At 65.2% G+C, this 56051-nt stretch carries 57 protein-coding genes (2 of these 57 cut by a window edge); 28 read left to right on the top strand and 29 right to left on the bottom strand.

Going from position 1 to position 56051, the window contains the following annotated elements:
* Positions 1–539, bottom strand: the beginning of a protein-coding gene (locus M1D32_RS10335; RefSeq protein WP_458778606.1) for a vanadium-dependent haloperoxidase. Its footprint begins 844 nt before the window's first position; the window shows 539 of its 1383 coding nt (coding positions 1–539); its start codon is at positions 537–539; its stop codon lies off the left edge, out of view.
* Positions 540–991: 452 nt separating this feature from the next.
* On the opposite strand from M1D32_RS10335, the gene M1D32_RS10330 reads away from it, so the two are divergent.
* Positions 992–1396 carry an SHOCT domain-containing protein gene (locus M1D32_RS10330; protein WP_458778605.1) on the top strand — a complete coding sequence of 135 codons (405 nt, stop codon included), beginning with the start codon at positions 992–994 and terminating at the stop codon, positions 1394–1396.
* Positions 1397–1468: 72 nt separating this feature from the next.
* Here M1D32_RS10330 and M1D32_RS10325 read toward each other — a convergent pair whose 3' ends face one another.
* Positions 1469–1930: a hypothetical protein gene (locus M1D32_RS10325; protein WP_458778604.1), complete on the bottom strand. Its 462-nt coding sequence runs from the start codon at positions 1928–1930 to the stop codon at positions 1469–1471.
* Positions 1931–1975: 45 nt separating this feature from the next.
* Positions 1976–2881: a helix-turn-helix transcriptional regulator gene (locus tag M1D32_RS10320; protein ID WP_458778603.1), complete on the bottom strand. Its 906-nt coding sequence runs from the start codon at positions 2879–2881 to the stop codon at positions 1976–1978.
* Between the two features lie 149 nt (positions 2882–3030).
* On the opposite strand from M1D32_RS10320, the gene M1D32_RS10315 reads away from it, so the two are divergent.
* From M1D32_RS10315 to M1D32_RS10305, 3 genes are read left to right on the top strand one after another with little or no spacing between them, the layout of a single operon-like run.
* Positions 3031–3870 carry an SDR family oxidoreductase gene (locus tag M1D32_RS10315; RefSeq protein WP_458782088.1) on the top strand — a complete coding sequence of 280 codons (840 nt, stop codon included), beginning with the start codon at positions 3031–3033 and terminating at the stop codon, positions 3868–3870.
* Positions 3871–3877: 7 nt separating this feature from the next.
* Positions 3878–4393 carry a cyclophilin-like fold protein gene (locus M1D32_RS10310; protein ID WP_458782087.1) on the top strand — a complete coding sequence of 172 codons (516 nt, stop codon included), beginning with the start codon at positions 3878–3880 and terminating at the stop codon, positions 4391–4393.
* A 42-nt stretch (positions 4394–4435) separates the two neighbouring features.
* The gene (locus M1D32_RS10305) at positions 4436–5416 is read left to right on the top strand and encodes an aldo/keto reductase (protein ID WP_458782086.1); all 981 of its coding nucleotides are present in this window, start codon (positions 4436–4438) and stop codon (positions 5414–5416) included.
* Between the two features lie 155 nt (positions 5417–5571).
* Here M1D32_RS10305 and M1D32_RS10300 read toward each other — a convergent pair whose 3' ends face one another.
* On the bottom strand, positions 5572–6435 hold the full coding sequence (locus M1D32_RS10300) for a CPBP family intramembrane glutamic endopeptidase (protein WP_458782085.1): 864 nt from the start codon (positions 6433–6435) through the stop codon (positions 5572–5574).
* 134 nt (positions 6436–6569) lie between these two features.
* Positions 6570–7082 carry a hypothetical protein gene (locus M1D32_RS10295; protein WP_458782084.1) on the bottom strand — a complete coding sequence of 171 codons (513 nt, stop codon included), beginning with the start codon at positions 7080–7082 and terminating at the stop codon, positions 6570–6572.
* 215 nt (positions 7083–7297) lie between these two features.
* On the opposite strand from M1D32_RS10295, the gene M1D32_RS10290 reads away from it, so the two are divergent.
* Positions 7298–8149 (top strand): alpha/beta fold hydrolase, encoded by an 852-nt coding sequence (locus tag M1D32_RS10290; protein WP_458782083.1) that lies wholly within the window; start codon positions 7298–7300, stop codon positions 8147–8149.
* A 47-nt stretch (positions 8150–8196) separates the two neighbouring features.
* Here M1D32_RS10290 and M1D32_RS10285 read toward each other — a convergent pair whose 3' ends face one another.
* The 5 genes from M1D32_RS10285 to M1D32_RS10265 all read right to left on the bottom strand — a co-directional run bounded on the left by M1D32_RS10285 (position 8197) and on the right by M1D32_RS10265 (position 13792).
* Positions 8197–9018, bottom strand: a complete 822-nt coding sequence (locus tag M1D32_RS10285) for a hypothetical protein (RefSeq protein ID WP_458782082.1) — start codon at positions 9016–9018, stop codon at positions 8197–8199.
* Between the two features lie 160 nt (positions 9019–9178).
* A complete protein-coding gene (locus tag M1D32_RS10280) occupies positions 9179–10243 on the bottom strand; it encodes a spore photoproduct lyase family protein (RefSeq protein WP_458782081.1) in 1065 nt (354 codons plus the stop codon).
* 135 nt (positions 10244–10378) lie between these two features.
* Positions 10379–10801: an alternative ribosome rescue aminoacyl-tRNA hydrolase ArfB gene (gene arfB / locus M1D32_RS10275; RefSeq protein ID WP_458782080.1), complete on the bottom strand. Its 423-nt coding sequence runs from the start codon at positions 10799–10801 to the stop codon at positions 10379–10381.
* A gap of 28 nt (positions 10802–10829) precedes the next feature.
* Complete coding sequence (locus tag M1D32_RS10270) at positions 10830–13172, bottom strand: multicopper oxidase domain-containing protein (RefSeq protein ID WP_458782079.1); 2343 nt, start codon at positions 13170–13172, stop codon at positions 10830–10832.
* Complete coding sequence (locus tag M1D32_RS10265) at positions 13169–13792, bottom strand: hypothetical protein (protein ID WP_458782078.1); 624 nt, start codon at positions 13790–13792, stop codon at positions 13169–13171. Before M1D32_RS10265 ends, M1D32_RS10270 begins: the two co-directional genes overlap by 4 nt.
* Before the next feature lie 239 nt (positions 13793–14031).
* Here M1D32_RS10265 and M1D32_RS10260 point away from each other — a divergent pair, with 239 nt between their 5' ends.
* A complete protein-coding gene (locus M1D32_RS10260; RefSeq protein ID WP_458782077.1) occupies positions 14032–15159 on the top strand; it encodes a serine hydrolase domain-containing protein in 1128 nt (375 codons plus the stop codon).
* A gap of 20 nt (positions 15160–15179) precedes the next feature.
* On the opposite strand, the gene M1D32_RS10255 is transcribed toward M1D32_RS10260, so the two are convergent.
* Positions 15180–15602 (bottom strand): SRPBCC family protein, encoded by a 423-nt coding sequence (locus tag M1D32_RS10255; RefSeq protein WP_458782076.1) that lies wholly within the window; start codon positions 15600–15602, stop codon positions 15180–15182.
* A gap of 259 nt (positions 15603–15861) precedes the next feature.
* Here M1D32_RS10255 and M1D32_RS10250 point away from each other — a divergent pair, with 259 nt between their 5' ends.
* Positions 15862–17460: an ABC-F family ATP-binding cassette domain-containing protein gene (locus M1D32_RS10250; RefSeq protein WP_163163637.1), complete on the top strand. Its 1599-nt coding sequence runs from the start codon at positions 15862–15864 to the stop codon at positions 17458–17460.
* 123 nt (positions 17461–17583) lie between these two features.
* Here the strand turns inward: M1D32_RS10250 and M1D32_RS10245 are convergent, their stop codons facing one another.
* Genes M1D32_RS10245 through M1D32_RS10235 form a run of 3 tightly spaced genes read right to left on the bottom strand, consistent with a single transcriptional unit; the run spans position 17584 to position 19163 of the window.
* Positions 17584–18462 (bottom strand): SURF1 family cytochrome oxidase biogenesis protein, encoded by an 879-nt coding sequence (locus tag M1D32_RS10245; protein ID WP_458782075.1) that lies wholly within the window; start codon positions 18460–18462, stop codon positions 17584–17586.
* A complete protein-coding gene (locus M1D32_RS10240; protein ID WP_458782074.1) occupies positions 18463–18732 on the bottom strand; it encodes a hypothetical protein in 270 nt (89 codons plus the stop codon).
* Positions 18729–19163: a DUF3099 domain-containing protein gene (locus M1D32_RS10235; protein WP_458782073.1), complete on the bottom strand. Its 435-nt coding sequence runs from the start codon at positions 19161–19163 to the stop codon at positions 18729–18731. Before M1D32_RS10235 ends, M1D32_RS10240 begins: the two co-directional genes overlap by 4 nt.
* Before the next feature lie 153 nt (positions 19164–19316).
* Here M1D32_RS10235 and M1D32_RS10230 point away from each other — a divergent pair, with 153 nt between their 5' ends.
* A complete protein-coding gene (locus M1D32_RS10230) occupies positions 19317–20042 on the top strand; it encodes a beta-ketoacyl-ACP reductase (RefSeq protein WP_458782072.1) in 726 nt (241 codons plus the stop codon).
* 23 nt (positions 20043–20065) lie between these two features.
* On the opposite strand, the gene M1D32_RS10225 is transcribed toward M1D32_RS10230, so the two are convergent.
* Positions 20066–20446, bottom strand: coding sequence for a DUF5655 domain-containing protein (locus M1D32_RS10225; protein ID WP_458782071.1), 381 nt, complete (start codon positions 20444–20446; stop codon positions 20066–20068).
* 189 nt (positions 20447–20635) lie between these two features.
* Between M1D32_RS10225 and M1D32_RS10220 the strand changes: the two genes are divergently transcribed.
* Entirely contained in the window at positions 20636–21397 is a 762-nt protein-coding gene (locus M1D32_RS10220; RefSeq protein ID WP_458782070.1) for an SDR family oxidoreductase, read from the top strand.
* Positions 21398–21474: 77 nt separating this feature from the next.
* Here M1D32_RS10220 and serB read toward each other — a convergent pair whose 3' ends face one another.
* On the bottom strand, positions 21475–22368 hold the full coding sequence (gene serB / locus M1D32_RS10215; protein WP_458782069.1) for a phosphoserine phosphatase SerB: 894 nt from the start codon (positions 22366–22368) through the stop codon (positions 21475–21477).
* Positions 22369–22523: 155 nt separating this feature from the next.
* Here serB and M1D32_RS10210 point away from each other — a divergent pair, with 155 nt between their 5' ends.
* The 6 genes from M1D32_RS10210 (at position 22524) to M1D32_RS10185 (ending at position 27295) form a co-directional block, all read left to right on the top strand.
* Positions 22524–23213 (top strand): LmeA family phospholipid-binding protein, encoded by a 690-nt coding sequence (locus tag M1D32_RS10210; protein ID WP_458782068.1) that lies wholly within the window; start codon positions 22524–22526, stop codon positions 23211–23213.
* A gap of 70 nt (positions 23214–23283) precedes the next feature.
* Complete coding sequence (locus M1D32_RS10205) at positions 23284–24069, top strand: ABC transporter ATP-binding protein (protein WP_458782067.1); 786 nt, start codon at positions 23284–23286, stop codon at positions 24067–24069.
* A 17-nt stretch (positions 24070–24086) separates the two neighbouring features.
* Entirely contained in the window at positions 24087–24872 is a 786-nt protein-coding gene (locus M1D32_RS10200; protein ID WP_458782066.1) for a sulfite exporter TauE/SafE family protein, read from the top strand.
* 7 nt (positions 24873–24879) lie between these two features.
* Positions 24880–25689, top strand: coding sequence for a TrmH family RNA methyltransferase (locus M1D32_RS10195; RefSeq protein WP_458782065.1), 810 nt, complete (start codon positions 24880–24882; stop codon positions 25687–25689).
* Between the two features lie 141 nt (positions 25690–25830).
* Complete coding sequence (locus M1D32_RS10190; RefSeq protein WP_090956047.1) at positions 25831–26088, top strand: type B 50S ribosomal protein L31; 258 nt, start codon at positions 25831–25833, stop codon at positions 26086–26088.
* A gap of 115 nt (positions 26089–26203) precedes the next feature.
* Positions 26204–27295 (top strand): lipoate--protein ligase family protein, encoded by a 1092-nt coding sequence (locus M1D32_RS10185; protein ID WP_458782064.1) that lies wholly within the window; start codon positions 26204–26206, stop codon positions 27293–27295.
* Between the two features lie 76 nt (positions 27296–27371).
* Here the strand turns inward: M1D32_RS10185 and pepN are convergent, their stop codons facing one another.
* Positions 27372–30020 carry an aminopeptidase N gene (gene pepN / locus M1D32_RS10180; protein WP_458782063.1) on the bottom strand — a complete coding sequence of 883 codons (2649 nt, stop codon included), beginning with the start codon at positions 30018–30020 and terminating at the stop codon, positions 27372–27374.
* A gap of 19 nt (positions 30021–30039) precedes the next feature.
* On the bottom strand, positions 30040–31095 hold the full coding sequence (locus tag M1D32_RS10175; RefSeq protein WP_458782062.1) for a YeiH family protein: 1056 nt from the start codon (positions 31093–31095) through the stop codon (positions 30040–30042).
* Positions 31096–31208: 113 nt separating this feature from the next.
* Between M1D32_RS10175 and M1D32_RS10170 the strand changes: the two genes are divergently transcribed.
* Genes M1D32_RS10170 through M1D32_RS10160 form a run of 3 tightly spaced genes read left to right on the top strand, consistent with a single transcriptional unit; the run spans position 31209 to position 34600 of the window.
* Positions 31209–32765 carry a circularly permuted type 2 ATP-grasp protein gene (locus tag M1D32_RS10170; protein ID WP_163163669.1) on the top strand — a complete coding sequence of 519 codons (1557 nt, stop codon included), beginning with the start codon at positions 31209–31211 and terminating at the stop codon, positions 32763–32765.
* A gap of 60 nt (positions 32766–32825) precedes the next feature.
* A complete protein-coding gene (locus tag M1D32_RS10165; RefSeq protein ID WP_102975536.1) occupies positions 32826–33752 on the top strand; it encodes an alpha-E domain-containing protein in 927 nt (308 codons plus the stop codon).
* Positions 33749–34600: a transglutaminase family protein gene (locus M1D32_RS10160; RefSeq protein WP_458782061.1), complete on the top strand. Its 852-nt coding sequence runs from the start codon at positions 33749–33751 to the stop codon at positions 34598–34600. The genes M1D32_RS10165 and M1D32_RS10160 overlap by 4 nt, the downstream gene beginning before the upstream one ends.
* Before the next feature lie 68 nt (positions 34601–34668).
* Here the strand turns inward: M1D32_RS10160 and M1D32_RS10155 are convergent, their stop codons facing one another.
* The 3 genes from M1D32_RS10155 to glgC form a co-directional block, all read right to left on the bottom strand.
* Complete coding sequence (locus M1D32_RS10155) at positions 34669–35136, bottom strand: pyridoxamine 5'-phosphate oxidase family protein (RefSeq protein ID WP_458782060.1); 468 nt, start codon at positions 35134–35136, stop codon at positions 34669–34671.
* A gap of 16 nt (positions 35137–35152) precedes the next feature.
* The gene (locus tag M1D32_RS10150; protein WP_458782059.1) at positions 35153–36604 is read right to left on the bottom strand and encodes an SDR family NAD(P)-dependent oxidoreductase; all 1452 of its coding nucleotides are present in this window, start codon (positions 36602–36604) and stop codon (positions 35153–35155) included.
* Between the two features lie 95 nt (positions 36605–36699).
* Positions 36700–38109, bottom strand: a complete 1410-nt coding sequence (gene glgC, locus M1D32_RS10145) for a glucose-1-phosphate adenylyltransferase (RefSeq protein ID WP_458782058.1) — start codon at positions 38107–38109, stop codon at positions 36700–36702.
* 102 nt (positions 38110–38211) lie between these two features.
* Between glgC and glgA the strand changes: the two genes are divergently transcribed.
* Entirely contained in the window at positions 38212–39417 is a 1206-nt protein-coding gene (gene glgA, locus M1D32_RS10140; protein WP_458782057.1) for a glycogen synthase, read from the top strand.
* Between the two features lie 82 nt (positions 39418–39499).
* Here the strand turns inward: glgA and M1D32_RS10135 are convergent, their stop codons facing one another.
* Positions 39500–41611 (bottom strand): acyl-CoA dehydrogenase family protein, encoded by a 2112-nt coding sequence (locus tag M1D32_RS10135; RefSeq protein ID WP_458782056.1) that lies wholly within the window; start codon positions 41609–41611, stop codon positions 39500–39502.
* Positions 41612–41671: 60 nt separating this feature from the next.
* Entirely contained in the window at positions 41672–42370 is a 699-nt protein-coding gene (locus M1D32_RS10130; RefSeq protein ID WP_458782055.1) for a TetR/AcrR family transcriptional regulator, read from the bottom strand.
* 61 nt (positions 42371–42431) lie between these two features.
* Here M1D32_RS10130 and M1D32_RS10125 point away from each other — a divergent pair, with 61 nt between their 5' ends.
* The 3 genes from M1D32_RS10125 to M1D32_RS10115 are packed head-to-tail and all read left to right on the top strand — an operon-like array spanning position 42432 to position 46054.
* The gene (locus tag M1D32_RS10125; RefSeq protein WP_458782054.1) at positions 42432–43796 is read left to right on the top strand and encodes an acetyl-CoA C-acetyltransferase; all 1365 of its coding nucleotides are present in this window, start codon (positions 42432–42434) and stop codon (positions 43794–43796) included.
* A gap of 9 nt (positions 43797–43805) precedes the next feature.
* Positions 43806–45146, top strand: coding sequence for a 3-oxoacyl-ACP reductase (locus M1D32_RS10120; RefSeq protein ID WP_458782053.1), 1341 nt, complete (start codon positions 43806–43808; stop codon positions 45144–45146).
* Positions 45143–46054 (top strand): MaoC family dehydratase, encoded by a 912-nt coding sequence (locus M1D32_RS10115; RefSeq protein WP_458782052.1) that lies wholly within the window; start codon positions 45143–45145, stop codon positions 46052–46054. Before M1D32_RS10120 ends, M1D32_RS10115 begins: the two co-directional genes overlap by 4 nt.
* Here M1D32_RS10115 and M1D32_RS10110 read toward each other — a convergent pair.
* The 4 genes from M1D32_RS10110 to M1D32_RS10095 all read right to left on the bottom strand — a co-directional run bounded on the left by M1D32_RS10110 (position 46051) and on the right by M1D32_RS10095 (position 50251).
* Complete coding sequence (locus M1D32_RS10110; protein WP_458782158.1) at positions 46051–47130, bottom strand: FUSC family protein; 1080 nt, start codon at positions 47128–47130, stop codon at positions 46051–46053. The two genes, M1D32_RS10115 and M1D32_RS10110, sit on opposite strands and share 4 nt — an antisense overlap.
* A 145-nt stretch (positions 47131–47275) precedes the next feature.
* Positions 47276–48385 carry a serine hydrolase domain-containing protein gene (locus tag M1D32_RS10105; protein WP_458782051.1) on the bottom strand — a complete coding sequence of 370 codons (1110 nt, stop codon included), beginning with the start codon at positions 48383–48385 and terminating at the stop codon, positions 47276–47278.
* Positions 48386–48415: 30 nt separating this feature from the next.
* Positions 48416–49507, bottom strand: a complete 1092-nt coding sequence (locus M1D32_RS10100) for a glutathione S-transferase family protein (RefSeq protein WP_458782050.1) — start codon at positions 49505–49507, stop codon at positions 48416–48418.
* A gap of 9 nt (positions 49508–49516) precedes the next feature.
* On the bottom strand, positions 49517–50251 hold the full coding sequence (locus tag M1D32_RS10095; RefSeq protein WP_458782157.1) for a M50 family metallopeptidase: 735 nt from the start codon (positions 50249–50251) through the stop codon (positions 49517–49519).
* 137 nt (positions 50252–50388) lie between these two features.
* Here M1D32_RS10095 and M1D32_RS10090 point away from each other — a divergent pair, with 137 nt between their 5' ends.
* Positions 50389–50853 carry a GatB/YqeY domain-containing protein gene (locus tag M1D32_RS10090; protein ID WP_458782049.1) on the top strand — a complete coding sequence of 155 codons (465 nt, stop codon included), beginning with the start codon at positions 50389–50391 and terminating at the stop codon, positions 50851–50853.
* Positions 50854–50938: 85 nt separating this feature from the next.
* On the opposite strand, the gene M1D32_RS10085 is transcribed toward M1D32_RS10090, so the two are convergent.
* Positions 50939–51241 (bottom strand): DUF4193 domain-containing protein, encoded by a 303-nt coding sequence (locus M1D32_RS10085; RefSeq protein ID WP_066275770.1) that lies wholly within the window; start codon positions 51239–51241, stop codon positions 50939–50941.
* A gap of 207 nt (positions 51242–51448) precedes the next feature.
* Here M1D32_RS10085 and M1D32_RS10080 point away from each other — a divergent pair, with 207 nt between their 5' ends.
* The 3 genes from M1D32_RS10080 (at position 51449) to M1D32_RS10070 (ending at position 53846) form a co-directional block, all read left to right on the top strand.
* Positions 51449–52591, top strand: coding sequence for a glycosyltransferase family 9 protein (locus tag M1D32_RS10080; protein ID WP_458782048.1), 1143 nt, complete (start codon positions 51449–51451; stop codon positions 52589–52591).
* The gene (locus tag M1D32_RS10075; RefSeq protein WP_458782047.1) at positions 52588–53559 is read left to right on the top strand and encodes a glycosyltransferase family 9 protein; all 972 of its coding nucleotides are present in this window, start codon (positions 52588–52590) and stop codon (positions 53557–53559) included. The genes M1D32_RS10080 and M1D32_RS10075 overlap by 4 nt, the downstream gene beginning before the upstream one ends.
* 71 nt (positions 53560–53630) lie before the next feature.
* Positions 53631–53846 carry a hypothetical protein gene (locus tag M1D32_RS10070; protein ID WP_458782046.1) on the top strand — a complete coding sequence of 72 codons (216 nt, stop codon included), beginning with the start codon at positions 53631–53633 and terminating at the stop codon, positions 53844–53846.
* A 31-nt stretch (positions 53847–53877) separates the two neighbouring features.
* Here the strand turns inward: M1D32_RS10070 and M1D32_RS10065 are convergent, their stop codons facing one another.
* Positions 53878–54576 carry an SGNH/GDSL hydrolase family protein gene (locus tag M1D32_RS10065; protein ID WP_458782045.1) on the bottom strand — a complete coding sequence of 233 codons (699 nt, stop codon included), beginning with the start codon at positions 54574–54576 and terminating at the stop codon, positions 53878–53880.
* 286 nt (positions 54577–54862) lie between these two features.
* Between M1D32_RS10065 and srmL the strand changes: the two genes are divergently transcribed.
* On the top strand, positions 54863–56005 hold the full coding sequence (gene srmL / locus M1D32_RS10060; RefSeq protein ID WP_458782044.1) for a PheS-related mystery ligase SrmL: 1143 nt from the start codon (positions 54863–54865) through the stop codon (positions 56003–56005).
* A 38-nt stretch (positions 56006–56043) separates the two neighbouring features.
* Positions 56044–56051, top strand: partial view of a GNAT family N-acetyltransferase gene (locus M1D32_RS10055; protein WP_458782043.1) — the start only. The gene runs 514 nt beyond the window's last position; 8 of the gene's 522 nt are visible here — the first part of the coding sequence; the start codon lies at positions 56044–56046; the stop codon falls past the right edge of the window.

The following is a 56051-nucleotide window of genomic DNA, read 5'->3' as shown; positions in this document are numbered from 1 at the left end:
GCGAGGATCATCGCCGCCGCGGCGGCCTCACCGGCGGCGACGCCTTGGTCCTTGTTCAGGCCGTCGGCGACGCCCGCGAGCGTTGCTTCGTACGCAGCGTCGAGGCCAGCTACTTGGGCCGACGGGACAAGAGTGACGAGCACGTGATGTGCTGCGGTCGAGATCGCCGCATTGAACGATGCCTCCGGCCCGACGCCGACCGAGTCGCCGTCGAGCAGATACGGCTGGTACCCGCCGTCGATGGCGTTCACGGCGTCGTACACCGCGCCTTGAACCATCGCCATGCCGCGGAGCTGGCCGTGAGCCGTGGGACGCAGCGGGATGACGTGGTCTTGGGCGATAGTGCTCCACTCGATGAGGACGTCCGTATTAACAGGCGCCGCGTTCCGCGCGTTCGAGGCGCCGGCGCTCGACACTGCCGATAAAACGAGTGCGGCGGTCAGTGCCGGGATCAAGCAGAGCGCCCACCGTCGGCGCGCACCGTTCCTCGAAGACCGCGATGGCCGCCTGCGATGATCGTAGGCGTTGCTGTTCGTCATGTCGTCGGTCCTTCAGTCGTCGGAGCCATGTTCAAGCGAACCCGACGGAGTCGACATCTCAGTGGTGCCCGACACCGGCGGCACGCGACCGCCCGAGGTCAGCGCGATGCGCAGTCGGTGCGGTTACTCCAAGGGTGAGCCTCTGCCAGCGCGTTGTCCAGTGGAACTGTTTCCGGTGAAAGAGGCGAGTCCGGAAAGGACTTCAAATCTTTCGAGATCCTCTGCCGGGGGCTCTGAAGGGGACGGTCTGAATAACGGTGTGTGGGGTCCGGAGTGCTTTTGCTGGTGCTGGGGCATCGTCAGGCACCAGCGAATGGACGGCGACGTCTTCTGAGAGCTGTTCGCCCGCGGCAACGTGCCAGCGTCTCGTTTATTGTTGCAGTTGCGAACGCATGCCCCTGACCACTCCGGGCAGGATGTTCAAGAAGCGTTGGCAGGGCTATTCTCGGCAGATGAACGAACACTTGGTTTCGGCCGAGGACGAGGGCTACACATTTACGTTCGGCATTAGCCGAATGACGCTTCGGATAGCTGGGCTAGGTGCAGTCGCTGCCGGGGCAATCCTTGCTGTCTTGATAAACGCCAGGGAGCCGTTCCGGGTCCCTTTGGGAATCGCCCTTGGAGTCCTCGCGATTACCCTGCTAATCGCCTACGCTCTCAAGAGCTCACCACGGCCGCATGCGCTGGATCCGGCGCCTACTGACCGCAGCAGTGTGCGCCAAGTGATGTTCGGCAAGATAACGGGCAAGAAGTCCCTAGCGACGGAACTTGCCCTCCTTGCAGAACTCCATAGAAGTGGCGCACTTTCTGACGAGGAATTTAGCGCCGCCAAACGTCGCATCCTTGGCGGCAGATAGCCCCGGAGTACGGTGGCGAACTCCTCCATGGCAGGGCCAGGACCCATAACAGCCAAATCCACCGTAGAAGGGTTAAGACGGGATGACGGATGCCTTTTCCACTGATAAGAGCCGGGCGTAGTTCAAACACATGCTCAGGCTTTCGTTTGCAGGAATACGGGCGCCGCCCAGGGAAACCGACTCACCCTCGGACAATGGTGAGCTATCAGGAAGGACCAATGCCTCACCATCGAACTTGGTGCCCTCGGGGAAAACCAGTGTGTAGTCATCACCGTCCTCCGCCTGAACGATAAAGCAACCGGCTCCGTCATTAGCGAGGCGGCCCGTGAGGTGCGCTTCTTCTCTGGGCGCAGCCGACAGACCCGAATGAACCACTGCCTTTTTGCCGCCAACGCTCTGCAGCAACTCGGTCGGCAACTCCTGCTTCACCGAGAGCGAGACACTCCCGCTCGGAGAGTCTGCGACCGTTGCTGCGCAGGATGCCACGGAAAGAGCGATGACGGTCAAAGCGCAAAAGGAAAGTGTGTGCTTCAATTCTGTCCCCAATCAGAATGCAGTCAGGTGCTTTAGCCTAAAGCATCACGTTCCAGGGACCTGGTTGGCGGCTGGCTGGCCCTTGGCTTTCAACTCGACGCTGTTTGTAGCGGCCCAATTCGCCAGCAACTCCAGCCCGTCGTGGGAGGCGGAGTCCGGTTCCGCGGAGAAGACCAGCATTTGGAGGCTGTGGTCGGCGGCGAGGTCCAGGCCGAGGTAGTTCAGGTCGAGATCGCCGACGATCGGGTGGTGAACCCTTTTGATGCCGGTGCGGTGTTCGCGGACGTCGTGGGCGCCCCAAAGTTTCCGGAAGAGGTCGCTGCGGGTTGAGAGTTCGCCGACGAGGTCGCTGAGCTGGCGGTCGTAGGGGGAACGGCCCGCTTCGACCCGGAGGAGGGCAACGATCTGGCGGGCATTGGATTCCCAGTCGCGGTAGAACGTCGGCGCCCTGCTGTCGAGAAACACAAAACGCGCGGCATTCACGGGTTGCCGGGAGTCCTCGAACATCTCCGAGAAGAGGGCCCGGCCGAGGCGGTTTGTGGCCACAGCGTCCAGCCGCCCGTTCTGCACGAACACCGGAACGGTGGACATCGCATCGATGGTCTGTTGCAGGACCGGGTTTATCTGCGTTTTGCGTGTCGGGCGTCTGCGGTGCGGGTGGGCGCCTGCGTTGGCTGCTCGGATGAGTTCGTAGAGATGTGCGTGCTCGGCCTCATCGAGTTGGAGGGCCCGGCTGACCCCATCGATAACAGCTTCCGACGCTCCCTTGGCATTGCCGCGTTCCAGGCGTTTGTAGTACTCCGAGCTCATCCCGGCCAGGAGGGCCACTTCTTCGCGCCGCAGGCCAGGGACGCGGCGCCGACCACCGAAGTCAGGCAGGCCCACTTGCTGCAGGGTCAACTTGGCCCGCCGCGAGATGAGGAACTGGCTGAGGTCGTCCTGGTTGTCCATGGTCTCGAAGATACTCCACCCCGGACCCGCTAGCGGGGCCCTGCCAGGGAACCTCTAGGCAGGGTCTCGTTAGCCCACGCCCTGGCCTGTTGACTTGAACCATCAACCGCCCCGCCACGGGCCGGTTGGGATTTGAGAGAGGCATCATCATGACCAATGTTTGGTTCATCACGGGAGCAGCCCGGGGCATGGGCGTTGACCTGGCCAGGGCCGCCCTCGACGTCGGCCACCGGGTCGTCGCCACGGCCCGCGACGCCGTCAAGGTCACCGAGGCTCTGGGCGAGTCTGAGAACCTGCTGGCCCTGTCTTTGGACGTCACCGATGCGGCGGCCTCGACTGCCGCCGTCGAGGTCGCCGTCGGACGCTTTGGAAGTATCGATGTTCTGGTCAACAACGCCGGCAACTTCTACGCCGGCTACTTCGAAGAGATCAGTGACGCCCAGTTCCGGGCGCAGATGGAGACGAACTTCTTTGGCCCGCTGAACGTCACCCGCGCGATCCTGCCGGTCATGCGGGAGCAGCGCCGAGGACACGTCATCACCATCACCTCCGCCGCGGGCATCATCGGCCAGGAGTTCTGCGCCGCCTACGCCGCATCGAAGTTCGCCCTTGAAGGCTGGATGGAATCGCTCCGGTACGACGTGCAGCCCTACGGCATCCACACCACCATCGTCGAACCCGGCTTCTTCCGCACCGAACTCCTCGTTGAGGGCGCCTCCTCCATCTGGCCCGAGCTGTCCATCGATGACTATGCCGAATGCACTGCCCAGACGATCGCCGCGTGGAAGGCCATGAACGGCCAGCAGGGCGGAGACCCTGCCAAGCTCGGCGCAGCCCTGGTCACCATCGCCGCCATGGACACCCCGCCGCTGCGGTTCGTCGCCGGAGCAGACGTCGTCGCCGGCGTCGAGCACAAAGCCCAACTCCTCCTGGACCAGGTCCAAGCACACCGCGACCTGTCCTCCACCATGGCCCTCGACAACGCTTAGGAAAATCATGAAGAAATCACTGTCCCTCACCGCCATCGCCGCAACGGCCGCGATCGCCCTCGCCGCATGCTCCGCACCCGCAACCGAGAACGCCGCCGCCACATCCCCGGCCTCGGAAACTGCCCAGTCCACCGCCGCCGAAACAGCCGCCCCGGCGGAGGCCTCCACCGACGGAACCCCAATCACCATCACCGCCGGTGACGTGGTCATGACCGCGACCCTCAACGACACCCAGGTTGCCCAAGACTTCGCCGCCACGCTTCCGGTCACGCTGCCCTGGTTCCGCAACGCCGGCATCGAGTACATCACCGAACTCCACGCACCAATGACGGAAACCGGCCCGTTCTACACGGACGTGCAACCCGGAGACATCGTCTACTACAACCCCCTCGACAGCATCACCATCATCTATGAAGAGACCAGCTCCGTCCCCACCCTCACCAAAATGGGAGAGATCACCTCGGACCTCAGCGTCTTCAAAAACCTCCCCAACGACGTGGACATGCGCATCGAGCGGGGCTGAAGCCCCACCTACCCAGCCCGCAAGCAACACCAAAGGAAACACATGAAGAACGCACGCCTCGGAGACCTGGAAGTCTCCGCAATCGGACTGGGCGCCATGACCATGGCCGGCACCTACACCAGCGAGGGCGCCCTGGATAACGCGGAATCGATCCGCACCATCCACCGTGCACTCGATCTCGGGGTCACCCACATCGACACGGCAGAGATCTACGGGCCCTTCCTGAGCGAAGAGATCGTCGGCCAGGCGGTCAAGGGACGCCGCGATCAGGTCAGGATCGCCACGAAGTTCGGCCTGGTCTCACATCCCGGCGCCGGTCCCGGCGTGATCGACAGCAGCGCGGCGAACGTGAAGGCCGCAGTCGAAGGCTCCCTCATGCGCCTCGGCACCGACCACATTGACCTGTACTACCAGCACCGGGTCGACCCGGACATCCCGATCGAAGAAACCGCCGGCGCCGTCGCGGACCTGATAACCCAAGGCAAGGTTTTGCACTTCGGACTGTCCGAGGCCTCCCCGGAGACCATCCGGCGCGCCCACGCCGTGCAGCCGCTCACCGCCCTGCAAACTGAGTACTCTCTCTGGACCCGGGACGTGGAGGAGCGGATCCTGCCGCTGCTGCGTGAACTGGGTATCGGCTTTGTCCCGTATTCACCCCTAGGACACGGCCTGCTCACCGGTCGAATCCGCTCCGTGGACGACTTTCCCGACGCCGACTGGCGCAAGACCAACCCGCGGTTCACGGACGAGAACTTCCGGCGGAACCTCGCGATCGTCGACGAAGTGAAGGCTATCGGCGCCGAGAACGGCGCGACCCCCGCCCAGACAGCTCTCGCCTGGCTGCTGTCCCGTGGGAACGACATCGCCCCGATCCCGGGCACCCGCCGGGTCTCCCGGGTCGAGGAGAACACCGCTGCCGGCTTCATCGAACTCACCGGCGACCAGCTGGACCGGCTGGACGCGCTCCAGCCGGCCGCAGGAGAACGCCACGATGAGGCCAACATGGCCACCATCGACCTCTAATCCCTGGCCGTAGTGTCCCGCCAAACGGGCCTGGGGACCAGGTCATGGATCAGATGAGAGCGATGCAATCCGTTGCGCAAGAGGCGGGAATGCATCTCCGGCTCAGTCGGTGGCCCATCGCATCGCCCTCCTTCGCAGCGTTGGCCCCCGGGCCCTTAACCGGGTGACGGAATGTGCCGACGTCCGGGTCCGCTCCGGCTGCTGCCGGCTTTCGAGTGGAAGGTGCGTAAGGCACTGGCTGCGGCAAGCACTCCCAGCAAGAGGATCAGGGCGGCAATCTGCTGCCACTCGCCGTCGAACACATCCAGCTTCGTTGCCATGGAGGCATTGAAGGACGCGTGCAGCAGCCCCACTATGAACAGGCTGTAACCCGTTCCCAGGTAGGCGATTCCCATGAGTAAGCGGAAAAATGGGGCGAAAAGGAACAACACCGCCCAGGAGACCGCCACCTCGCTCCACGGCGTGCCGGAGAAGCCCCTTTCGGCGAAGGCGAAGGGCAGATGGATGAGTGCAAACGGGATGGCGGTCAGCATGGCAGCAATGGCAGGCCCGCGCCTGTCCATGACCCGGTGCTGCACCACGCCGGTCCAGGCCAGTTCCTCCCAGATATTGCCCAGCAGGGCACCGATAATCAGGGTGTTCAGCAGGTAGTTGGCCACCAAAGGCACCCAGCCGCCGGCGGGCGGGTGAAACGTTCCCGTGGCTGCAGCAATGATCACGGTCAGCGCGGGAAGGGCCAGCAGCGCTGCCAGGTACCAGCCCGGGGCCACCCTCCAACGGAACGCCCGGCGGAAGAGTTCGCGGACGGCGGGCCGGCCGTCCGCTGCGCCTGTCACCAGGATCGCCGTTCCCAGCAGTATCAGCAACTCAGCGAGGATTCCCGGCAGGATGTTCCCCAGCAGCAGGAGGGACAGGATCTGGCCGGTCCAGGACAGGGACAGGGCGATGACCACGAAGGCTGCCACCGGATGCCGTTTGATGAGGGAAAGGGGAGTGCCGGGAGAACTGCGCGGGTTCATCAGCAGTACCGCCATTCAGATTTACGGGTTAGGGAAAGCACTGCAGCGGATGCCACGTGCCGATGGAGCGCTGAGCCGCTGACGTGGGAATCAGGACAATTTTCTGCCTACGAAGGACCATGAACAAGTGGTGGTCACTGCCTGGGGCCCTTTCTGATGCCAGTCCTTCGGATTCCGCTGTAGGCTGCCACGACCCCTGCCGCGAAAATGAGGACCGCAAGGTAGACCGGGCCAAGGTGTCCCAGCGTGGCAAGACCCCACGGGTAATGTGCGGGGAGGGCCACTGCAAGTCCGAGGGTCGGGACGACAATGGCTGTGGCAAAAGCCCACCGTTCGCCTCGACGCACTCCGTACCAGGACAGGCCCGCGATGGCCAGCCCGGTCGCGGCGATGAAGCCGCTGAGCGCAATGTGCAGATGGCTGATGTAGTGGTGCAGCTGCGGACTGAACGCCTCTACCTCCGCCTTCCCCTTGTCCACCTGGTCGGGGCCGATGCCCAGTTCAAGGAAGGCACCCGTGAAGTTGGAGATCAGGAAGACGACCGCGTATCCCACGAAGGCCAGCCCGGCAACCGTCATGAGAGCGGCTCCCGTCCGGAGCCGGGATTCGCCCGCCCGGGCAGTCTGGATGGCAGGCACAGCCACCACCCCCTCTCTTCTTCACGTTGCTATTCGATGAGAGTCTCCTGTTCCCAGGCCTGTCAAGGGAAACTGCTGTGGGAGCCGCGCAATAACCAGCACGTTCAACGTCCCATAGTGTGGGGCGGGTGACGGGCGAGGAATCAACGACTAAAACCGGCTGGGTGAACGTGCCCCATGCAAGCATCTATTGGGAAGCAACCGGGGAACCGGCGGGTATACCAGTGCTCTACCTTCATGGCGGCCCAGGTGGTTCCCTTGGCAGCGCCGGTTACCGCCAACGCCATGACCACAGCCGATTCCGCATCATCGGGTTGGACCAGCGCGGTTGTGGCAAGAGCACTCCCATTGCCCAGGACGACCTTGACCACCTGCCCGGGAACACGACACAAGCCCTGATCGAAGACATTGAGGCCGTCAGGGAGCACCTGGGCATAGAAAAGTGGATCGTCACCGGTGTCTCCTGGGGAAGCACGCTTGCGCTCGCCTATGCCTTGGAACATCCGCAGCGGGTGTTGGGTATCGCTGTGGTGGCGGTGACCACAAGCAGCAGGGAAGAGATCCAGTGGATCACAGAGGAGGTGGGACGCATCTTTCGCGAGGCCTGGGACGGCTTTGCGGAATCTGCCAGGGCAGCCCCCGGCGAACGGGTGGTGGAGGCTTACGCCCGCCGGCTGGCAGGCCAGGACCGCGAAGACGCCCGGCTTGCTGCACTGGCCTGGGACCGTTGGGAGTCCACACACATCTCTCTGGACCCCAACTGGACTCCCGGCCCACTCTTTGACGACGAGCGGGAGCGTATGACCTTCGCCCTTCTGGTGACGCACTACTGGGCAAAGGACGGGTTTCTCATCGGGGGACGGGAAATTATCCCGCGTATTCACGAGCTTAACGGCATTCCGGGTTACCTCATTCATGGGCGGCGGGACATCAGCGGCCCTGTCGTCACCGCCTGGCAGTTGCACCGGCGTTGGGAGTCAAGCCGCCTCGTCGTCATTGAGGAGGAAGGACATGGCGGCCCTGGATCCATGGCAGCCATGACGCGGGCAGTCGAAGAAATCGCTGCAAGGCTCTGAGTTGAGTGCTTTTGCTGATGCCTCGGCGCGAGGGGACGGAGGGCTGGTCAGGCCGCGGCCCGCGGCAGCACCAGCATATAGCCGGTGGGTAAGTCCGTGCTCCAGCGCCGGGGTTCGCGGATAACGAATTGCGTCGCCAGCTGTTCCGGGGTGAGCAGGCTGTTGGGCGCCGGTGACGGGCCCCACTGCCCGCTTCCGTGCGGGTAGAGCGGATCCTGGACGCGGATGCCTGTCACCGAGAACTCCGGGAACTGCTTCGGATCGCCCAGTGACTCGAAGCCGCTCATTACCCACGCGTGGCGACCGCTCCACATGACCAGTCCTACCGGCCGGCCCGTGTCAGCGATGGCGCGGGCCGCCGTCTGCAGCGCGTCCTCATAGTCGGGGACGCTGACCACCGAGTACGGCCCCATCCCGGCTTCGGTCAGTACCTGCGCCCAGCCCAAGGGGTTGGCACCGTTGAACGAGTTGGATGACCGGGCGCGGGCCATTTCCCATAGTTCGCCCTGATGAATGCGGTCGCCCCATGTGCCGCCGCCGGTGTCGTCCATCAGGTTGTGCGCGATCTGGATGCTCGCGGCAACACACCAGTCGAAGGTGTATTGCGGCACGAAGTCCCCCTCTTGATAGAGGTTGAGGGCGAACGGCTGGGGCGCCGGAGGCGGCGTGGGAACCGCCGTCGGGGTGGGCGCGGGGGCGGGGGCCCCCTGAGGCGGGAGGGCATGGTCGACGGCGGCTGGCGGGGCCGCGGACGTTTGGATCGGACGGTGGGTGTCCGCGTCATCGAGGCCGACAGCGGGAGAACAGCCCGCAAGGAAGGCCGCCAGGGCGACGAGCCAGGCGAGAAGACGGGTACGGGCACCGATCATGGTCGGTCCAGTTTAGCGCGGCGCCGCGGGCCTCTGGGAGGGGAGGGCTACCCTCTCCTGCCACGGACACCGCTCATGCGGCAGGGGCGGCGGTGCGGTCGCGCAAGCAGCAGGAGACACTTAAGGGTGCCGTGACGGCGTCGTGGGCTGACGGTCGCGGTCAGAATGCGTAGCGGATCCGGCAGTAAGGCGCGATCTGCTCGATGAGCGCCGTCAGCTGCCGCACATAGTGGCCCTTGGCTCCTGACCGGTAGCGGACGTTGGTGAAACCGTTGGAGGAGACCTTCGATTCCTGCAGGTCCGGGCGCCACAGCACGTTCTCGGCCTGCGGGTGCCACCCCAGGTTTACCTCGTGGAGCCGCTCGTTGTGGGTCAGGAAGATGACTTCCGCCGCAAGCTGGGCTTTTGCGGCGTCTGTCAGGGTGGCATCGAGCTCCCGCAGCAGTTCCTCCCAGTCGCCAAGCCAGGTGTCGGTAATGATGACGGGGGAGAAGTTGACGTGCACCTCGTATCCGGCATCAACGAACTCGTTGATTGCCGCCATGCGCTCATCCACCGGGGAGGTCCGGACGTCAACCGACTTGGCCAAATCCGCGGGCATGAGGGAGAAACGGACCCTGGTGTGGCCGCCGTGGTCCCAACCGAGCATCGCCGAATTAACGTATTTGGTGGCAAAGGACAGCTTGGCTGTGGGGAGGTCGCGGAAAAGCGTGACGAGATCCTCCACGTTGTCGCTGATCAGCGCATCGACGGAGCAGTCGCTGTTTTCACCGATGTCGTAGACCCAGAGCTCCGGGTCGCACTGGTTGGGTTCCAGCTTTAGGCCCTGGCGGGTGGCATGCCGCTCGAGCACGCCGGCAATCTGGTCGATGTTCGCAAACACCGTCACCGGGTTGCTGTACCCCTTGTGCCGCGGCACGTAGCAGTAGGCGCATGCCATGGCGCAACCGTTCGCGCTGGAGGGGGCAATAAAATCCGCGGACCGGCCGTTCGGCTTGACGCTCAGAGCTTTTTTGACGCCGAGGACCAGCGCCTCCGTCTTGATCCGTGACCAGCGCGGCACGTTCGTTTCATCGCCGTGCACCTCCGGGATATTCCAGTGGTTTTCCACCAGCACGACGTCGGCGTCCGGCCAGCGTTCGACGATCTCCTTGCCCCGGGGCAGCTCCAGGGCAGCAGGCTGCGCATAGATACGGCGGATCTGCAGCAGCCGGTTGAATTCCATGGTTCCATTCTCCCAAGGCGCTCAATATGCCGCGGCCGGTTAAGCCCACGGCATCTTGCGCTCGCGGCGAACCTCTACCTCCCTGAGCGCCGGCTGCGATTTCAGTTCCGCAGCTTCTTCAACGCTCAACGACCACTATTCAGCGGACGGCCGCTTGCGTTGCTGCTTTGTCGTGGACCGCAATTTTTTGGCGACGAGGCGGCGGCGGTTCGAGCCGCGGGTGGGCCTGGTTGCCCGGCGGCCAGGGGCAACCGGAGCAATGCCCTCGGCCACGAGGCCGGCGAGCTTGGCCAGGGCCAGCCCGCGATTGCGCAGCTGCGAGCGCCTCTCGGAAGCGGTCACTGTGATCACCCCTCCGATGAGGCGTGGCTCGAGGCGCGTGAGCAGCATCAGCCGTTGGCTGTCCGACACCGCCAACGAATCGCGGACGTTCCACGACAGTTCGACCCGGCTGTCCGAAGTATTGACGTGTTGACCGCCTGGGCCGGACGAGCGCGAAAACCGCCAGTCGAGTTCCGATGCGGGAATCGTCAGCCCGGGTACCACCTCCAGATCCATGGAAACAGCGTTGCATGGTGTGGCATCTTCAAGAAGCGTTGACAGTTACCGTGCGTGTCGCCAGAACCTGGCCGCTGACCCAATGCAGGAAGTCAACCGCGATGGTGTACCGCCCCGCAGCCGGCGGGCGCAGCAGGAAGTCGAACTTCTCGGCCGCACCGGATTTGAGGATGCTGGTGAGCAGCGGCTGGCCGGCCATCGAGGGCTGGACCGCGGGACCGTCGGGGTTGGGGGTGTTCCAGAAAGGGCGGCCATCGTGGGAGATGAGCTCGGCGATCTGGGCCGGTTGACCGGCAGCATCGAGGAACCGCGTCCGGGTGGGAAAGTAGTCGACATTCACCATGCGGACCAGTGTGGGCGCGACCCCGGACCTGGCGACGTTGGTGCGCATCGAACTGATGGCCCATACCTTGTCTCCTTTCGGCCTGCTGGGGATCGCGCCGCCCAAAAGAACAAAATGTTTGGGCTCGAAACGGTTGAGGCCCGCGTCATCCCCGGACAAACCGGCTGCATGGTTCAGCTCGTGCCACCTGGGGTCGATGGAGTAGGGCGCAATCAGTGTCTCGGTGGCGATGTCGTACAGGGGACCCTGCACCGAGTGGCGGCGCGTTCCACGCGGTGGCGGCGCAGTTGTGCTGACCGGAGGATCGATGATGATCGGCCCGAACATGCCCATTTGTACGTGCAGGGGGGTGTTGACATGGCAGTGGTAGAAATAGGTTCCGGCCGAGCCGCGGTTGGGGTTCCCCACCTCGCCGACATCTGTTCTCCACTGGTAGGTGTAGTGGCCGGTGACTTCGAAAGAGGTGTGGCCCACGCCGTCGTTCAGGGGATCGGGTTCAATGCCGTGCCAGTGGATGGTGTGCACCCTTTTGCTGGGTTTGATGGTGCCGTGGAACAGTTGGCCTTCCGTCAACCGCACCAGCGGTCCGGGCAGCCCCCGCCCTGACTTGCCATGCTCGAAACTCCAGAATTCGATCTCGGGACCGTTTGGTATCTTCAGTTTCCTGTTGAAGAAGTCGAACTCCATGCTGGCGTCCGGGCGCTGGCGGAACTTGGTTTCGGGGCTTCCCTCGTGGGGCTGGTCCGAGGCGAACTCCACCTGGCTCCGGTACTGGTGATGACCGCCTTCCGCTGTCCCGGGAAGGCCTGACTCCGGTATCGCGTCCGCGGCCAGTACCCAGTCGGCGACAAGCCCCCCGGGGTAGAGTCCGCCCGCCGCCGTCTGGGAGGGCTCTGCATGGCAGTGCATAGGGTACCGCCAGTCGTCCGTCCTTGAGTTCCATACGGCGTCCACCAGATCCGGTGGGCGACGGACAGGAAGTATTGACTCTTTTCGGTCCAACGGTTCGAGCTGCACGGTGTCTTCGAAGTGCTGCAGGAGGACGTCGCCCTCAGGGCTCACCCGACCACGTTCGCGGGGGAAGTCAAGACCGTTAGCCCGCACTGTCCAGACGTGGTTGCCGTGGTAGTGCAGTTGGTGGTCCACGATGCCGGCGTTGACCATCCTCATCAGCTGGCCCGTGCGGACAGCGCCCGGGGCCGGGGAAGCGCTGAAGTTGCGTACATCTGTTTCCCGCGGGTGGCCTGAGGGCAGCGTGTCCTGCTCGCGGAGTTCATTGAATTCTTCATTGGTGGTAACCGCCAGGGACTGGAAGCCCGAGTACCCGTTGAGGGTGAAGTACCGGGGCACCGCGGGTGTTGAGGCAGGATTGACCGTTTCGCCGCGGGACGCGATGCGGGCCCAATGCGGGTCCACATCATGGCAAAGCCACAGCCACTGGCGTTCGAACTCGCTCCCGCCGGGGAAGAGCCGCCAGGCGTTGGCCGGGTCCATGACCACGAGCGCGCCGTAAAGGCCGAGGGTCCGTTCCACCGGCTCGTTGCCCGGGTCCGAGAACAGGTAGGTCCCCGGTGGCGGTGCTTCGAACTCAATAAGTGTGGATGCTCCCGGAGCTATGGGGCCAGTGCCCGCATCCGCGCCCACCGGCGCAATATGGAACCGGAGTTCGTGCTCCTGCGAAAGGTGGTTGTGCACCATTATCCGGATGGTGCTGCCTGTTTCGGCGATGAGGGTCCGGTCCGGAAAGTAGCTGGCCCAGTATTCCTTCCTCGCCAGGTACTGTCCGGGGTTTGCCGGGTCAGGCTGCAGCGGGGCCGGCCTGCCGTGCGGAGGAGGCGGAGCGGTCAGGGGATAAGTGCGGCTTGCCACGACGTCTCCGGCAGCAGTGAAGATCCGCGGGCCCATCGAAAGGGACGGGCTGACATCAGACAAGGTGGTGCGGCGCTCGCCGAAGCCGCGGTGATAGACCAAGGAGCCGTCCACCATCGCCACGTAGCCCTCGTTGATATGGAAGTCCAGGATGCTCATGACCGGGCCTCATTCGTGGTTAGGGGCGGGAGCGCCAGCCGGTAGGTGCGGTCCTGCTGTTCGTCCGAGTAATCCAGCTCCAGCTCCGCGGAACCACGCGGTGCCAGGTAGCTGATCAGTAGGTGCTCCGAGCTGTGGGGTGCTAACGGACCGGGGTCGCGGTCGGAGTCCCGCGGAGTGACTGTCACTGCCGATGAACCCAGCCTCAACCGGAGCTGGCCCGGACTGAACAGCACCGGCGCCGCCCCGGCGTTCTGAAGTTGCACTTCGAGGAGCACGACGTCGGCCCAGGTGAGGTTGAGCGGTTCCGGCCCCGCCGCATCTCCCAACGTGCCGCCGTCGTGACCATGTGGGTCGGAGCTGGCCTGTTCCGTCGTGCTGACACGCCGGATCTGTGGGCCGCCTCCGGTGCCCCGGCCGGCCTCCATGCGTGAAGCAGCGGCCGCCAGGGTTCTGAAAGCTGGTTGTCCTTGATCATCGAGCCGGGCAAGGCGTCCGGCCCGAACAATTGCCAGGGATCCGAATGCCGTCGCCACGCTCGTGGCTGTGTTCTGCCGGCTCCGTCCGGCAACTCCATAGGTACTGCCGGCCAGCAGCAGGAAAGCGCCGCCGCTCAGCATTAATCCGAACTGGCGGCGACTTAGGTTTCGATTCGTGAATTGGTTGTGTTGAGGATGCATGGCGCCTCCTATGTCGTTGCGGAACATCGTGCCCTTCCGCCACCTGCGTGCCCTAAACTCCGTTGGCGCAGTCAACGCCGCCCCCACGTCTGGAAAGCATGGCCTGCGCCGCTTGGAAAAAACTTGGCTTGAGGCCCCAACCACTGGTGCAACCGGTGCCCTGGCTGCCACTCTGAGTCATGAGCGCTGCTGACCAACCGTCTCCCAGGCCGGGCGGGGAGCCCCGCCAACTGCACGCCGGAAGGGCCCGGGCCGTCGCCCAGGAAATTGCTTCCGCCGCGGACATCCCAGGAATTTCCATCGCAGTGGCCACGCCGGACGAGGTCCTTTACTCCGGCGCCGTCGGCTACGCCGATCTAGCAAGTCGTCGCCAAGCCCGGCCCAACGACCAGTACTTGTGGTTCTCCATGACTAAAATCGCCACCGCCACTGCAGCAATGCGGCTGCACGCCGACGGACTCCTCGACCTTGAGGCTCCGATTGGCACCTATCTGCCGGGTTACCGCCCACACCCGCGGTACGGTCACCCCACCACGCGCCAGCTCCTCACCCACACCGCCGGACTGGGCAACCCCCTGCCCGTGCGGTGGGTCCGCCCCGAGCATCACGCGGCAGTCCCAAGCCGGCTGGCCCGCATCATCCGCAAGCATGGGACTCCCCGCGCAGCGGTTGGTAGCCGGGCAGCCTACTCCAACATCGGCTACCTGCTGGCGGGCGAGGTGATAGAGACCGCTACTGGACGGCCGGTGGAGGAATGCGTCCAGGACCTGGTGCTCAACCCCTTGGGCATGACCGCGACGGGATACAGCTACAACGGTGCGGCTCCCCGTGCCGTGGGATATGTGCGCATGGCACCTGTTCTGCGGCCGGTGCTGGCCCGGATTCTGCCGAAAGGGGTGGTGGGACCGCAGGTGGGACGCTACACCAGCCTGAACCCGTTCCTGGTGAACGGCGCCGCGTACGGTGGCCTCGTCGGCACTGCTGCCGACGCTTCCCGGCTGGCGGCAGCCCATGCCGCCGCGGCTACTGACCGGCACCCGGTTCTGGGGCAGGGCGATATCGAGGAGATGCGGACCATCCACACTTCGGGCAAGCGGTTCGACCATGGCATCGGCTGGTTCCGCAAACCGGCGGACGCCACGCGCAGCCCAGCATTCGTGGAACACTACGGGACCGGCGGTGGCTACTGGAACGCCATGCGCATTTACCCCGAGGACCGGCTGGCCCTGGTTGCCATGGCCAACACAACTGCCGCCTGGGATGTCGACCGCCTCTTTACCCAGCTCAAGAGTCTGCCATGGGCATGATCGGATTCAGTTCCGCGCAGCTAAAGTCCGTGAGTGGCCGCACCGGCCAGGTGACGGTTCCGCGACTCGATGAGCTTCTGCAGGTAGCGGGCCAGGACCAGCCTTTCGACAAGGCGGCCTATGAGTCCGCAAGGAGCCTCGAACTCGATCCGGTCCACCATGGTGGTCCCGGCAGGATCCTCCCTGAATTCGTGCACATGCAGGAACCGCCGAAACGGTCCCCGAACCTGTTCATCAACAAAGTAGTCAGGTGACTTCAGTTCCGTGATCCGGCTCGTCATGCGTAGCGGAAGGCCGAAATGCCAGGCCCGCCAGGTTACTTCCCCGCCCAGCGGGATAAGCCCGGACGTCACGCCGGCAATCGCTTCCTCACGGGACGCAGCCATTGATTCCTTGTGCGCATCGACGCTCCGGGCGAGGTCGAACAGTTCCAGCCTGGGCATGCTTGTCAGCGTTGTGCACTCAAAGTAGACGGCCATTGTCCGAGTATTCCAGTTCGTCGTTCCCAAGACGGACATGCTGCCGGACGCAAACGCCTTACCTGTCCGGCACCGAAATCTCACAGTCCCCACCCGTGCCGCGGTTCTGCAGCGCAGGTGCGGACGGTAGACTTGTATGGGCCGTTCTCCGGCCATTGCCGCCCACGCCCACCACAGACGCTCTGGGCTGCGGCTTATCCCTCTGTGAAAGGCTTTACCTGCTGTGATTACTGTCCAGGATCTTGAACTGCGCGCCGGCGCCCGGCTCCTGATGGACCAGGTGAGCTTCCGCATCGACAAGGGAGACAAGATCGGCCTGGTGGGCCGCAACGGCGCCGGGAAGACCACCTTGACCCGGGTTCTTGCAGGGGAGGGGCTCCCTGCAGCCGGCAAAGTAACCCGCACCGGTGAGATCGGCTACCTGCCCCAGGATCCCCGCACCCCCGACATGGAACAGCTCGCACGGGACCGGATCCTGTCCGTACGCGGCCTGGACATCGCCGTCGGCAAGCTCCGCTTGGCCCATGAAGAGATGGCCAGCGAAGACGCCGCTGTCCAGCGCAAGGCGATGAACCGCTACGACCGGCTCGAGTCCGAGTTCCTCGCGGCGGGCGGTTATGCGGCCGAAGCCGAGGCGGCGGCAATCTGCTCCAACCTTGCGCTGCCGGACCGCCTGCTGAACCAGCCGCTCAAGACCCTCTCCGGCGGCCAGCGGCGCCGCGTGGAGCTGGCCCGGATTCTCTACTCGGATGCCGAGACCATGCTCCTCGATGAGCCCACCAACCACCTTGACGCCGATTCCATCGCCTGGCTTCGCGACTTCCTGAAAAACCACCAGGGCGGACTGATCGTGATCAGCCACGACACCGAGTTGCTCGAAGCCACGGTCAACAAGGTCTTCCTGCTCGACGCCAACCGAGCCCAGATCGACTTCTACAACATGGACTGGAAGCGCTACCTCACCCAGCGTGAGACTGACGAACGTGCCCGCAAGCGCGAACGTGCCAACGCCGAAAAGAAGGCCCAGGTCCTCTTCGACCAGGCCAACAAGATGCGGGCCAAGGCCACCAAGGCCGTCGCGGCGCAGAACATGGCCAAGCGCGCCGAGCGCCTGCTGAGCGGACTGGAGGCCGTCCGCGAGCAGGACCGCGTGGCAGCTTTGCGCTTCCCGGACCCGTCGCCCTGCGGCAGGACTCCGCTGACAGCCGAAGGCCTCAGCAAGTCGTACGGTTCACTGGAAATTTTCACCGACGTGGACCTGGCGATCGACCGCGGCTCCAAGGTTGTTATCCTTGGCCTCAACGGCGCCGGCAAGACCACCCTCCTGCGCATGCTGGCCGGCGTGGACAAGCCCGACACCGGTGACGTAATCGCCGGGCACGGCCTCAAGGTGGGCTACTACGCCCAGGAACATGAGACTCTCGACGTCGACCGCACCGTTCTCGAAAACATGCGTTCCGCTGCCCCCGACATGAAGGACGCAGAGGTGCGCGGCATCCTGGGCTCTTTCCTGTTCTCGGGTGACGACGTCGACAAGCCCGCCGGCGTGCTCTCCGGCGGCGAGAAGACCCGTCTGGCACTGGCCACCATCGTGGCCTCCAGCGCCAACGTCCTGCTCCTGGACGAGCCCACCAACAACCTCGACCCCGCCAGCCGCGCCGAAATCCTGGGCGCCCTCAAGAACTACAGCGGCGCCGTCGTCCTGGTAAGCCACGACGAAGGGGCTGTCGAAGCCCTCAACCCCGAGCGCGTCGTCCTGCTGCCGGACGGCGTGGAAGACCACTGGAACGAAGACTACCTGGACCTCATCACCCTGGCTTAATCCTTCCCGCCGCCTACCTTACGTCCGCTTCGCGGCGTAGGTGATTTCCCGCGTGCTGGCTCCCTTCGTCGCCTCTGACGCACGCTACTTAAATCACCTACGCCGCTTCGCTCGTGCCGTCAGTCAGTACCCCTGTGCGTCCAGGAGGGCGTCTTCCTCTTCTTCCGAGGTCGCGTGCTTGCGCTTGCGTGGAGTTGGCGGACGACGGCGTGTGGCGGCAGTCGCGGAATGGATTGGCCGCGCGGACTCTTCGTCGTCGTCCTCGGCGTCGATGGCGGCGTTCCGGGCCTGCTGGCGGGCGGCGTAGCCGAAGCCCACAAACATCAGCACGCCGAACGCGAACCACTGCAGGGAGTAGGACAGGTGCGTGCCTTCCTCGATGGACGGCTTCGGGAACGGCAGCGGCATCTCCGCGGCAGGCGGAGTCTCTGAGGCGAGTTGGCCGTACGCCCCGCTGAGCAGGGGATATCCGAGCTGGGCGGAATAGGCGGCGAGGTCGATAGAAGCAAGCTGGCCTTCCGGTGCCCCACGCTGCAGTTCCGGTTCCGGATGCTTCAAACGCACGACGGCGGTCACCTCACCGGCAGGAGGTTCCGGCACCGAATCAGGGCTGCCCGGGTTTTGGTTGCCGATGGGCAGCCATCCCCGGTCAACCACTACGGTTTCGCCTGTGGTGAGGCGGAAGGGGACAACCACCTCATAGCCCGGCTGGCCGTTCAGCGGTCTGTTCCGGACCACGCGCTGCTCATCGGCGAGGTACGAGCCTTTCAGCTCCACCTGCGTCCACTCCATCGCTGGGTCCAGCCGGTTGTTGAACTGTTCCTTGGCCTCAGAGAAGGGGATGGGCGTGGCCGAGTAGTTGGTCACCACACGGTTGATTTCCGCCAGGGTCTCCGCGCGCCGGTCCATCTGCCAGCGGCCCAGGAAAACGCAGGCGGATGCAAAGATGGCAGCCAGCAGCAGATAGCCCAGCCACTTGCTGGAGAAGAGGAACCGGTACATTCAGTTGTCCTGCTCCGGTGCACGGGATACGCCCTGGTCCGCAAGCGGCAGGGTTTCTTTCCACAGGCCGCGGGTCTGGAGGTAGTCCTCCAGCCAGTCACGGTGGTCTCCACAGGCCAGCCAGGTCTTGCGGCGCTCAGGGGAATGGATCTTCGGGTTGTTCCACTGGAGCTGCCAGGAGGCCTGGGCCCGGCAGGCCTTCCGCGAGCAGATCGCAGCGGCTTCAGCCGCCGCAGGACCGGTTCCCGCAGCGAAGTCAAAAATACTCATGATGCCCTTCGCTCCTGCCCTGATGGTGTTTCGTCGTCGTCATCAATCAACTCGCCCTGCAGGACCTCGCTGCCGTGCTCATCGTCGGGGGACGGAGCGGGCGGGCTTTCAATCTCGGCCAACGGCGCAGAATCCAGCAGCAGGTCGCTGTGGCCCTCGGCCGTGTCGTTGCCGTTGGCTATAACAACCGCAATCCAGGGCAGGAACACCGCTCCGGCTACCATAACGAGCTTAAGCCAGCCGTCCACCACGAAGATCAGGATCAGGCAAACCATGCGGATTCCCATGGCCAGCGCGTATTTGACCATGCGCTGGTGCATGTCCTCGGAATGGGCTCCCGCGGCATCCGTGATGGCGTGGACTTCCGAATCCCCGGAGAACCGCTCGGGTTCTTCAGGCGCGGATTGTCCCGCATGGTTTTCAAGGGTCACGGTGATTGATCACGCTCCAAAGGCTTACGTCAATTCTCTCACCAACGGCAGTGGCGCCCAAACCAGGCCAGGGGCTGACGCTAAGATCGAAGTCAGCCCAAATCACCCCTCTTCTACCGCGGCCGCCCGCCGCAGAAATCCGGAGCCTTTTTCATGACTGAAGCAGCCACCGCCCCCCGCAGCGTCCTCATCACGGGCGGAAACCGCGGCATCGGCCTGGCCATCGCCGAAGCGTTCCTTGCCAACGGGGACAAGGTGGCCGTGACCTACCGCAGCGAGTCAAAGCTGCCGGAGGGAATCCTGGGCGTGAAGGCCGACGTCACCGATGAGGCGTCCGTGGACGCAGCCTTCAGGGAAGTGGAAGCGGCCCACGGGCCGGTGGAAGTCCTGGTGGCGAACGCCGGCATCACCAAGGACACCCTGCTGCTGCGCATGAGCGAAGATGACTTCACGTCCGTCATCGACACCAACCTGACCGGCGCGTTCCGGGTCATCAAGCGCGCCTCCAAGGGCATGATCCGCCTGCGCAAGGGCCGTGTGGTCCTCATCTCTTCGGTTTCCGGCCTGTATGGCGCCCCCGGCCAGATCAACTACTCCGCGTCGAAGGCAGGACTGGTAGGCATTGCGCGTTCACTGACCCGCGAACTGGGCTCACGCGGCATCACCGCGAATGTGGTGGCCCCCGGCTTCATCAACACGGACATGACCGCCGAACTTCCTGAAGCCACCCAGAAGGACTACCTTTCCAGCATCCCGGCAGGCCGTTTTGCCGAGGCCACAGAGGTTGCCAACGTGGTCCGCTGGATCTCCAGCGAGGAAGCCGCCTACATCTCCGGTGCTGTCATTCCCGTGGACGGCGGCCTGGGCATGGGCCACTGACCGGTAACGGGACAGCGGCACCACTACCCGGCGGCCGCGAACGCCTCTGCGAGCCAATCCGCCACCTCGCCGTCAACCTCGTGGACGCCGTTCAGTTCAAGGTGGTGCATCCAGACTCCAAGGGACGGATTGACAATTTCCTTGAACCGGCCGGATTCCAGGCGCCGTGGCAGGACGATGGACAGCACCGCCGGAACATTGGTCTTCAGGTATCGGCGCGGGTTCCAGACATAGGCAAACCCGCGCCGGTTCCGAAAAGCCACCTGACTGGTGGTGGTTCGCACCGTGGCCTGCTGCGCTATGACGTGCTGTACCGCCCCGCAGATCTGCAGTCCTTCCGGGGATCCGCTGAACACCTGCTCCGGAGTGGACGCGGCACCGTAGGCACCCGCCTGCTTTTCCATGATGCGAGCCTACGCCGGGTCACGCTGCGGGGAGGCGCGGTTAACCGGTGTTGATGCCCGGGCGCGATCCGCTGAACTAGCTGACGGCGCCTTCTTTGTCGGGGTCGCACAAGCGGATCGGCAGCGGCCGCTGGCATGATGGACTGCAGACCTTCAGCGATTTAGACGTTTCGAACAAAGGGAGCTCGTATGGGACTGCTGGACAACAAGACCGCCATCGTCACCGGATCATCGCGCGGCATTGGCGCTGACGTAGCGAAGATCCTCGCCGGCCAGGGTGCCGCCGTCGTGGTTAATTACCGCCAGAAGGCGCCGCGCGCCAACAAGGTAGTGCAGCAAATTGAAGCCGCGGGTGGCCGTGCCGTGGCCGTGGGCGCGGACCTTACCACCCAGGAAGGCGTCCAGGCCCTGGCCTCCGCCGCCATGGAAAACTTCGGGACGCTGGACATCCTGGTGCTCAACGCTTCCGGCGGCATGGAAACCGGCATGGGGGAGGACTACGCGCTTAAACTGAACCGCGATGCCCAGGTCAACATGCTCAACGCAGCCGTGCCCCTGATGAAGGAAGGCTCCCGCGTGGTGTTCGTTACCAGCCACCAGGCCCACTTCATCAACACCGTGCCCACCATGGAGGCCTACGAGCCCGTGGCCCGCAGCAAGCGTGCCGGGGAGGACGCCCTGCGCGAACTCATCCCCAGCCTCGCCGAAAAGGGCATCACCCTGGTGGTTGTGTCCGGCGACATGATCGAAGGCACCGTCACTGCAACACTGCTCGACCGCTCCACTCCCGGCGCCATCGAAGCGCGCCGGGCCGAAGCCGGAAAGCTCTATTCGGTGGAAGAGTTCGCTGAAGTGGTGGCCGGCATGGTGACCGCCGACGTCGAGTCCGGCCACACCGAATACGCGGGCGGCGCCGACTACTTCGGCAAGGGCGCCGGCCAGCCCAGTTAGGCCCCCCGCACATGCCGCGATAGGCCCACACCGCCAGGGAATCCTGAGGGTGTGGGCCTATCGCGCTTTAAGCGGGACTAGACGCCTGCGACGTGGCGGACGGCATCGAGGTACGGCATGTTGACGGCGGCATCAGCCACGGCGCGCACGGCAGGCTTCGCGTTGAACGCGACACCGATCCCGGCGGCGCCGAGCATGTCAAGGTCGTTGGCGCCGTCGCCGACGGCCACGGTGTGTTCCAGGGCGATGCCTTCAGACGCCGCCCATTCGCGCAGGTACTTTTCCTTGGCCGCCCGGTCCACCACTGCGCCCAGCACCTTGCCGGTCAGGGCGCCATCAACGATCTCCAGCTCATTCGCCTGCCAGTAGTCCAGCCCCAGGTCAGCGGCAATGGGCTCCAGGATCTGGTTGAACCCGCCGGACACCACTGCCACCACATGGCCCGCGGCCTTGAAGGCCGCCACGAGTTCCGCGGCCCCCTCGCTAAGCTTCACTTCCTCACGGACGGAACGGACGACGTCGGCCGGCAGCCCTGCGAGCACCTGCACCCGGGCGTGAAGACTCTGGGTGAAGTCCAGCTCGCCGCGCATGGCAGCTTCGGTGACAGCAGCCACTTCTTCACGCTTGCCGGCGTAGGCGGCGAGCAGTTCGATGACCTCCTGCTGGATCAGCGTCGAATCCACGTCCATGATCAGGAGCTTTCGGTCGGCTGCACGCAGGCCGTTGGGGACCAGCGCGGTGTCCAGTCCGCTGATCGAGGCCTCGGCGACGGCGTGGCGGAGCGCAGCGATGCCGGCCGTGGTGGCGTCCGGCAGCTGAAGCTCGGCCACATGCACCTGGTACCGCTCGTCGCCAAGGTCCGTTTCGGACAGCAGGGCAGCCCCTTGTCCGGTGAGGACGGAACGCAGCTGCTCCAGCCCGGTTTGGGTCACATTCAGGCCATAGCTGACGGCGGTCAGGTTCGAAGTCATGCCTGCAATCTTAGTCAGCGGGGAGGAGTCCCTTGAATTCATTGCGCGGCGGCTACCCGCCTGCCTTCCGTGCGGTCGTTTAAGTGCAGGGAACAACATCACGGGTCTGCGCAGGGGCGGGCTGGATCACCTGTCCCCAATGAAAGACTGTCCCCATGGAATGGACGCGCGCGAAGGACTGGCTGATCGGTGCAACCGGGATGCTCCTCGTCCTGGGGTTGGCGGTTGTGGTCCTTTGGTGGGTGGTGAGCGACCCGGCCGCCGGGGAGGCAGGGCCTGTGCCGTCGCCGACGGCAGGCACCGAACGCCTGCCGGGCGCAGAGCCTCCCGCTGACCTGCGCGAGGACGAGGTGTGGCTGGCCGACCTGTCACTGGATGCCGGGACAGTGGTGGCCGCGGGCTCGACGCTCCGGGACGTCCGCGTTGTGGGGCAGGACGTGACCACTGGACCGGACGGGCCAGTCGCTTCCCGGCTCGCTGTAGATGCGACCGTGCCCTTCGACGTTGTCGCCGGGGAGCTTGGCAACGGGACCGAGGTCCGTGCCGCTGAAAGGGGCCAAGCCACGGTGCTCCGCACCGTCGAAGCCCTGGGCCGGGAACTGCGCGTCGTCGCCACCGGCACGGTCGAGGTTGAGGCCGGCAGGCTCGTCGTTGAGCCGCGCTCGATTGACTTCGGTGGGCCGGGTTTCCTCTCCGACGCCACCGCCGCCGTCGTGCGGGGCCTCGTAACCATAGAGCATGACATTGACGGCCTGCCCGAAGGCCTCGTGCTCCAGGACGTGGCGGTCCAAGGCGACGGTTTCCGGGCCAGGCTCCGGGGCGAGAACGTCAGGCTCGTCCGGTAACTTCACGCGTCCTGTCCGGGCAGGACACCGGTTATCAGTCAGCCTCTTTTTTGTCCTAGTGTCTACTCCTATGAGTGATGTTCTGGAATTGGCTTCCGTTAGCGTTGTCCGAGGTAAAAAGACCCTGCTGGACAAGATTGACTGGGAAGTCAACGAAGGCGAACGCTGGGTAATCCTCGGCCCCAACGGCGCCGGCAAGACCACTCTCCTCCAGATCGCAGCAGCCCGGATGCACCCGAGCAGCGGCAAGGCCGGAATTTTGGACGAAATCCTGGGCCGGGTGGACGTTTTTGAACTACGCCCCCGCATCGGACTCTCCTCCGCCGCCCTCGCCACCCAGATTCCCGAACACGAGAACGTCCTGAACGTCGTAGTCACCGCCGCTTACGGCGTCACCGGCCGCTGGCGTGAAGGATACGAGCGCGACGACGAGCGGCGGGCCTTCCGCCTGCTTAATGACTGGGGGATGGGTCCACTCCTGAACAGGACCTTCGCCACACTGTCCGAGGGTGAGCGCAAGCGCGTCCAGATCGCCCGGGCCCTCATGACTGATCCCGAACTGCTCCTGCTCGATGAACCCGCCGCCGGCCTGGACCTCGGCGGCCGCGAGGAACTCGTGCACAAGCTCGGGGAACTCGCCCGGGACGAGGCAGCACCGGCCATGGTCCTGGTCACCCACCACCTCGAGGAAGTCCCGCCCGGCTTCACCCACGCCATGCTCCTGCGCGACGGCGGAGTGGTTGCAGCAGGACCCATCACCGAGGTGCTGACCGCCGAACACCTCAGCACCACCTTCGGGCTGGACCTGGACGTGACCGTCAACGCAGGCCGGTACACCGCCGTCGCCCGCCGCTAACGCGGCACTGCAGCACCTTGGATCTTCTCAGCAGCATCTTTGTGTCCATCGCCGGCCTCTGGGCCGGCACCATCAACGCCGTGGTGGGCTCCGGCACACTGGTGACGTTCCCCGTCCTCATCGCCTTGGGCGTCACCCCCGTGGTGGCCTCCATGAGCAATGCCATGGGCCTGGTCTTCGGCACCGCCGCCGGTGCCTTCGGTTACCGCCGGGAACTGAAAGGCCGCGGCCGCCAACTGCTGCGGCTCCTGCCGGCGTCCCTCCTGGGCGGCATTTCCGGCGCCTGGCTGCTGCTGCACCTCTCCGAACAGGTCTTCCACTACGTCGCCCCGGTCCTCCTGGTCCTGGCGCTCCTGATGGTGGTGTTCCAGCCACGGATGCAGGCTTGGGTCCGCAACCGTGAGGAGAATCCGGAGCACGCCGTACGGGACAAGCGCCACACCGTTCTCCTGGTGGTCCTCGTCTACCTTGCCGGCGTTTACGGCGGTTACTTCGTGGCTGCCCAGGGAATCCTGCTCGTCGGTATCCTGGGTGTGTTCCTCACCGGCACCATCCAGAACGCCAACGCCATGAAGAATATCCTGGTGCTGGGCGTGAACCTGGTGGCAGCCATCTCCTACCTGCTGTTCGCGTTCGACCGCATCAACTGGCTGGTGGTGCTGCTCATCGCCGTCAGCTCAAGCATCGGCGGCCTGCTGGGCGCCAAGGTGGGCCGCCGGCTTTCGCCGACAGTGCTCCGCGGCGTGATCTTTGTCCTCGGCCTGGTGGCGCTCGGATTCATGATCGCGAATCTGCTGAAATAATCACCCGGTGACAATCCACTATCTCGAGTCCGCCGCGGACCCTCGCGTGACCGACTACACCCAGCTCACGGACGTGCACCTTCGCAAGCTTCGCGAACCGGCTGAGGGCATGTACATCGCAGAATCGTCCCGCGTGCTGCGCCGTGCCCTCGCCGCGGGGCACCAGCCCCGGTCCTTTTTCCTCGCGGAAAAGTGGCTCGACGACCTCCAGGACATCCTGGGCGCCTACCCCCAGGTTCCCGCCTTCATCGGCAGTGCCGCCCTCCTGGAGGAAATCACCGGGTTCCATCTTCACCGCGGTGCCATGGCCGCCATGCAGCGCCCGGCGCCAGTCCCGTTGCCGGAACTGCTGGCCGGAGCCCGCCGGGTGGCTGTCCTGGAGGACATCGTGGACCACACGAACGTGGGGGCCATCTTCCGCTCCGCAGCCGCCCTGGACATTGACGCTGTCCTGGTTTCCCCGCGCTGCGGCGACCCCCTCTACCGGCGAAGCGTCCGGGTGAGCATGGGCACGGTCTTCCAGGTGCCGTGGGCCCGCCTCACCAGCTGGCCGGAGGACCTCCACGCGCTCAAGGAGCAGGGGTTCACGGTCGCCGCCCTGGAGCTGACGGAGGATGCGCAGGACGTTGACGCGGTCGCTGCGCAAAATCCGGAGCGGCTCGCCCTGGTGCTGGGCACCGAAGGAGCCGGCATGAGCGCGGAGACGCTCGCCGCCGTCGACCTCGCCGTGAAGATCCCCATGCGCAACGGCGTGGATTCGCTCAATGTTGCAGCAGCATCGGCCGTTGCCTTCTGGGAGCTGCGCCCCCGGGATTAGGGCCGGCAGTCGGTTCGCGGGCACCCCGGTTATCCGCTAATATTGATAGCTGGCTGCCCTGCGTCTTACGGCACGGAACGCGGCCATCCCATTCATACCTGGCAGCTGGCAAAATCCAGTTGCGCGAACAAAGGTCCCATTATGAAGTCTGATACCCACCCGAAGTACGAAGCTGTTGTTTTCAACGACCTGGCTTCCGGCGTCAAATTCCTGACCAAGTCCACCGTTTCTTCCTCGAAGACCATCGAGTGGGAAGACGGCAACACCTACCCGGTCATCGACGTCGAAATCTCCTCTGAGTCCCACCCGTTCTACACGGGCAAGCAGCGCATCATGGACTCCGCAGGCCGCGTCGAGCGCTTCAACGCTCGCTTCAAGGGCTTCGGCGGCAAGAAGTAATTCACTTCCCCCCAAGCTTCAAAGGGAAAGCCCGCACCGGCGACGGTGCGGGCTTTTCGCGTTAACGGCCGGCATCGTTTCAGGGGCCGGGCCATTCTGGGGCAGGATGGGAGGCATGACTGCCACGCCCGCTCCAGCTGCTGATTCCACGTCCCGCCGGCACGGCGAGTACAAAGTCCCCGGCGGCAAGCTCGTAGTGGTGGACCTGGACGTTGTGGACGGCCAGCTGGCCGACGTATCCGTCAGCGGGGACTTCTTCCTGGAACCCGACGAAGCGCTCCTGGAAATTAACCGCGGGCTGGCAGGGTTGCCGGACACCACGACGGCGGCCGAGCTTGCCGCCGCCGTCACGGCTTCGCTGCCGGCAGGCGCAACCCTGTTCGGCTTCTCCGCAGACGCCGTGGCCATCGCTGTCCGTCGTGCCCTGGCGAAAGCCACGTCCTGGGCGGACCACCAGTGGAACCTCATCCCGCCCACCGTCCTGCCGACCGAAATCAATGTGGCGCTCGATGAGGTCCTCACCGAGGAGGTCGGCGCCGGCCGCCGCAACCCCACGCTCCGGTTCTGGGACTGGCGGGAGCCCTCAACGGTGATCGGCAGCTTCCAGTCCTACCTCAACGAGGTGGACCCCGACGGCGTAGCTAGGCACGGCGTCAAGGTCGTCCGCCGCATCAGTGGCGGGGGAGCGATGTTTATGGAGGCCGGCAACTGCATCACCTACTCGCTGTACCTGCCCCAGACCCTGGTGGACGGCCTTAGCTTCGCCGACTCCTACCCCTTCCTGGACGCCTGGGTCATGGCCGCCTTGGAGAAGCTGGGCATCACCGCGTTCTACGTGCCGCTGAACGACATCGCCACCGACCAGGGCAAGATCGGCGGGGCGGCACAGAAGCGCCTGGCCAACGGCGGCATGCTGCACCACGTCACCATGAGCTACGACATCGACGCCGACAAGATGGTGGAAGTGCTCCGCATCGGCAAGGAAAAGCTCTCGGACAAAGGCACCCGCAGCGCGAAGAAACGGGTTGACCCGCTCCGCCGCCAGACCGGCCTGGCCCGCGCCGACATCATTGCGGCCATGATGGAAGTCTTCACGGAGCGGTATGGCGCCGCACCCTCAGAGCTGACCGAGGACGAACTGGCCATGGCACGGGAGCGGGTATCAACGAAATTCGGCACCGGCGAATGGCTCCACCGGGTTCCCTGAGCGTTGACTGGCCGTCACTGCCGTTGACCGTCGGGGTCGGTGCGCAGGGACTGCTCCTGCGCGCCGAGGCGGTGCTTCAGTCCGCAGGAAGGCCCGAAGACGGGGCTTTGACGACGGCGGCCTGCGCCGTCAGCGCCCGCAGCAGGTGGCTGCGCTGCTCCACGATGATGCGGCGCAGTGCTCGCGGCGCCTCTGCGTTGTCTGCCAGCCACTGGTCCGTGCGCCGAATGACAGGATGCTCCATTGGTTCCGCCCCCTCTGCCAGGTCCTGCGCCAGGGGGTACAGGCCACGGACAATCCGGCTCGCGATCTCAATGCTCCGCCCGTCCCAGACTGCGCGCAGGCACCCAAAGTATGGCTCCACGTACGGTTCCAGCAGCTCCGCCGGGGCCGTCATAAACCCGGTGATGGTGGCGGTCAGCAGCTGGTTGGACAGTTCATTTTCCTGAACGGCCTGGTTCCAGGCTGTTGCTTTGACGTCCGGGTCCGGCCGGGCAGCGAGTGCGGTGGCGTGGCTGGCGCGTCCTGAGGCCGTGGTGTCCCGGGTAAGTTCGGCGTCCAGCTCCGCCGCCGTCGCCTGGCCGTTCGCCGCCACGGCGTGCCAGAGGTGCCAGCGCAGCTCCGCATCCACGGCCAGGCCGACCACCGGGGCGGTGCCGTCCAGCAGGCCCTTCAGGCGGGGCAGCATGGCGTCGTCGTTCCTGCTGACGGTGGCGAGGGTCCTTGCCCAGGCCAGCTGCTGGTCCGAGCCGGGCTGGGCGCGGTCCAGTTCTGCGGCAGCGGCTGCCAGGAACGACGCCCTGACTGCTTCACGTCCGGCTGCCGGTGTGTAGCGTTCGACGGCGGTGCTTGCGTTATCGAGGATGTTCAGCAGGACGCCGATGCCGGGCTCGGCCGGTCCGAAGGCGGCCACTGCTTCCACGTACCGTGCGGCAGGGCTTTCGCCGTCCCGGGCGGAGTTCCAGAGCGCCGTCCAGCACAGGGCACGGGCCATGGGGTCCACGATCCGGTCCAGTGAGGCCAGGGCCGTCGCCTCGGAGGCGGGGTCCAGCCGGACCTTGGCATAGGTCAGGTCGTCGTCATTGACCAGCAGGAGTGCGGGCCGCGGCTGGCCGGAGAGCTGGGGGAGCCCGGTCCGTGCCCCTGCCACATCGGTTTCGATACTTCCGGTGCGCACCAGGGCACCGTCGGCGTCGAAATTGTAGGAGCCCACGCGAAGGCGGTGCGGGCGCAGTTCCTCACGTCCGGTGACGGGATCGGTTGCCGCCTGGACGATCGACACCCGGCCCAGCACGCCGTCGTCGTCCGTTGCGTCTGCGGCGATGTCAAGGGACAGGCTGGAGATGCCGGAGGTCTGCAGCCACTGCTCCGCCCACCCGCCCAGGTCCCGCCCCGACGCGGCACTGAGCGCCGCCAGCAGGTCGGCCAGGGAAGTGTTGCCGTACGCGTGCTTGCGGAAGTACTCGCGGGAGCCGGCGATGAAGGCCTCGAACCCCACATAGGCCACGAGCTGCTTCAGCACCGACGCGCCCTTGGCGTAGGTGATGCCGTCGAAATTCTGTTTGGCGGCCTCCAGGTCCGGGATGTCCGCCACGATCGCGTGCGTAGTGGGCAGCTGGTCCTGGACGTAGGCCCAGGCCTTGCGCTTGTTGGCGAAGTTCACCCAGGCGGTGTCCCAGTCCGTGGCGCGGTCCACGCCCAGGTTGCCCATGTAGTCGGCGAATGATTCCTTGAGCCACAGGTCATCCCACCACTGCATGGTCACCAGGTCCCCGAACCACATGTGGGCCATCTCGTGCATCAGGGTGTTGGCGCGTCCCTGGTACTGGGCATCGGTGGCGCGGGAAGTGAAGACGTAGCTCTCGGTGAAGGTCACCAGGCCGGGGTTCTCCATGGCGCCGAGGTTGTATTCGGGTACGAAGGCCTGGTCGTACTTGCCCCAGGGGTAGGGGTAGTCGAAGAGCCGGTTGAAGAAATCCAGGCCGTTCTTCGTGAGCCGGAACAGCTCGTCAGTGTCGAAAGAGTCCGCCATGGAGGCCCGGCAGTAAAGGGCGAGCGGTACGTTCAGTGAGGTGCCGTCGTCCAGTATTGCCTGCCAGCGGTCCTCCGCCTTGAAGTAAGGTCCGGCCAGCACGGCAGTGATATAGGTGGACATGGGTTCGGTGGGGGCGAAGTCCCAGCAGGCAGTGGACGGGTCACCGGTAAGCAAAGTCCGGCCCACCTCGGCGCCGTTGGACGCGACCTGCCAGCCGGCAGGAGCCGTCACGTGGAAGGTGTAGGTGGCCTTGAGGTCGGGCTGTTCAAAGTTGGCGAAGACGCGGCGGGCGTCTGCCGGCTCGTACTGGGTGTAGAGGTAGCACTGGCCGTCCGCGGGATCCACGAACCGGTGCATGCCCTCGCCGGAGCGGCTGTACAGGGCAGTTCCGGTGACGGTCACTTCGTTGTGGGCCTGCAGGTTGTCCAGCCTGATCCTGGCGCCGTCCACCACGTCCTCCACCCGGAGTTCGCGGCCGTTCAACAGCACGCTGTGGACGTCGCCGATGAAGTCCAGGGAAGTCGACGTACCCGGCTGTGCCGCTGAGAAGGTGATGACGCTGCGGCTCGGATAACCTCCCACAGACGGGTCCGCGGCCTGGCGCACGTCCAGCGAAACGTCGTAGCTGGTGGTGCTGATCAGGGCTGAACGTTCGGCGGCTTCGTCGCGCTGCAGATTCTCATTTGGCACTCAGCTATCTAATCACGGGTTATACGGCGATCAGCAGGGCGGCTGCCAGTCCCAGGAGGGCGATCAGGAGCCAGGACGCGAGGGCGGCCAGGAGCGCCCGGCCTCCGGTGTGAAGCAGCGTGCGCACGCGTACGGCGGAGCCCAAACCGAACAGTGCGGCGCCGAGCAGGATGTCCTGCAGCGCTGCTCCCGCCTCGAGCCAGCCCGCCGGGAGCCAACCGGTGGAGCGAAGTCCCACCATGGCAATGAAGCCCAGGACAAACAGGGGAACCACGGGCGGCAGTTTGGCGTCCCCGCCCTCGGCTCCCGGACCCGGTCTGGCAAACACCCGCTGGTGGGCACCCGCCAATGCCGCCACGGGTGCCAGCAGCAGCACCCGGGTGAGTTTGACGACGACGGCGATGCCCAGCGCCGCCGTCCCCGCGGTTTGCGCCGTGGCCACCACCTGGCCCACGTCGTGCACCGAGGCGCCCGTCCAGGCCCCAAAAACCGGCGCACTGAGCTGCAGGGGGTGGACCAGGAGGGGCATGACCCCGATGGCGAGGGTCCCGCAGAGCGTCACCAGCGCCACCGGCAGGACGGTGTCTGCGTGCCGGATGCGGCGGACGGCAGCCATGGCGCCGATGGCGGACGCACCGCAGATAGAGAATCCTGTGGCTACCAGGAGCGAGGTCACCGGGGGCAGCCGGAACAGCCGGGAGATCAGGTAGGTTCCGCCGAAGCTCACCGCCACCACCCCCGCGATCAGCACGAGGGCAAGCCAGCCCAGTCCCAGGACGTCCATAACGCTCACCTTCAGGCCCAGCAGGACAATCCCGCCGCGCATCAGGTGCTTGCCGGCGAAGTCCAGCCCCGGGCGCGCCCTGCCGGCAGTCCAGACTCCCGTGCCCGGCAGGTTGGCGGCCAGGACGCCCAGGACCACCGCCAGGGTCATGGCCGGCAGAACGGGAACGAGCCAGTGGACCAGGAAGGCGGCGGCCAGCGCAACAGCCGCTGTGGCAAGTCCTGGGAGCAACCGGTCAGCGCCGCCGGGGATGCCCGGGCCGGGGGTGGGAAGGCTTCTGCGGACAGGCACTCACCTACTGTGCCGGAAAGGACACGTAATCCACGAACCACACCACCTCCGCCAACACGCCAGAATGGATGGCAGTAATGAATTCGAAACAAAAAGATGGTTGGCTATTGGACATGTCAGACCTATTCCAGGATTACTCCGTGGCCGCCGGCCGGACCGGAGCCTACGACGAGATGTTCGCCCCCGGGCAAGAAGCACGGGGCTCTTATGAGCAGGTGGCGGACGCCCTTCGCAAGCTCTCCCTCGCCGACGTCAGCGCGCGGGCGGACTCCATGGCGCGCACCTTCCTGGACCGTGGTGTCACCTTTGACTTCGCCGGCGAGGAGCGCCCCTTCCCGCTCGATATCGTCCCCCGGGTGATCCCGGCAGCGGAATGGGACGTGCTTGAACGCGGCGTCGCCCAGCGCGTGCACGCACTTGAGGCCTTCCTCAACGACGTGTACGACAAGATGAACGTGGTGTCCGACGGCGTGATACCCCGGCAGCTGGTGACCACCAGCGCACACTTCCACCGCCAGGTCCACGGCTTCGAGCCGGCCGGCGGCGTCCGGGTGCACATTTCCGGCATCGACGTTGTCCGTGATGCAGCGGGCACCTTCCGGGTGCTGGAGGACAACGTGCGCGTCCCCTCCGGCGTGAGCTATGTCCTGGAAAACCGGCGCGCCATGGCCAAGGGCCTGCCCGAAGCCTTCGGCCAGCAGCTGATCCGCCCGGTGGAGGAGTACCCCCGCCGGCTCCTCTCGGCCCTGCGCAAAACCGCGCCCGCCGGCGTGGACGATCCCACCGTCGTCGTCCTGACCCCCGGGGTTTTCAACAGTGCCTACTTTGAGCACACGCTGCTCGCGGGCCTGATGGGTGTTGAACTGGTGGAGGGCCGAGACCTTATTTGCCGCGGAAACCGCGTGTACATGCGCACCACCGCCGGCGAGCAGCGTGTGGACGTTATTTACAAGCGGATCGACGACGACTTCCTGGACCCGCTGCAGTTCCGGGCCGATTCCATGCTCGGCTGCCCCGGACTCGTCAACGCCGCGCGGGCAGGCGGGGTGACCATCGCCAACGCAGTGGGCAACGGCGTCGCGGATGACAAACTGGTCTACAGTTACGTCCCTGACCTCATCCGCTACTACCTCAACGAGGAACCCATCATCGCGAACGTGGACACCTTCCGCCTGGAGGAGAAGGAAGCCCGCGAGTACACCCTGGACAACCTGTCAGAGCTCGTGGTCAAGCCGGTGGACGGCTCCGGCGGCAAGGGCCTGGTCATTGGCCCGGATGCCTCCAGGGACGAACTCGACGCCCTCCGCCAGCGGGTCATCGCAGACCCCCGCGGCTGGATCGCGCAGCCGGTGCTGCAGCTCTCCACCGTGCCCACGCTGAGCGGGGACAAGTTCGGCCCCCGCCACGTGGACCTGCGGCCTTTTGCCGTGAACGACGGCGACAACGTCTGGGTGCTCCCCGGCGGGCTTACCCGCGTGGCGCTCAAAGAAGGGTCGCTGATCGTGAACTCCAGCCAGGGTGGCGGTTCCAAGGACACCTGGGTCCTTGCCGATTCGCCCCACCTGCCCGTGGAGACCGTACCGCGGCAGTCCATCTCCGTCCGCGAGCGTGTGTCCGTGTGGCCGGTTGAAAGCAACTGGCGCGACCGCCAGTCGGAGCAGCAGCAGTGAGCCGGCGCATGACCGCCCCAATGTCTTTTTCAGTGTCGGGCCCGCAGGAGGTAGCCGCGAATGCTTAGCCGTATTGCCGAGTCCCTTTTTTGGATCGGCCGTTATGTGGAGCGTGCCGATGGCACGGCGCGTATCCTCGATGTGCACTTGGAGCGGCTGAACCACCTGCCCATGGACGAACGCAAAAGCGTGGCACAGGAACTCCTTGCCGTGATGGGCGCCCGCCCCCAGAGCGAGGACTTCGGCCTGCCCGAACTGCTCCACGCCCTGGCCTACGACAAGACCAGCGCCACCTCCATTGCCGGGTCACTGGGAGCCGCGCGCGAGAATGCCCGCCGTGCCCGCGAAACGGTTTCCTCCGGGCTCTGGGAGAGCCTGAACACCACGTACTACGGGCTGAGCCAGCACCGCAAGGACGTGGTGGGGACCTACCGCTTCTGCAACTGGACGCTGGAGCGCACGGCCATGGTGAGCGGCCTGGCCGACACCACGGTGAGCCATGACGAAAGCTGGCTGTTCCTGGTGCTGGGACGCTCCCTGGAACGGGCCGACATGACGGCGCGCATGCTTTCCACCCGCGACGTCCTGTCCGCGGGCATGTCCTGGGTGAACATGCTCCGGTGCGCCGGTGCGTACGAATCCTTCCTGCGTACCCGGCGTGCTGCCTTCGGTGACCAGCACGCCGCCGAGTTCCTGCTCCTGGACCGGCTGTTCCCGCGGTCCATTGTGTACGCGCTGCGGGACGCTGATGAGTGCCTCGCCAAGCTTGACCCGTCCGCGCAGCGCGTGGGCTTCATCAACGATGCCCGCCGGATCGTGGGCCAGGCCCGCACGTTCCTTGAGTTCCACCGCACGGACGATCTTATGTCCGAGCTGCCCGAACACATGGAACGCGTGCAGAAGGCAGTGTCCCAGGCCTCGGACGCCATTTCCCGTAAGTACTTCAATCAGGCCGACGAACTGGCTTGGGTGGGAGAAGTTTCATGACCCGGCTGAGCATCGTGCACAAGACGGCCTACAAGTACAACAAGCGGGTCACGCTGTCCTATAACGAGGCCCGCATGACGCCCCTCACGGATTCCCAGCAGGTGGTGCTGGAATCGGTGGTCAAGGTCTCGCCGTCGCAGGCTGCGGTGAGCACTTACCGCGACTACTGGGGGACCAGGGTCACTGCGTTCGACATGCAGATGCCGCACGAGCATCTCGAGGTGGTCTCCAACATCACGGTGGAAGTACATCGCGCCGAGAAGATCCCCTCCGAGTCCGACATTGTGGGCTGGGATGTCCTCGCCTCGCCAGAAACGCTCAATACGTACAGTGACTGGCTTCCCCAGTCCCGGCTGAGCGGTCCCGGGGACGAGGTCCTTGGCCTCATCCCCGAGGTGGTGGCAGGGAAGAACCCGCACGACGCCGCCATGGCAGTGTTCGAGTGGATGCGCGGCGAGATGACCTACATGTCCGGCTCCACCGCCGTCACTACGAACGCCGAGGAGGCGTGGGGCCAGCGTAAGGGCGTGTGCCAGGACCTCGCCCACCTCGCCATCGGCGCGCTGCGGAGCTGCGGGATCCCGGCCCGGTACGTCTCGGGCTACCTGCACCCGCGTTCCAGCGCCGGCATCGGGGAAACGGTCGCCGGGCAGTCACACGCCTGGCTGGAATTCTGGGACGGTGACTGGCGCAGCTGGGACCCCACCAACCACAAGCCTGCCGGTGACTTCCACGTCACCGTGGCTCGGGGGCGGGACTACCGAGATGTGCCGCCGCTGAAAGGCATCCTGTCCGGTGGCGGCGGCTCGGCTCTTAACGTCAGCGTGGAGATCACCCAGCTGGCCTGACCGGCCAGGACCGGACCGATTGTTAGCAGTAAACCAGGGGCGTCCACATCTGTGGACGCCCCTGGTTTTTACTCCGGCGATGCCTTGGTGGCCCCGCTGAGCTGGGTCCACCAGGTGAGTGGTTCCGTTACCTTAAACCGCCGGCCGGTGATGCTGTCCGGGGAAACCCGGACGAACGCGTCCTTCCTGCCGGCCTGCCAGGGGAAAAGGTATAGCTCGGCGGTAGCCAGGACCGGGTCTGTTCCAGTGACCACCTCGGCGGTGCCTTTGACTACGACGCTCCAGGCAAGGCCGCTGTCGGGATCCACGCCGTCCGCCTCCAGTGCCACCGCAGCGCCCTTCGATGCGCCAGCGAGCTTTGTGCCTTCGCCGGTGCGGAACACAAGTGTTCCGCCGTCCAAGGTGTAGTTGATGGGAAAGATATCCGGACGCCCGTCGGCCAGGACGGCAAGCCTGCCTACGGACACCGTCCGCAGCAGGGCCCAGCACTCGTGGCGTTCCAGATTCTGTACGTCGGCGGCAGTCTCGTGGCTCATGCCGCCGAGCATACGCCTACCAGGGGCTTGGCTTGTAGTCCTTGAGGAACACGCCGTACTGGTCCTCGCCGTTCTCACCCATCACGATCGGATCGTAGACCCGTGCAGCCCCGTCCACCAGGTCCAGAGGCGCGTGAAAGCCTTCCTCCATCAACCGGACCTTGGTGAAGTGCGGCCGCTCGTCAGTAATCCAGCCGGTGTCGACGGCGGTCATCAGGATGCCGTCGCTTTCCAGCATCTCCTGCGCGCTGGTGCGGGTCATCATGTTCAGCGCCGCCTTGGCCATGTTCGTGTGCGGGTGCCCGGGGCCCTTGTAGGCACGGGAGAACTGGCCTTCCATGGCGGAGACGTTCACGATGTACTTCCGCCGTGCGGTGGACTGCTTCATGGCCGAACGCAGCCGGCTGACCAAAAGGAAGGGTGCCGTGACGTTGCAGAGCTGGACCTCGAGCATTTCGAGCGGATCCACCTCGTCCACCACCTGCGTCCAGCTGTTGATCGTCGCGAGATCCGGGACCAGTCCACCGGCGTCGATCGCTGTTCCCGAGGCGATCCGCTCCAGTGAAGCGGAACCGGTGGAAAGGGCCAGCGAGGTGATGGCATCGCCAGCCAGGACCGGATGCTCAGTGACGCTGCTGGCCAACGCCAGGGGATGCTTGTCGTGAGCGTGGCCGAAGGTCACCAGCTCGGGGCCGCCGTTGGCCTGCTCCAGGGCTGCGGGCAGCGGTTCGTCCTCAGCGTCCACCAGCGGCTTGTAGGCGTTGCCTGACCGGCGCACCGTCTGCGCTGCGTTATTGATAATGATGTCCAGCGGGCCGGCTTCGTTCAGCGAGTCGGTCAAAGCCATGACCTGGGCGGGGTCCCTCAGGTCGATGCCCACGATGCGGAGCCGGTGCAGCCACTCGCCGCTGTCCTCCATGGCGGCAAAGCGGCGGGCGGCGTCTTTAGGGAAACGTGTGGTGATGGTGGTATGGGCACCGTCGCGGAGCAGCCGGAGCGCGATGTACATACCGATTTTTGCCCGGCCGCCGGTGAGCAGCGCCCGGCGGCCCGTCAGGTCCGTTCGTGCGTCGCGCTTGCCGTGGTTGAATGCGGCGCACTCGGGGCAGAGCTGGTGGTAAAAGGCGTCAACCTGGGTGTAGTGCTGCTTGCAGATGTAGCACGGGCGGGACCGGATAAGGTGGCCGGCCACCTTGCCGGTGGCGGAAGGAGCCAGTTTGTTCCCGCGGGTTTCGTCATCGATCCGGTCCGGGGCCGCGGTGGCTGTCTGGGCAATCACTGCCCGGTCCGCCTCGGAGATCAGGTCGCGCTTGGTGACGCGGCGGTGCCTCTTGACGGCCTTGAACATCTTGCCGGTGGCACGGCGCACCGAAACGTAGTCCGGATGCTCCTCGTCATAGGCGTGGATCGTGTTGAGGACCTTGAGGCAGGCCTGGATTTCCTCAGGCGTCAGATCGGGGGAGCTCATTGTACCGATTTTACAGCCTGGGACTTCCTGCCGGCCCCACCATCAACAGGGCCGGCGGCCGGGGGAGCGCCGGCAGGAGCGCTCCCGGCAGGAGGTCAGGAAATACTTGCGCCGGGCGCCATTTCCGCCGCTGCCGCTGCGTGTGTCTTGGCGACCTTGTCAACGGACTCGCGGACGTCCGGGTACTGCGCCGCTGCGGCCTTGACGGCGTTCGGCACAAGATGCAGGTTGGCGGCCGCGAGCTTGCGCTCTTCTTCGCCGGGCTCCGGAACCTCCTGACCCTTGGAGAGCACAGTAATCCCGGAATCGGTGACTTTGAAGCCGCGCGCGCGGTCCAGTTCCGGGTCCAGCCCGATCGCTGCACCGGCCGGCACCTTGACGTTCTTGTCGATGATCGCCCTGTTGATGACGGCGCCCTCGCCGATCTGTACCTTGTCCATCAGCACCGAATCGATAATCCGGCTGCTGGTTGCTACAAAGACGTCGTTGGAAAGGACCGAGCCCTCAACAACACCGCCGGAGATCACCACGCCGCTGGAAACGATCGAGTCCAGGGCGGTGCCCACCGTGTTGTTCTGGCCGCGGACGAATTTTGCCGGGGGCGAAATGCTCTGCCGTGTGTAAATGGGCCACTCAGAGTTGTACAGGTTGAAGACCGGCAGCGGGGAGATGAGGTCCATGTGGGCGTCGTAGAAGGAGTCGATGGTGCCGACGTCACGCCAGTAGGTGCGGTCCCGCTCGGTGGAGCCGGGGATGTCGTTGAGGGTGAAGTCGTAGACGCCGGCTTCGCCCTGGTTCACGAAGTAGGGGATGATGTCCCCGCCCATGTCGTGCTTGGTGTCGAGCCGCTCGGCGTCCACGTGCAACGCCGCGACCAGGGCGTCGGCGTCGAAGACGTAGTTGCCCATGGAGGCCAGGAACTGCGAGGGGTCCGCTGCCAGGCCCGGGGTGCTGGCGGGCTTCTCCACGAAGGCGGCAATCTTCTGGGGATCGTTCTGGTCCACTTCGATGACACCGAACTGGTCCGCCATGTGCAGGGGCTGCCGCACTGCGGCGACCGTCGCCTTCGCACCGCTGTTGACGTGCTGCGCCACCATCTGGGCGAAGTCCATGCGGTAGACGTGGTCCGCGCCGACCACCACCACGATGTCGGGGTTGGCGTCATGGATGAGGTTCAGCGACTGGTAGATGGCGTTGGCACTGCCGAGGAACCAGCTCTTGCCCACGCGCTGCTGCGCCGGGACGGAGGCAACGTAGTTGCCCAGCTGGGTGGACATACGCCAGGTCTCGGAGATGTGCCGGTCCAGGCTGTGCGATTTGTACTGGGTGAGCACAACGATCTGCAGGTAGCGGGAATTCACCAGGTTGGACAAGGCGAAGTCGATCAGGCGGTAGCTTCCCGCAAAGGGCACCGCAGGTTTCGCGCGGTCTGCCGTCAGTGGCATCAGTCTGTTTCCCTCGCCGCCTGCGAGGACAATGGCCAGGACTCTTTTGTTCAACGGCATAATGGTCGCTCCTGTACGCCTTCGTAACTCCCCAAGACAGTCCGGCATGTCCGGACTCCTTCACACTAGAACAGTTATGCGTGAAGGACTACCTTGGGTCTTGTGCGAATAGACATTGTGACTAAAGAGTTTCCGCCGGAGATCTATGGTGGCGCGGGCGTCCACGTGGCCGAATTGAGCAGGGTGCTTAGTAAGCATGTTGACCTGCAGGTTCGTGCTTTCGGGGCTCCGCGCGACGCCGACTATCATGGCGCTGCGGTGACGTCCTACGCGGTGCCCGAGGACCTCGGCTCGGCCAACGCCGCGGTGCAGACGCTGGGCGTTGACCTGCGGATCGTCCCGGACGTTGAAGGGGCGGACCTGGTCCATTCGCATACCTGGTACGCCAACATGGCCGGACATCTCGCGTCCCTGCTCCACGGAATTCCCCATGTTCTCAGCGCCCACAGCCTGGAACCGCTCCGCCCGTGGAAGGCAGAGCAGCTTGGCGGAGGCTATGCCCTGTCCTCCTGGGTGGAAAAGACCGCCTACGAGGCCGCAGCAGCCATCATCGCTGTGTCGGAGGGCATGCGGCAGGACATCCTGCGCAGCTACCCCAACGTGGACCCGGCCAAGGTGCGGGTGGTTCACAACGGCATCGACGTCGAGCTGTGGAACCGCGACGAGAACAGCGACGCCGTCCGCGCCCTGGGTATCGATCCGGACAAACCAAGCGTGGTCTTTGTGGGGAGAAACACCCGCCAGAAGGGCGTTCCCTACCTGCTGCGGGCTGCCGCGAAGCTTCCTGCCGACGTCCAGCTGGTCCTCTGCCTGGGGGCCGCTGACACCCCGGAACTGGCAGCGGAGACGGCCCGCCTGATCGAGGACCTGCAGCGGGAGCGCACCGACGTTGTCCTGATCGAGCGCATGCTGCCCCGCAACGAACTCATCCAGGTCCTCAGCCACGCCACGGCCTTCGCCTGCCCCTCTATCTATGAGCCGCTCGGCATCGTCAATCTCGAAGCCATGGCCTGCGGTGCAGCGGTAGTGGCAAGCGCCACGGGCGGTATCCCTGAGGTAGTGGATCACGGCCGGACCGGCCTTCTGGTGGACCTGGAGCAGGTGACGGACGGCACCGGAACGCCCCTGGACCCGGAGAAGTTCGTCACCGAGTTCGCCGCAGCCCTCACCGAGGTTGTCTCGGACCCGGAGCGCGCACGCGCCATGGGACAGGCCGGCCGGCTGCGGGCCGAACAGCACTTCTCGTGGGAATCCATCACCGAGACGACCCTCGAGGTGTATCGCTCAGTGCTTCCGGCACAGGGTTAGCCTTTCGACGTTGAATGACGACGGCGCCGCCCCCCTTCGCAAGGGGAGCGGCGCCGTCGTCATTCCTGGCACTAGGGGACGGTCAATTGCGCTTGCCTGCAGCGGTACGGGCGATCAGCACCTTTTCGTCCACCGGGGCGTGACCGCTGGCGCGCTGGCTCCGAAAATAGGCGCGGGCCTCGTCCTGCCGCTTCTTCTCGGCACCGGTGGCGATCGTTGCCCGCACGTGCTGCTCGCCGTATCCGAAGGCGTCCACGAGGTCCACGGCGTGCGGGCGGAGCTTGACCAGCAGCCGGTTGATGTACTCGCCCACTGTGCGGCCCCGCTGCATGGAAAGGCGGCCGTTCATGAGGTACCAGGACAGGTTCTTTTCGATCAGGGAAAGCCCGAACAGGTCGCGCAGCCAGGTCAGCACCGTTTTCGTGCCCGGGTCGGTGACACCCCGGAGGGCGTCCGTGAATGCCTCCCACTGGAGCAGCTCGGCGTGCGCCTGGGCTGCGTCAATGAGTTCATTCTGGTGCCGGTTGAACAGGTCCGCACCCTTCTCCTGCGACAGCCTGCCAGTGCCCTTGAGCGCGGTGGCAGCTTCAGCGACCATGGTCTGGACACGGTCCGTGAGGAGCGCGCGCTGGCTTTCCTCGTCCCGCAGCGCAATGGCCGCCTTTTGCACGGAGCCGGTGTCCGCGACAAACTGTGCCACCTGGCGCAGGCCGGTGCGGTGGATGGCCGCACCGGTGGCCTGGCCCACCACGTAACGGGCCAGCACCCCGAAGTCGACACTCCGGAATTCCTTGGCGTAGTCGGCCAGCAGCCGCTTGGCGACGAGCTGCAGCAGCACGGTGTTGTCGCCTTCGAAGGTGACGTAGACGTCGAGGTCGGCCCGCAGCGACGCGAAACGGTTCTCGATCAGGAACCCTGCGCCGCCGCATGCTTCGCGGCATTCCTGCAGGGTATCCAGGGCATGCCACGTGCTCAGGGGTTTCAGTGCTGCGGCGAGGGTTTCGAGGTCCTGGCGGTCCTCGTCGGTGTCATGGGCGCCGGAGAAGACATCATCGAATTTCTCCAGCAGCTGCTCGTGGGCAAAACTGGCTGCGTACGTGGTGGCCAGCCTCGTGAACAGGCGCTTTTGGTGGCGCTGGTAGTCGAGGAGCACTTCCTCTTCGGTGTGGGAAGAGGCATTGAACTGGCGGCGCTCGGTGGCGTATTGAATGGCCGCCTTCAATGCCACTTTGGATGCGGCCACGGCAGCGCCGTCGAGGGATACCCGGCCCTGCACCAAGGTACCCAGCATGGTGAAGAAGCGGCGGCCCGGGCTGGCGATGGGAGAGCTGTACCGGCCGTCGGCATCCACGTCCCCGTAGCGGTTCAGCAGGTTGGTCCGCGGGATCCGCACATTCGTGAAGTGCAGCCTTCCGTTGTCGATGCCGTTAAGCCCACCCTTGACGCCGTCATCCTCGCCTCCGATGCCCGGCAGGAATTCTTTCGTCGCAGGGTCCCGAAGATCCACGTAGAACGCATGGACGCCGTGGTTAACGCCGTGGGTAACCAGCTGGGCGAAGACCACAGCGCCCAGGCCGTCCGTGGCCGCGTTTCCGATGTAGTCCTTCCAGGCAGCGCGGAAGGGTGTGTGCACGACGAATTCGTCAGTGGACGGGTCAAATGTGGCGGTGGTGGCGATACTGGCCACGTCCGAGCCGTGCCCTGTCTCCGTCATGGCGAAACACCCCGGGATCTCCAGGTTCATGATGCCCGGAAGCCATTTGGCGTGGTGTTCAGCAGTGCCGAGGTGCATCACCGCGGAACCAAAAAGCCCCCATTGGACGCCGGCCTTAATCTGCAGCGAAGGGTCCGCCACCACCAGTTCCTCAAAACCGGCGATGTTCCCGCCGTGATCATCCGCACCGCCCAAAGACCGGGGGAATGCGCGGTGCACAGCCTCATTTTCCACGAGGTGTTTCAGCTGCCCGAATACCCTGGCGCGGTGTTCCGTGTGCGTTAGGCCTTCGATCTTGTGCAGCTCAGGTGACGCGGCGAGGCTTCGGGCCTGGAGGCGGGTTGCGGCCCACTTGCCAAGGAGTTGCTCACCCAGCGCCTCGACGTGGACGGCGGGCTGTGCAGAGGCTGCCCTGGCGGCAGCGGCCACCGTGGCGGGGCGGTGCCTGTTTCCAGCGGGACGGTCCACTAGTTCAGTCATGTCAAGGTCCTTCGTTGGTGCTGACAGATGGTTTGGTGGTGCTGCGGCAAAGCAAAGGGATCAGGAGTCCGGGCCGGACAGCTTGGGCAGCTCAGGAGCGATGCCAACGCACAGCCAGGCAGTGATCTGCCGCGCCATCGCCTCCTGTCCTGGCTTGGTTGGGGAGTCGGGCGTACTCAGCCAGTGCTCACCGGCGTTCCGTACCAGCCCGATCGCCGCTTTCGGCCAGTAGCCGATGACTGCCTCCTTGCCGTCCCCCAGATGGGAACGCATGGGGGTGGCGATCATGTCAGCGACGGCTTCAAAAAAATGTCCCAGGGCAGCCGATCCCGCTGCGGAGTCCTGGGTAGTGTCCGGTTCGGCTGCGGCATGGCGCGTTACGAAGGTGTAGACGTTGGGGCTGGTACTGGCCATCTGGAGGTAGGCGGTAACCATGGCCAGCAAACCTTCACGCGGGGTGACAGCGCTTTGCGCAGCCTCCTGGATGCGGCGCTGCATCTGGCTGAGGACAACTTCACCCACCGCCTGCTGCAGCCCGGCCTTGTCCCCGAAATAGCGGTAGAAGACAGACTTGGACGTACCGGCGGCGGCGGCAATGTCCTCCATGGAAGCATCGCTGCCCAGTGCGTGCACCGCCCGGCGGGCTGACTTGATCAGCTCGCGGCGCCGCTCCTCCCGGTGGCTCTGCCAGCGCGACGAGCGCCCGTCTCCGGGCCCTGCGGCAACGGCGGGTACATGCCCTGTTTCCTGGATGTTCACGATACCCAGCGTATCAGGTACGCTGGGTATCGGTAATCGAACGTGACCCGAGGAGATAGCCATGTCCACTGACGGACAACCGACCACCGGACCTGACGCAGCAGGAATTCCCGCCGCAGCCGCCGTTCCTGCATCCCGCAGGGCAGTCATCGTGGGAGGCAACCGGATCCCGTTTGCGCGGTCCGGCGGGGCCTATGCCAAGTCCTCGAACCAGGACATGCTCACTGCTGCCCTGGACGGCCTCATCGCGCGTTTCGGGCTGCAGGATGAACGAATCGGGGAAGTGGGCGCCGGTGCAGTGCTCAAGCACTCACGGGACTTCAATCTCACGCGCGAGGCCGTCCTCGGTTCTGCGCTGTCCCCGGAGACGCCCGCCTACGACCTCCAGCAGGCCTGCGCCACAGGCCTGGAAACTGTTGTGGGGCTGTCCAACAAGATCAAGCTGGGCCAGATCGACTCGGCGATCGCCGGCGGCGTCGACTCTGCCTCGGATGCACCCGTCGTGGTCAGCGAAGGACTCCGTGAGGTGATCCTCGACCTCAACCGGGCCAAAACCCTTCCGCAGCGGCTGCAGGTCCTCAGCCGCCTGCGGCCCAAGGACCTGGCCCCGCTGGCGCCCGGAACGGCCGAGCCGAGGACGGGGCTGTCCATGGGGGAGCATCAGGCACTGACCACCGCACAGTGGAAGGTTTCGCGGGAGGCGCAGGATGAAGTGGCGCTGAACAGCCACCGGAACCTCGCTGCCGCCTACGACGCCGGATTTTTCGACGACCTGCTCACCCCCTACCGGGGGCTGACGCGGGACGGCAACCTGCGGCCAGACACTTCCCTGGAAAAACTCGGAACCCTGAAGCCGGTTTTCGGCAGCAACCTCGGTGCCGATGCCACGATGACGGCCGGCAACTCCACCCCGCTGACCGACGGCGCCTCCACAGTGCTGCTGGCCTCCGAAGAGTGGGCGGACGCCCGCGACCTGCCCAAGCTGGCTGCGGTGGTGGACGCCGAAGCAGCCGCGGTGGATTTTGTGCACGGAAAGGACGGCCTGTTGATGGCACCCGTCTTTGCCGTGCCCAGGTTGCTCTCCCGGCACGGGCTCACCCTTGACGACTTTGACTTCATCGAGATTCACGAAGCCTTCGCGGCCACTGTCCTCAGCATGCTGGCCGCGTGGGAGGACGAGGAATTCGGGCGGACCCGGCTGGGGCTGCCTGGTGCTTTTGGCAAAATCGACCGGTCAAAGTTGAATGTCAACGGATCCTCGCTTGCCGCCGGCCATCCGTTTGCCGCGACCGGCGGCCGGATCGTGGCCTCGCTCGCCAAGCTGCTCCACGACAAAGCCGGCACCGAAGGCCGTCCCGCACGGGGCCTCGTCTCGGTCTGCGCCGCCGGCGGACTTGGCGTCGCCGCGATTCTTGAATCACTGTAGGGGGAACGAATGACAGACAAGTACGCACAACTGGTAAACCAAGGCCTGGGCAGGAACGTGGCCAGGAAGCTCGGGCTGCCCCAGCCGGCAGTGCTGCGCCGGTACGAGCCGGGACAGCCCTTGATTACCGGACCAGTCCTGGTGCAGGGCGCCACTGCCGGTGCCGACAGGCTGGCCACTGAACTGCTTTCCTGGGATCTTGACGTCAGGCGGCACGCGGTTCCACGCGAGAAGCTTGGTGCCATCATCCTGGTGCTGGACGACGTGGCGGAGCCCGAAGACCTCGGGAAGCCTATCCTCTCCGCTGCAGCCTCCCTGCGCGACCTCACCCCGGGCGGCCGTGTTGTCACGGTGTCCCGGCCTGCCTCGGACGCGACCTCGCCGGCGGCAGCAGCCGCACGCCAGGGGGTTGACGGGTTCCTGCGCTCCCTGGCCAAGGAACTGGGTGCTGGGGCCACCGGCAACGGTATCCTCCTGGCACCGGACGTGCAGCCGACGAGCCCAAGCGCGCTGGCGGCAGTCCGGTTCTTCCTCTCCGGCCGCTCCGCTTTCGTGGACGGCCAGTTCGTCACGGTGTCCACAACGGCCGGAGAACTTCCCCCGGACTCTGAGAAGCCCCTGGCCGGGAGGGTCGCCGTCGTCACCGGAGCAGCCCGCGGCATCGGTGCGGCCATAGCCCGGACACTCCACAGGGACGGCGCCACTTTGGTGCTGGTGGACATCCCTGCGGCGGGAGACCAGCTCGCTGCGGTGGCCAATGAGGTGCGGGGGACAGCCCTCCAGCTGGACATCAGCAGGGAGGATGCGGGGCAACGGATCCTCGAGCACACCGCCCAGCGGCACGGGCGCCTGGACATCATGATCCACAACGCCGGCATCACCAGGGACAAGCTCCTGGCCAACATGGATGAGGCCCGCTGGAATTCGGTGATCAACATCAACATTGCTGCCCAGCTCCGGATCAACGAGGCCCTCCTCGCGTCAGAGCACTTCCGCAGTTCTCCCCGGATTGTCTCCGTCGCGTCCACCAGCGGCATCGCAGGCAATCGCGGGCAGACGAACTACGCGGCGTCCAAGGGTGGAGTCATGGGCATGGTCCGGGCGACAGCTCCGCTTCTTGCAGCGCAAGGCGGCAGCATCAACGCCGTCGCGCCGGGGTTCATCGAAACCGAGATGACAGCCCGGATACCATTTGCACTACGGGAGATGGGCCGGCGCCTGAACTCACTGCAGCAGGGTGGCCAGCCATCAGACGTCGCAGAGACCATCGCCTTCCTGGCCAGCGACGCGGCAGGTGGTATCAACGGCGAGGTACTCCGGGTCTGCGGCCAGAACCTGGTGGGGGCATGACGCCTGTACAGCCGCTCATCCTGGGCGAAATGCCGTCGCTTTCCAAGCTCTACGTCAATGCTGCCGCCCAGGCAGCCCGGCGCCGGCTGCTGGGGACGCATGACGGATCAGTCCTTCCGGCCGAAAGCCACGAAGTCCGCGGCGTCACGGTGGACGTCGGGAACCTTACGGCCTACCAGCACCTCATTGGCGAAACCGCCAGCGATGTCCTGCCCGCAGGATTCATCCATGCCCTTGCGTTTCCGCTCGCCATGAGCGTTATGAACCGGGACGATTTTCCCTTGCCGCTGCTCGGGATGATCCACCTGCGCAATTTTGTGGAACACAGGTCGCCGCTCCTCTTCACGGATACCTTGGTCATCGCCGCCCACGTAGAGAACCTTCGCGGTCACCGATCGGGGACACAGGTGGACCTAGTGGTCGAGGTCCGCAAGGCCCCGGCTGAGGACATCTCTTGGCGGGGGGTCTCCACCTATCTGGCCAAGGGTGTTTTCCTGCCGGGAATCGACAAACCAACAGTCGCCCCGGCACGGCCGGAGTTCTCAGCGCCTGATCCGACCGCGCTTTGGCAGCTCGGTGTGGACACCGGCAGGGCCTACGCGGCTGTGTCCGGCGATTTCAACCCGATCCACCTCAGCGTGCTGTCCGCCAAGGCACTGGGCATGCGCCGCTCCATCGCGCACGGCATGTACCTGGCGGCTCGGGCACTCGCCGACGTCGGTGCGGTCCGCGGGGATTCCTTCACCTGGGAAGTCGACTTTGAGGCGCCGGTTTTCCTTCCCTGCCGGGTCGCCCTGGACATCAGTACGGTCCAGGGCGCGGCAGGAGCTTGGGAGCGTTCCGATTTCGTCGCGTGGAACCCCCGCTCCGGCCGCCGTCACTTCAGTGGTTCAGTCGCCGCCCTCTAGGGTTCCTGCCGGGGCGGTGCCCCCGAACCACTAGAGTGGACGGCGCGCAGGATCCGGTGAAGGCTCAGGAGGATGGATTCGGACGCCGGAACCGCGCCTTCGTCCAGCTCCCGGGTGGCGGTGGCTGCCAAGCAGGCTTCCACCGCCGCCTGGGCGGCCCGGTAAAGATCCTCCTGCTGTTGTGGGTCTTCAGTGCTGAATGAGCGCAGCAATTCGCCGGTGGCGGTGATGGCCTCAGCAAGCGGACCACTGTCATCCAACGGGACGGTGTACGGCACATCGCTTTCCCAGATGACGTCCGAGAGCACCTCCGTCATGTCCTGGATGTGGAAGGTCACCCTCTCCAGCTGGCGAAGATTCCGGTAGTCGCGGTCCATGTCCCGCGGGTGGAGTTTGCGGCGGGGGTTGGCGCGCCGGCTGGCGTCGGCTTCCTTGACGAGGTGCCGTACCGTGCGGGCTGCTGATGCCAGCTCATCCGAGCGGCTGGACCACTCCTCGTGCTCTGGCGGCCACTCTTCCTTCAGCGCTGCGCCCATGTCCGTCAGTTGCCTGCCCAAGGCAAGGCGGAGGTCATCGAGGCTGGCCGCGGCCGCTTTCAGGTGCAGCGGAGGAAAGAACAGGAAGTTCACCGCAATGCCCACCGCAACGCCGGCGCCCATTTGCACAAGGTAGCCAAAGGAGAAGTCGTCCGCGTTGTTGCCTCCCACGAGGAGCACCAGCAGCGCCGCCGTCGGAATCCAATCACTGCCCGAGCCTATTCCCGGTAACCCGCCCAGCAGCACTCCGATGCCCATGAACAAAGCCACCGTCAGGGGCGACGGATCGGCGATGTTCACCAGGATGACCGCGAGGCCTATTCCCACAGCGAGCCCGGCGAGGGCTTGGAAGCCTTGCCGGACCGAACCCGCCACGTTGTGGTACATCGCCACCAGCGCACCCAGCGGCGCGTAGTAGGGATAGTTTGCGGCCGCACCGGGCATAAGCGGGGCGATGAGGAATGCCAAGCCTGCGGCCAGGGCGGCTTTGGCCGCCAACTGCAGGCGTTGTGCAGCGAACGCCGCGGACAGTCCTTCCACTGCCTGCTTCAGAAACTGGGTCCCCCTGGCCCACCGGACTGCCGGACGTGCTTGAGATTTGCCCATCCGATCCACCCTAGGGGCCTATGTTGCAGGGAACAAAGCCGCTGGTCAGGAAGGCGGGCAAGAGCGTCGTGCGGGACTTTCAGGACAAAGCCGCCGCCGAACGGCGCACGGCCGCAGCCAATTGGTGGGCCTTCCCAGGGGTCCGGCCGTCCTCCGCCCGGCGCGGGATGTAGCCGAAGGCCAGGCCGTAGGCGGGGTCCGCGAACCCGAGGGCAGCGTTGGCGCCTTCATGGCCGAAGGCACGGTGGCTCCCGAAGTTCCGGGAGGGATGCGGCTTCATAAACACCACAGCAAAAGCGTTGTCCAGGCCGGAAGAACGGTCCAGGCCCCATACCTGTTCCTGGGACATCAGCTCCACCGTCCGAGGAGCCAGGAAACCTTTTCCACCGTTGATTCCGGTGGTGGCTGCAGCATAAAGCCGGGCCAGGCCATCAGCGGAGCCCACTCCGCCGGCCGCCGACATGCCTGCCCGCCGGACAGTGCGGACGTTGGGAAGCTCCATGATGGTGCTGACGGCTGCGTTGCTGTTCAGCCCGTCCAGGCTGAGCGGATCGACCCAGGGCTGTCCCGGATCTATGGTGTACAGGACCTCCCGGTAGCGGGGCTCCAACTCCTCCGGCAGGCCCAGGAAGAAGTCGATGTCCAGTGGTGTCCGGATCCGGCGGTCATAGATACTCTGCAGCGATTCGCCTGCCGTGCGGCGGCACAGCTCCTCCATGATGATCCCGATGGTCAGGGCGTGGTAGCCGAACTGGCGGCCGGGCTGCCAGGACGGCCGGGCTGAGGCGAGGCGGGCGGCAGCACCAGGGGTGGTGAACTCGTCCAGGCCGAAACCGCCCTCCACTCCCATAATGCCGGCCTGGTGGGACAACGCCTCCCGCACCAGCAGCTGGTCCTTGCCGTGGACTGCAAACTCCGGCCAGTAGTGGGCAACCCTGGCGTCGAGGTCCAGCAGTCCGTCCTGGACCAGGAGCGCGACCACCATGGCTGCCACTCCCTTGGAGCAGGAGTACGCGCCGGTTACCGTACCTTCGTCCATCTCCGGTCCACCGGTGAGTCCCACCACCTGCCTCCCGTGATGGTAGGCGGCGAGCTGCGCACTGTACTGCGGGTCCTCAGCCAGGAATGATTCGAAGAGCTCCAGGACATTTTCGTAGCCGGCTGCTACATGGCATTGGGTTGTCTGCATCCCGCCAGTTTAGCCAGAAAGCGGTTTCCTTCAGGAGTGCGCTCCGTGTCCCGGCGCAACTTCTTCGCCGGCCTTCACGGGCCCCGGCGGGGTTCCGTCCCCGAAGGGCCGGCCGCCCAGGGACTCACGCCCGTGGGCCTCAAGCCAGCCACCCAGTGCCGGGCCGGCAGGGACGATTCCGGTGGGATTGATGTCCTCATGCACGATGTAGTAGTGCTGTTTGATCTGCACAAAGTCGGTGGTGTCGCCGAAACCGGGAGTCTGGAAGAGGTCGCGTGCGTAGCCCCAGAGGGCCGGCATCTCGCTTAGTTTCTGGCGGTTGCATTTGAAATGGCCGTGGTAGACGGCATCGAAGCGCGCCAGGGTGGTAAAAAGCCTCACGTCCGCTTCCGTGATGGTATCGCCCACCAGGTACCGCTGCCGGGAAAGTCGGTTTTCCAGCCAGTCCATCGCTGCCCACAGCCTGGCATAGGCGGCGTCGTACGCCTCCTGGGACCCCGCGAAGCCACAGCGGTAAACCCCGTTGTTGACTTCGGTGAACACCCGCTTATTGACCTCGTCGATCTCCTCCCGAAGATGCTCGGGGTACAGCTGGGGTGCGCCGGGCCTGTGGAACCTTGTCCATTCCGTTGAGAAGTCGAGTGTGATCTGCGGAAAGTTGTTCGTGACGACGCCGCCGGTGGCTAGGTCAACAATCGCCGGTACGGTGATGCCCCGCGGGTAGTCGGGGAAGCGCTTGAAGTAGGCCTCCTGCAGGCGCTCGATGCCCAGGACCGGGTCAACGCCGTCGGGATCCAGGTCGAAGGTCCACGATCGGGCGTCATGCGTGGGGCCGGGCTGCCCGAGGGAAATGGCATCCTCCAACCCCAGCAGCCGCCGGACGATAACCGCCCGGTTGGCCCAGGGGCACGCCCTGGCGGCAATGAGGCGGTATCGCCCCGATTCCACCGGCCACCCGGGCTCCCCGTTAGCCCCGGGCCTGCCGTCAGAGGTAATCCGGTCCTCGATGTAGTTGGTGTCGCGGTTGAATTCCGCGCCACCCGTTACGTAGGCGCCGCGCGTGCTGTGCTCTGCGGTACCGCCGGTTTCCACCTGCTGGGTGCTTTCCGTTTCCTGGCTCATAAAACCACCCTAAACGTCCGCTGGCAGGACCGCAGAGATAGGCAGCCAGGCGACCAGCCAGGAACCGGTCACGAGGACCGTAAACAGGAGGATCCACACAACGGAAGGAATCGCCGTCGCACGGTAAAGGAGGTACGCGTCAGAAGTGGCAAGCCGGTCCCTCCGCCGCAGGTGCACATGCGTGAGCTTGATGAGGTCCCGCACAGCGCCCACCAGCAGTACCAGGCCCAGGATGACGGACACGTGGCCCACGAAGCCGGCCGGCACCAGGAGAATCAGGGCGACATTGCCGCCCATTGCAGCAAGGGTAATGAGGAATCCCGCCGGGTTGCGGAGGAAGAGCAGTGTGCCTGCAAGGGCCACCGTGCTGACGGCCAAGGCGGCAGGACCCCACCCGTTGAAGCCGCACCACACGAACCCGGCGCCGACGATGGCAGGGACGGGATATCCCCAGAAGCAGGACCACACGGTGGCAAGTTTGCTCCGGCTGTACGTGGTGGTGGTGCCCGAATGGTCTAGCCGGAGCCGTATGCCTGACAGCCGCTGGCCGCTCGTGACGGCTGCGAAGGCATGTCCCAGCTCGTGGGTGGCGGTTGCAAGCAGGCCCACGAACTTCCAGGACTGGCGCGGGACTGACAAGGCAGTCACGATACATACCACCAGCACCAGCTCAGTGAACGTGATGACGGGAAGATCGGTGCGGCTGAAGGCACCGCTGAACGTGCTCCAGGGGTCCTCGGGCAGGTTCACCGAATGCTTCCCGGAGATGAGTGGTCATTTTCCGTCATAAGCACCTACGGTACTAGGGATGGGTGGAGGGTGCCGCGGCGCCCTGTGGCGCTCCTTCCCAATGACAGAAAAAACACAGGAACAGAGGAAACGTGTCATCTTTGAAGGAACGGCTGCAGGCCGACGTCGTCATCCATATGAAGGAGCGCAATAAGACTGCGCTGACCACTGTCCGGAACGTCCTGGGCGAGATTGAGACCCGTGAGAAGTCGGGTAAGACACCCGTGCAGCTCGATGACGCGCAGGTGACGTCCCTGCTTCAAAAGGAAGCCGCAAAGCGCCGGGATACGGCGGGCATCTACGCGGAAGCGGGACAGCCGGACCGGGCGGCAGCGGAAATTGCTGAAGCGGAAGTGATCGAGTCTTACCTGCCGAAGCCCCTGTCCCTGCAGGAGGTGGAGGCGATGGTGGACGAGGTCATCGCCGGGCTCCGCGCCGAGGGGCGCGAACTGACGCCACGGCAGATGGGTGAAGTGATGAAGCCGGTGACTGCGAAAGTTGCAGGCCGCTTCGACGGCAAGGAAGTCAGCGAGCTGGTGCGCCGGAAGCTCGCTTAAAGCGGAAAGGCACGTCCACCAAAATGGCGGGCGTGCCTTTGCTCAGTTTGGGGGCGGCAGAAACCGCCCCGCCTGAGTTCCTGATTTAGCCTTCGCACTCCGTGCAGTAGCTGTGGCCGTCCTTCTGGCGCGCAATCTGCGAGCGGTGGCGGACCAGGAAACAGGAGTAGCAGGTAAATTCGTCCTCGGCCTGCGGGATGACCTGCACCACGAGCTCTTCAGCGACAAACTCGCCGCCGGGTACGCCCGCGCCGTCGAGGCCGTCAGCTTCGTCCAGCTCCAGGACAACGCTGCGCGCGTCGGGAGCGTTGGCTGACTGGAGCTGCTCGAGAGAGTTGTCCTGCGATTCTTTGACGTCGGAACGCAGTTCGTCGTAATCGGTTGCCACTTTAGGTGCTTCTCTTTTCTTTGGTTCGTCTGTCGCGTATGAAACGTACAGCATCATCCGGGTATTCCCCAATAGCCGGTATATTGACCGGCGGTGGGGTAGAGGGTTTAAGGAGGCGGCCTCAAGGTTCATCACCCTACTGTGGCTGTACGGGCAGGGGAGGTCGCAGCGAACGCTGCGGTCTCCGCACTATCTGAAGGGGTATATGTGGAGCAGCTCACTGCAGAATTCGGGGGCGCCGGGCGAACCGGCACGGGCGTTGGTCCGGTTCTCGCAAAGTTTGAGTCGGTATCAAGGATAGTCGTTTTGCGCGGCGGGGGCCTCGGCGACCTCATTTTCGCTATTCCCGCCATTGCCGCATTGAAAGCGGCTTACCCCCAGGCCTCCATAACCCTCCTCGGCACTCCGGCGCACAAGGCTTTGATCGCCGCGACGAAGAGCCCGGTGGACGAAGTTCAGGTCCTGCCCTTTTCCGAAGGTGTGCGGCCCGGGGACGAGGACGAGGATGAGCTGGAGCGGTTTTTCGAGGAGATGCGGGCACGCCGCTTTGATTTAGCTGTTCAGGTTCACGGCGGTGGGCGGTATTCCAATCCCTTCCTGCTCCGGCTCGGCGCCCGTCACACGGTGGGCACGCGGACGCCTGACGCCGCAAGCCTGGAGCGTACGGTGCCCTACCTTTATTACCAGCATGAACCCCTGAGGGCACTGGAGGTGGCCGGGTTCGCGGGTGCGTTCCCTGTTGATCTCGAGGCGCGGTTGGCTCCGGCGGAGGGACTGTGCCCCTCTGCCGAAGCGGCCGACGACGACGGCCAGCCTTTGGTGGTGATGCATCCCGGCGCTACCGATCCCCGGCGTCGTTGGCCGGCTGAGCGGTTCGCTGAACTTGCCGTTGCCTGCGCCGGGGACGGCTTCCAGGTGGTCATAGTGGGCGATGAGAGCGAGAAGGCACTTGCCGGGCGGATCGTCGAACTGGCAGCCTCGGGCCAGGTACGCTCGGTGGCCGGTGAACTGGACATGGCAGGCTTGGTAGCAGTGCTGGCCCGTGCGGCGGTGGTCGTCGGAAATGACAGCGGCCCGCGCCACCTCGCCCAGGCTCTGGGGGTTCCGACTGTCGGTATCTTCTGGGCCGGCAACGTCATCAATGCCGGAGCGCTGGGCCGGAGCCTTCACCGGATCCACGCTTCCTGGGTGACCGCCTGCCCCACCTGCGGCATAGATGTTACCCAAGTGGGCTGGACCGCCCCGCGCTGCTCCCACGACGATTCGGTGGTGGCCGGCGTTGAGGCGCGCGACGTCCACGAGGACGTCCGCAGCCTGGCGGCCACTGAACTCACCAGGCAGCAGGCATGAGCGGGACGGAAAGTGCTGCAGTGCGGGAAGCCAAGGAGCCGCATGACGGAAAACCCGAGCTACTGGTCCTCCGGGCGTTGAAGCTTGGGGACCTGCTGGTCGCAGTGCCGGCCCTGAAGGCGCTCCGGCGTGAGTTCCCGGAGCACCGGCTGAGGTACGCGGCACAAGGCTGGCTTTCTGAGGCGCTCGGGCTCGTGGGCGGCTATGAACTCCTGCCCACCCACGGCCTGGACGAGCCGCTGGCCATGGAACCCGGCGTTGTGGACGTGGCAGTGAACCTGCACGGCAGCGGACCGGAAAGCCAGGGCAGGATTGAAGCGCTGCAGGCCCGGCACACCATAGGCCACCGGAGCCAGTACCGGGACGGGCCGCCGTGGCGGTCCGAGCTGCACGAGAGGGAACGCTGGGTCAACCTCCTGGCATGGCACGGCATCGAAGCCGACCCCCTGGACATACATTTGAATACTCCGCATGTACCGAGCCCCGTGCCGGGCGCCACCGTCCTGCATGTGGGGGCAGCCTACGGCAGCCGCCTTTGGCCCGCCGAGCGGTTCGCGGCCGTGGCCGCCGCGCTTGACGCCGCTGGCCACAACGTTGTCTTCACCGGTGGCAGCGGCGAAAGGGACCGGGCCCTGGACGTTTGCCTCCGGTCAGGGCTTGCGGAGGATGCAGTGCTGGCGGGACGGCTTGGCCTGGCCGAGTTCGCCGCGACCATTTCCGCGGCCCGCCTGGTGGTCTCCGCCGATACGGGGGCTGCGCACCTGGCTTCCGCCTACGGAACGCCATCTGTGGTGTTGTTCGGACCCGCTCCGCCCGAGATCTGGGGCCCGCCGCCGGGTCCGCACGTCGTCCTGACCCGCGCCGAGCTGCGGCGGGGGGATACCTTCGCGGCCCAGCCGGATCCGGCATTGTTGGCAGTTACCGTGCAGGATGTTCTCGCTGCAGTCCGGGGGCTCGGGGTGCTCTAGGGCAGGCTGAGCCCGTCGGCCGGGGCCGGCCAGGGCTCCTGCCGGACGCCGGAAAGTCCTAAAATGTTGCCATGGGCACGGAGATCGAAATTGCCTTGGTTTTGATGATGGCGTTCCTGTGGGTCGTCGGCACTTTCGCCCTTTTGTCCGGGATTGACCGACTGGAGCGGAAGGCCCGGCGCCAGGAGCGCAGGGCCGACCGGGAGCGGCAACGCCGCGTCCAGTACCGTCCGGTTGCGCCCGGCTCCCGGCTGATGGGCCGCAGAAGGCACGCGCACACCCGTTAGCGTGCACCCAGGGGCGGATGTCATGCTCTGCTCACCCCACCCGATCTGGTGGGGGAGCAGATTCGGACCGGGCCGCACCGGCGATCACCACCGAGTGGGGGTTGGGGTGTCCGGCCCGGACCAGGGTGGCAATGGCGCGTGCAATCTTCCGGCCGCCCTGCGACGAAGGTTCAATGGGGTTGGCATAGTCCGCGTCCTCGCTGCAGATCAGGCGCAAGTCGATCACCGGTGTGCCGCTGGAAAAGGCCGCCCGCGTAATCGAATCGTTGAAGAGGGACAGTGCTGCCTTAATGATTTTCTGGTTCGGTTCCGATGGGGGAGTGTCGTAGATGGTGCATACCGCCGCGGGCAGGCCCTGTGCCAGGACGCCGGGCAGCATAGCCCGGTAGTCGGCGTCGAACCTGTCCCTTCCGGCGTCAAGCATGAGCAGGGCCTCAGCAACCGACCCGGGACGCTCCTGCAACAACGGGGCGTAGCCGAGGGCATCGTTTCCGCCAACGCTCACCACCAGGTGGGTGGCGTCCCGGGGGAGGTCGCGGAGCTGGCGGGCGACGCCAGTGATGACATCCCCGTCGATGGCCAGGAGCGAGCATTTCCAGCCCGGCAGTTCCTGGCGCAACTGGCTGATGACGTCCGGGCCGCCGTCCACGTAGGCGGCGTTGTCGAAAATGGAATCGCCCAGCAGGACCACGTGGCCCGTTTCCTGGCCTCGGCCTTTTCCTAAATCCATGCGGCTCATGGTCCACCCTTTCACGCGTTACCGCTACCTGTCAGCGGGGCAAGGTGTTGCCCTTCATGGAATCCACCGGGTACCGCAAGCGGGAGCCGGGGCCGAACTGCGGACTCCCGCTTCGCATGTCACTGCGGTATAGTCGCGCCCATGCTTTGTACGCGTCGATTTACTTGCCCCCGACCGGCTTCCGGTCGCGAGGGCTTGCAGGCGCGCGCCTAGGTCCTGGCGCTGGATTGAGTCGGGGGAGGAGACCACCGCTCAAGCCAAATTCAAGGAACCAACAATGCTTACTTACCTCAGCCCCGCTGAGCTTCATCACGCTTTGACTCTTCGGGATCTTTCCAATCCCAGCCATCAACCTCACGCGATGCAGGACCTCCTGCAAGATCTGATTCGTGCCCTCCGGGGCACATGGCAGGTGCCGGAAAGAATTGTGCGCCATAGCCCCTTGGTGAGCGTGGCGGACAACTACGATCTGTTGGGGTTCAATCGGACGGACGTGACGCGTGACCAGAAGTACTCGCGCTACGTCAGCCCCACGGTGATGCTCCGAAGCCACACCTCGGCCTCCATTCCGTCGCTCCTGCGGGCACTGGATCCCGACAGGCTTTTGGACGAACTCTGGGTCATTCCCGGCCTGGTGTACCGGCGGGATGCAATTGACAGGACCCATGTGGGCGCGCCCCACCAGGTGGACCTGTGGCGCATCAGTTCGGACAGGCGACTGGTCCCGCCGGACCTGCAGGAAATGGTCGCATCCCTGGTCCAGGCCGTACTTCCCGGGGCCCGGTGGCGGACAGTTCCGGCCGTTCACCCGTACACAACTCAGGGCCTGCAGGTTGACGTCCTGATGGCCGGGCAATGGCTCGAACTGGCGGAGTGCGGGCTGGCGGCGCCGCACCTCCTTTCGGGGGCCGGGCTGGACCCTGGACGGTGGTCAGGGCTGGCCCTCGGCATGGGCCTGGACCGTGCCCTGATGCTTCGCAAAGGAATCCCGGACATCAGGCTCCTGAGGTCGGCGGACGGGCGCATCCAACGTCAGATGCTGGACCTGTCCCCATGGAGGCCCGTCTCTGAAATGCCGCCAATCCGTAGGGACATTTCCGTTGTTGTCCCCGCGGATACCGATACCGAGTTGCTCGGCGACCGGGTGCGAACAGCACTAGGGGATGACGCCCAAGACCTGGAAAGCGTTGAACTCCTGGCCCTGACTCAGTGCGGAGAGCTTCCCGCTGCAGCCCAGGAACGGTTACGGATCCATGACGGACAGGCGAACGCCTTAATACGCCTTGTGCTGCGCCCGCTCAGTGGGACCCTGACGAATGCGCAGGCCAACCAGATTCGGGACAGGGTTTATCTCGCCTTGCACGAAGGACCGGTTAAGGAGCTCATCACACGTTGGGGCCGAGTCGGGAGCCCGGGATGAATAGGTAGAGTCTCGAAGTGACCTCATCCAGGAAAACCTTGATCGA

Source organism: Arthrobacter sp. D3-16 (genome assembly GCF_054408515.1).
Note: the sequence above shows the minus strand (reverse complement) of the source record. Positions and strands in the feature narration are given on the sequence as shown.

Bases quoted from the DNA above. Each gene is read 5' to 3' on its own strand.
- M1D32_RS10265 (WP_458782078.1), bottom strand. From the start codon at position 13,792: ATGCTGAGCGGCGGCGCTTTCCTGCTGCTGGCCGGCAGTACCTATGGA.
- M1D32_RS10115 (WP_458782052.1), top strand. From the start codon at position 45,143: ATGACGCCTGTACAGCCGCTCATCCTGGGCGAAATGCCGTCGCTTTCC.
- M1D32_RS10065 (WP_458782045.1), bottom strand. From the start codon at position 54,576: ATGGATTTAGGAAAAGGCCGAGGCCAGGAAACGGGCCACGTGGTCCTG.
- M1D32_RS10105 (WP_458782051.1), bottom strand. From the start codon at position 48,385: ATGCAGACAACCCAATGCCATGTAGCAGCCGGCTACGAAAATGTCCTG.
- M1D32_RS10285 (WP_458782082.1), bottom strand. From the start codon at position 9,018: ATGATCGGTGCCCGTACCCGTCTTCTCGCCTGGCTCGTCGCCCTGGCG.
- M1D32_RS10305 (WP_458782086.1), top strand. From the start codon at position 4,436: ATGAAGAACGCACGCCTCGGAGACCTGGAAGTCTCCGCAATCGGACTG.
- M1D32_RS10125 (WP_458782054.1), top strand. From the start codon at position 42,432: ATGTCCACTGACGGACAACCGACCACCGGACCTGACGCAGCAGGAATT.
- M1D32_RS10225 (WP_458782071.1), bottom strand. From the start codon at position 20,446: ATGGAAAAGCAGGCGGGTGCCTACGGTGCCGCGTCCACTCCGGAGCAG.
- M1D32_RS10220 (WP_458782070.1), top strand. From the start codon at position 20,636: ATGGGACTGCTGGACAACAAGACCGCCATCGTCACCGGATCATCGCGC.
- M1D32_RS10165 (WP_102975536.1), top strand. From the start codon at position 32,826: ATGCTTAGCCGTATTGCCGAGTCCCTTTTTTGGATCGGCCGTTATGTG.
- M1D32_RS10170 (WP_163163669.1), top strand. From the start codon at position 31,209: ATGTCAGACCTATTCCAGGATTACTCCGTGGCCGCCGGCCGGACCGGA.
- M1D32_RS10155 (WP_458782060.1), bottom strand. From the start codon at position 35,136: ATGAGCCACGAGACTGCCGCCGACGTACAGAATCTGGAACGCCACGAG.
- M1D32_RS10205 (WP_458782067.1), top strand. From the start codon at position 23,284: ATGAGTGATGTTCTGGAATTGGCTTCCGTTAGCGTTGTCCGAGGTAAA.
- M1D32_RS10320 (WP_458778603.1), bottom strand. From the start codon at position 2,881: ATGGACAACCAGGACGACCTCAGCCAGTTCCTCATCTCGCGGCGGGCC.
- M1D32_RS10330 (WP_458778605.1), top strand. From the start codon at position 992: ATGAACGAACACTTGGTTTCGGCCGAGGACGAGGGCTACACATTTACG.
- M1D32_RS10240 (WP_458782074.1), bottom strand. From the start codon at position 18,732: ATGAGTATTTTTGACTTCGCTGCGGGAACCGGTCCTGCGGCGGCTGAA.
- M1D32_RS10255 (WP_458782076.1), bottom strand. From the start codon at position 15,602: ATGCCCAGGCTGGAACTGTTCGACCTCGCCCGGAGCGTCGATGCGCAC.
- M1D32_RS10315 (WP_458782088.1), top strand. From the start codon at position 3,031: ATGACCAATGTTTGGTTCATCACGGGAGCAGCCCGGGGCATGGGCGTT.
- M1D32_RS10160 (WP_458782061.1), top strand. From the start codon at position 33,749: ATGACCCGGCTGAGCATCGTGCACAAGACGGCCTACAAGTACAACAAG.
- M1D32_RS10260 (WP_458782077.1), top strand. From the start codon at position 14,032: ATGAGCGCTGCTGACCAACCGTCTCCCAGGCCGGGCGGGGAGCCCCGC.
- M1D32_RS10245 (WP_458782075.1), bottom strand. From the start codon at position 18,462: ATGTACCGGTTCCTCTTCTCCAGCAAGTGGCTGGGCTATCTGCTGCTG.
- srmL (WP_458782044.1), top strand. From the start codon at position 54,863: ATGCTTACTTACCTCAGCCCCGCTGAGCTTCATCACGCTTTGACTCTT.
- M1D32_RS10135 (WP_458782056.1), bottom strand. From the start codon at position 41,611: ATGACTGAACTAGTGGACCGTCCCGCTGGAAACAGGCACCGCCCCGCC.
- M1D32_RS10310 (WP_458782087.1), top strand. From the start codon at position 3,878: ATGAAGAAATCACTGTCCCTCACCGCCATCGCCGCAACGGCCGCGATC.
- M1D32_RS10100 (WP_458782050.1), bottom strand. From the start codon at position 49,507: ATGAGCCAGGAAACGGAAAGCACCCAGCAGGTGGAAACCGGCGGTACC.
- serB (WP_458782069.1), bottom strand. From the start codon at position 22,368: ATGACTTCGAACCTGACCGCCGTCAGCTATGGCCTGAATGTGACCCAA.
- M1D32_RS10300 (WP_458782085.1), bottom strand. From the start codon at position 6,435: ATGAACCCGCGCAGTTCTCCCGGCACTCCCCTTTCCCTCATCAAACGG.
- M1D32_RS10280 (WP_458782081.1), bottom strand. From the start codon at position 10,243: ATGGAATTCAACCGGCTGCTGCAGATCCGCCGTATCTATGCGCAGCCT.
- M1D32_RS10075 (WP_458782047.1), top strand. From the start codon at position 52,588: ATGAGCGGGACGGAAAGTGCTGCAGTGCGGGAAGCCAAGGAGCCGCAT.
- M1D32_RS10190 (WP_090956047.1), top strand. From the start codon at position 25,831: ATGAAGTCTGATACCCACCCGAAGTACGAAGCTGTTGTTTTCAACGAC.
- M1D32_RS10210 (WP_458782068.1), top strand. From the start codon at position 22,524: ATGGAATGGACGCGCGCGAAGGACTGGCTGATCGGTGCAACCGGGATG.
- M1D32_RS10270 (WP_458782079.1), bottom strand. From the start codon at position 13,172: ATGAGCATCCTGGACTTCCATATCAACGAGGGCTACGTGGCGATGGTG.
- M1D32_RS10150 (WP_458782059.1), bottom strand. From the start codon at position 36,604: ATGAGCTCCCCCGATCTGACGCCTGAGGAAATCCAGGCCTGCCTCAAG.
- M1D32_RS10230 (WP_458782072.1), top strand. From the start codon at position 19,317: ATGACTGAAGCAGCCACCGCCCCCCGCAGCGTCCTCATCACGGGCGGA.
- M1D32_RS10070 (WP_458782046.1), top strand. From the start codon at position 53,631: ATGGGCACGGAGATCGAAATTGCCTTGGTTTTGATGATGGCGTTCCTG.
- glgC (WP_458782058.1), bottom strand. From the start codon at position 38,109: ATGCCGTTGAACAAAAGAGTCCTGGCCATTGTCCTCGCAGGCGGCGAG.
- M1D32_RS10185 (WP_458782064.1), top strand. From the start codon at position 26,204: ATGACTGCCACGCCCGCTCCAGCTGCTGATTCCACGTCCCGCCGGCAC.
- arfB (WP_458782080.1), bottom strand. From the start codon at position 10,801: ATGGATCTGGAGGTGGTACCCGGGCTGACGATTCCCGCATCGGAACTC.
- M1D32_RS10120 (WP_458782053.1), top strand. From the start codon at position 43,806: ATGACAGACAAGTACGCACAACTGGTAAACCAAGGCCTGGGCAGGAAC.